At 68.9% G+C, this 45633-nt stretch carries 54 protein-coding genes and 14 pseudogenes; 45 read left to right on the plus strand and 23 right to left on the minus strand.

The features are described 5' to 3' along the window. Nucleotides 1-403 (plus strand): annotated as a pseudogene (locus ACWC94_RS39315) (hypothetical protein); the annotation flags it as partial. A gap of 147 nt (nt 404-550) precedes the next feature. Here the strand turns inward: ACWC94_RS39315 and ACWC94_RS39320 are convergent. Then, nucleotides 551-640 (minus strand): annotated as a pseudogene (locus ACWC94_RS39320) (IS5/IS1182 family transposase); the annotation flags it as partial. Between the two features lie 37 nt (nt 641-677). Here ACWC94_RS39320 and ACWC94_RS39325 point away from each other — a divergent pair. Next, nucleotides 678-779 (plus strand): annotated as a pseudogene (locus ACWC94_RS39325) (tat (twin-arginine translocation) pathway signal sequence domain-containing protein); the annotation flags it as partial. Nucleotides 780-837: 58 nt separating this feature from the next. Further along, nucleotides 838-1465 (plus strand): annotated as a pseudogene (locus tag ACWC94_RS39330) (sodium-dependent transporter); the annotation flags it as partial. A 166-nt stretch (nt 1466-1631) separates the two neighbouring features. On the opposite strand, the gene ACWC94_RS39335 reads toward ACWC94_RS39330, so the two are convergent. Continuing rightward, nucleotides 1632-1784 carry a hypothetical protein gene (locus ACWC94_RS39335; protein WP_450802201.1) on the minus strand — a complete coding sequence of 51 codons (153 nt, stop codon included), beginning with the start codon at nt 1782-1784 and terminating at the stop codon, nt 1632-1634. A gap of 203 nt (nt 1785-1987) precedes the next feature. Between ACWC94_RS39335 and ACWC94_RS39340 the strand changes: the two genes are divergently transcribed. From ACWC94_RS39340 to ACWC94_RS39350, 3 genes are read left to right on the plus strand one after another with little or no spacing between them, the layout of a single operon-like run. After that, nucleotides 1988-2641, plus strand: a complete 654-nt coding sequence (locus ACWC94_RS39340) for a response regulator transcription factor (protein ID WP_450802203.1) — start codon at nt 1988-1990, stop codon at nt 2639-2641. Next, nucleotides 2632-3900: a sensor histidine kinase gene (locus tag ACWC94_RS39345; protein WP_450802204.1), complete on the plus strand. Its 1269-nt coding sequence runs from the start codon at nt 2632-2634 to the stop codon at nt 3898-3900. Before ACWC94_RS39340 ends, ACWC94_RS39345 begins: the two co-directional genes overlap by 10 nt. Nucleotides 3901-3938: 38 nt before the next feature. Then, nucleotides 3939-5210, plus strand: coding sequence for a COG4705 family protein (locus ACWC94_RS39350; protein WP_450802206.1), 1272 nt, complete (start codon nt 3939-3941; stop codon nt 5208-5210). Between the two features lie 266 nt (nt 5211-5476). Here the strand turns inward: ACWC94_RS39350 and ACWC94_RS39355 are convergent, their stop codons facing one another. Next, complete coding sequence (locus tag ACWC94_RS39355; RefSeq protein ID WP_450802289.1) at nt 5477-5677, minus strand: hypothetical protein; 201 nt, start codon at nt 5675-5677, stop codon at nt 5477-5479. Here ACWC94_RS39355 and ACWC94_RS39360 point away from each other — a divergent pair. Together ACWC94_RS39360 and ACWC94_RS39365 are read left to right on the plus strand one after the other, a co-directional pair. Then, on the plus strand, nt 5592-5816 hold the full coding sequence (locus ACWC94_RS39360; RefSeq protein ID WP_450802207.1) for a hypothetical protein: 225 nt from the start codon (nt 5592-5594) through the stop codon (nt 5814-5816). The two genes, ACWC94_RS39355 and ACWC94_RS39360, sit on opposite strands and share 86 nt — an antisense overlap. After that, nucleotides 5762-6112 carry a hypothetical protein gene (locus ACWC94_RS39365; protein ID WP_450802208.1) on the plus strand — a complete coding sequence of 117 codons (351 nt, stop codon included), beginning with the start codon at nt 5762-5764 and terminating at the stop codon, nt 6110-6112. The genes ACWC94_RS39360 and ACWC94_RS39365 overlap by 55 nt, the downstream gene beginning before the upstream one ends. Before the next feature lie 57 nt (nt 6113-6169). Here ACWC94_RS39365 and ACWC94_RS39370 read toward each other — a convergent pair whose 3' ends face one another. The 4 genes and pseudogenes from ACWC94_RS39370 to ACWC94_RS39385 form a co-directional block, all read right to left on the minus strand. Then, the gene (locus tag ACWC94_RS39370) at nt 6170-6967 is read right to left on the minus strand and encodes an ABC transporter permease (RefSeq protein ID WP_450802209.1); all 798 of its coding nucleotides are present in this window, start codon (nt 6965-6967) and stop codon (nt 6170-6172) included. Further along, the gene (locus ACWC94_RS39375) at nt 6954-7262 is read right to left on the minus strand and encodes an ATP-binding protein DrrA1-3 family domain-containing protein (protein WP_450802283.1); all 309 of its coding nucleotides are present in this window, start codon (nt 7260-7262) and stop codon (nt 6954-6956) included. Before ACWC94_RS39375 ends, ACWC94_RS39370 begins: the two co-directional genes overlap by 14 nt. A 45-nt stretch (nt 7263-7307) precedes the next feature. Further along, nucleotides 7308-7907, minus strand: a pseudogene (locus ACWC94_RS39380) (ABC transporter ATP-binding protein); the annotation flags it as partial. After that, on the minus strand, nt 7904-8932 hold the full coding sequence (locus tag ACWC94_RS39385; RefSeq protein ID WP_450802211.1) for a hypothetical protein: 1029 nt from the start codon (nt 8930-8932) through the stop codon (nt 7904-7906). The gene ACWC94_RS39385 and the pseudogene ACWC94_RS39380, both read right to left, overlap by 4 nt. 81 nt (nt 8933-9013) lie before the next feature. Here ACWC94_RS39385 and ACWC94_RS39390 point away from each other — a divergent pair, with 81 nt between their 5' ends. The 4 genes from ACWC94_RS39390 (at nt 9014) to ACWC94_RS39405 (ending at nt 11640) form a co-directional block, all read left to right on the plus strand. Continuing rightward, the gene (locus ACWC94_RS39390) at nt 9014-9325 is read left to right on the plus strand and encodes a helix-turn-helix transcriptional regulator (protein ID WP_450802213.1); all 312 of its coding nucleotides are present in this window, start codon (nt 9014-9016) and stop codon (nt 9323-9325) included. Next, the gene (locus ACWC94_RS39395) at nt 9322-10086 is read left to right on the plus strand and encodes a hypothetical protein (RefSeq protein ID WP_450802214.1); all 765 of its coding nucleotides are present in this window, start codon (nt 9322-9324) and stop codon (nt 10084-10086) included. The genes ACWC94_RS39390 and ACWC94_RS39395 overlap by 4 nt, the downstream gene beginning before the upstream one ends. Nucleotides 10087-10183: 97 nt before the next feature. Continuing rightward, nucleotides 10184-10921: a polyprenol monophosphomannose synthase gene (locus ACWC94_RS39400; protein WP_450802216.1), complete on the plus strand. Its 738-nt coding sequence runs from the start codon at nt 10184-10186 to the stop codon at nt 10919-10921. A gap of 536 nt (nt 10922-11457) precedes the next feature. After that, nucleotides 11458-11640: a hypothetical protein gene (locus tag ACWC94_RS39405; protein WP_450802217.1), complete on the plus strand. Its 183-nt coding sequence runs from the start codon at nt 11458-11460 to the stop codon at nt 11638-11640. 246 nt (nt 11641-11886) lie between these two features. Here the strand turns inward: ACWC94_RS39405 and snpA are convergent, their stop codons facing one another. Both snpA and ACWC94_RS39415 read right to left on the minus strand, forming a co-directional pair. Then, a complete protein-coding gene (gene snpA, locus ACWC94_RS39410; RefSeq protein ID WP_450802219.1) occupies nt 11887-12696 on the minus strand; it encodes a snapalysin in 810 nt (269 codons plus the stop codon). A gap of 946 nt (nt 12697-13642) precedes the next feature. Next, nucleotides 13643-14041, minus strand: coding sequence for a VOC family protein (locus ACWC94_RS39415; protein WP_450802221.1), 399 nt, complete (start codon nt 14039-14041; stop codon nt 13643-13645). A 92-nt stretch (nt 14042-14133) separates the two neighbouring features. Between ACWC94_RS39415 and ACWC94_RS39420 the strand changes: the two genes are divergently transcribed. The 10 genes and pseudogenes from ACWC94_RS39420 to ACWC94_RS39465 all read left to right on the plus strand — a co-directional run bounded on the left by ACWC94_RS39420 (nt 14134) and on the right by ACWC94_RS39465 (nt 19803). Then, nucleotides 14134-15123 (plus strand): helix-turn-helix transcriptional regulator, encoded by a 990-nt coding sequence (locus tag ACWC94_RS39420; RefSeq protein ID WP_450802222.1) that lies wholly within the window; start codon nt 14134-14136, stop codon nt 15121-15123. Nucleotides 15124-15136: 13 nt separating this feature from the next. Further along, nucleotides 15137-15430, plus strand: a complete 294-nt coding sequence (locus tag ACWC94_RS39425) for a hypothetical protein (RefSeq protein ID WP_450802224.1) — start codon at nt 15137-15139, stop codon at nt 15428-15430. A 177-nt stretch (nt 15431-15607) separates the two neighbouring features. Next, nucleotides 15608-15883, plus strand: coding sequence for a hypothetical protein (locus ACWC94_RS39430; protein WP_450802226.1), 276 nt, complete (start codon nt 15608-15610; stop codon nt 15881-15883). Beyond that, nucleotides 15883-16233, plus strand: a complete 351-nt coding sequence (locus tag ACWC94_RS39435; RefSeq protein ID WP_450802228.1) for a Mu transposase domain-containing protein — start codon at nt 15883-15885, stop codon at nt 16231-16233. Before ACWC94_RS39430 ends, ACWC94_RS39435 begins: the two co-directional genes overlap by 1 nt. A 64-nt stretch (nt 16234-16297) precedes the next feature. Continuing rightward, nucleotides 16298-16630 carry a hypothetical protein gene (locus ACWC94_RS39440; RefSeq protein ID WP_450802290.1) on the plus strand — a complete coding sequence of 111 codons (333 nt, stop codon included), beginning with the start codon at nt 16298-16300 and terminating at the stop codon, nt 16628-16630. Beyond that, a pseudogene (locus ACWC94_RS39445) lies at nt 16624-16743 on the plus strand (IS21-like element helper ATPase IstB); the annotation flags it as partial. The gene ACWC94_RS39440 and the pseudogene ACWC94_RS39445, both read left to right, overlap by 7 nt. Before the next feature lie 311 nt (nt 16744-17054). After that, on the plus strand, nt 17055-17201 hold the full coding sequence (locus tag ACWC94_RS39450) for a hypothetical protein (protein WP_450802229.1): 147 nt from the start codon (nt 17055-17057) through the stop codon (nt 17199-17201). 248 nt (nt 17202-17449) lie between these two features. Further along, the gene (locus ACWC94_RS39455) at nt 17450-18661 is read left to right on the plus strand and encodes a hypothetical protein (protein ID WP_450802230.1); all 1212 of its coding nucleotides are present in this window, start codon (nt 17450-17452) and stop codon (nt 18659-18661) included. 59 nt (nt 18662-18720) lie between these two features. Continuing rightward, nucleotides 18721-19233, plus strand: coding sequence for a RipA family octameric membrane protein (locus tag ACWC94_RS39460; RefSeq protein WP_450802232.1), 513 nt, complete (start codon nt 18721-18723; stop codon nt 19231-19233). A gap of 78 nt (nt 19234-19311) precedes the next feature. Then, entirely contained in the window at nt 19312-19803 is a 492-nt protein-coding gene (locus ACWC94_RS39465) for a hypothetical protein (RefSeq protein ID WP_450802234.1), read from the plus strand. Between the two features lie 119 nt (nt 19804-19922). On the opposite strand, the gene ACWC94_RS39470 is transcribed toward ACWC94_RS39465, so the two are convergent. Continuing rightward, nucleotides 19923-20462, minus strand: coding sequence for a GNAT family N-acetyltransferase (locus tag ACWC94_RS39470; RefSeq protein ID WP_450802285.1), 540 nt, complete (start codon nt 20460-20462; stop codon nt 19923-19925). A gap of 489 nt (nt 20463-20951) precedes the next feature. On the opposite strand from ACWC94_RS39470, the gene ACWC94_RS39475 reads away from it, so the two are divergent. Further along, entirely contained in the window at nt 20952-21977 is a 1026-nt protein-coding gene (locus tag ACWC94_RS39475) for a hypothetical protein (RefSeq protein WP_450802236.1), read from the plus strand. A gap of 219 nt (nt 21978-22196) precedes the next feature. Beyond that, nucleotides 22197-22403, plus strand: a pseudogene (locus ACWC94_RS39480) (hypothetical protein); the annotation flags it as partial. Between the two features lie 15 nt (nt 22404-22418). On the opposite strand, the gene ACWC94_RS39485 reads toward ACWC94_RS39480, so the two are convergent. Continuing rightward, the gene (locus tag ACWC94_RS39485) at nt 22419-22733 is read right to left on the minus strand and encodes a hypothetical protein (RefSeq protein WP_450802238.1); all 315 of its coding nucleotides are present in this window, start codon (nt 22731-22733) and stop codon (nt 22419-22421) included. Between the two features lie 324 nt (nt 22734-23057). Then, nucleotides 23058-24041, minus strand: a complete 984-nt coding sequence (locus ACWC94_RS39490; protein ID WP_450802239.1) for a BtrH N-terminal domain-containing protein — start codon at nt 24039-24041, stop codon at nt 23058-23060. Between the two features lie 75 nt (nt 24042-24116). Here ACWC94_RS39490 and ACWC94_RS39495 point away from each other — a divergent pair. After that, nucleotides 24117-24200 (plus strand): annotated as a pseudogene (locus ACWC94_RS39495) (hypothetical protein); the annotation flags it as partial. 99 nt (nt 24201-24299) lie between these two features. Here ACWC94_RS39495 and ACWC94_RS39500 read toward each other — a convergent pair. Then, entirely contained in the window at nt 24300-24866 is a 567-nt protein-coding gene (locus tag ACWC94_RS39500) for a hypothetical protein (protein ID WP_450802292.1), read from the minus strand. A 387-nt stretch (nt 24867-25253) separates the two neighbouring features. Here ACWC94_RS39500 and ACWC94_RS39505 point away from each other — a divergent pair, with 387 nt between their 5' ends. Next, the gene (locus ACWC94_RS39505; RefSeq protein ID WP_450802241.1) at nt 25254-26222 is read left to right on the plus strand and encodes an ADP-ribosylglycohydrolase family protein; all 969 of its coding nucleotides are present in this window, start codon (nt 25254-25256) and stop codon (nt 26220-26222) included. Nucleotides 26223-26262: 40 nt separating this feature from the next. Here ACWC94_RS39505 and ACWC94_RS39510 read toward each other — a convergent pair. After that, nucleotides 26263-26499, minus strand: a pseudogene (locus ACWC94_RS39510) (hypothetical protein); the annotation flags it as partial. Continuing rightward, nucleotides 26435-26626, minus strand: coding sequence for a hypothetical protein (locus tag ACWC94_RS39515; protein WP_450802243.1), 192 nt, complete (start codon nt 26624-26626; stop codon nt 26435-26437). The pseudogene ACWC94_RS39510 and the gene ACWC94_RS39515, both read right to left, overlap by 65 nt. Nucleotides 26627-26805: 179 nt before the next feature. On the opposite strand from ACWC94_RS39515, the gene ACWC94_RS39520 reads away from it, so the two are divergent. From ACWC94_RS39520 to ACWC94_RS39530, 3 genes are all read left to right on the plus strand, one after another. Continuing rightward, nucleotides 26806-27720, plus strand: a complete 915-nt coding sequence (locus tag ACWC94_RS39520; protein ID WP_450802244.1) for a polymorphic toxin-type HINT domain-containing protein — start codon at nt 26806-26808, stop codon at nt 27718-27720. Between the two features lies 1 nt (nt 27721). Continuing rightward, on the plus strand, nt 27722-28051 hold the full coding sequence (locus tag ACWC94_RS39525) for a hypothetical protein (protein WP_450802246.1): 330 nt from the start codon (nt 27722-27724) through the stop codon (nt 28049-28051). Between the two features lie 202 nt (nt 28052-28253). Beyond that, nucleotides 28254-28457: a hypothetical protein gene (locus ACWC94_RS39530; RefSeq protein WP_450802247.1), complete on the plus strand. Its 204-nt coding sequence runs from the start codon at nt 28254-28256 to the stop codon at nt 28455-28457. 71 nt (nt 28458-28528) lie between these two features. Here ACWC94_RS39530 and ACWC94_RS39535 read toward each other — a convergent pair whose 3' ends face one another. After that, a complete protein-coding gene (locus tag ACWC94_RS39535; RefSeq protein ID WP_450802249.1) occupies nt 28529-28702 on the minus strand; it encodes a hypothetical protein in 174 nt (57 codons plus the stop codon). Here ACWC94_RS39535 and ACWC94_RS39540 point away from each other — a divergent pair. Next, nucleotides 28701-28826, plus strand: coding sequence for a hypothetical protein (locus ACWC94_RS39540; RefSeq protein WP_450802250.1), 126 nt, complete (start codon nt 28701-28703; stop codon nt 28824-28826). The two genes, ACWC94_RS39535 and ACWC94_RS39540, sit on opposite strands and share 2 nt — an antisense overlap. Before the next feature lie 265 nt (nt 28827-29091). Here the strand turns inward: ACWC94_RS39540 and ACWC94_RS39545 are convergent, their stop codons facing one another. After that, entirely contained in the window at nt 29092-29538 is a 447-nt protein-coding gene (locus tag ACWC94_RS39545; RefSeq protein ID WP_450802252.1) for an LppU/SCO3897 family protein, read from the minus strand. A gap of 313 nt (nt 29539-29851) precedes the next feature. Here ACWC94_RS39545 and ACWC94_RS39550 point away from each other — a divergent pair, with 313 nt between their 5' ends. The 3 genes from ACWC94_RS39550 to ACWC94_RS39560 all read left to right on the plus strand — a co-directional run bounded on the left by ACWC94_RS39550 (nt 29852) and on the right by ACWC94_RS39560 (nt 31229). Then, on the plus strand, nt 29852-30307 hold the full coding sequence (locus ACWC94_RS39550; RefSeq protein ID WP_450802254.1) for a hypothetical protein: 456 nt from the start codon (nt 29852-29854) through the stop codon (nt 30305-30307). A 91-nt stretch (nt 30308-30398) separates the two neighbouring features. Continuing rightward, complete coding sequence (locus tag ACWC94_RS39555; RefSeq protein ID WP_450802255.1) at nt 30399-30620, plus strand: hypothetical protein; 222 nt, start codon at nt 30399-30401, stop codon at nt 30618-30620. Between the two features lie 243 nt (nt 30621-30863). Then, entirely contained in the window at nt 30864-31229 is a 366-nt protein-coding gene (locus ACWC94_RS39560; RefSeq protein WP_450802257.1) for a nuclear transport factor 2 family protein, read from the plus strand. A gap of 64 nt (nt 31230-31293) precedes the next feature. On the opposite strand, the pseudogene ACWC94_RS39565 reads toward ACWC94_RS39560, so the two are convergent. Continuing rightward, a pseudogene (locus ACWC94_RS39565) lies at nt 31294-31761 on the minus strand (transposase); the annotation flags it as partial. 54 nt (nt 31762-31815) lie between these two features. Between ACWC94_RS39565 and ACWC94_RS39570 the strand changes: the two are divergent. After that, nucleotides 31816-32064, plus strand: a complete 249-nt coding sequence (locus ACWC94_RS39570; protein WP_450802259.1) for a hypothetical protein — start codon at nt 31816-31818, stop codon at nt 32062-32064. Nucleotides 32065-32085: 21 nt separating this feature from the next. Here ACWC94_RS39570 and ACWC94_RS39575 read toward each other — a convergent pair whose 3' ends face one another. Both ACWC94_RS39575 and ACWC94_RS39580 read right to left on the minus strand, forming a co-directional pair. Beyond that, complete coding sequence (locus ACWC94_RS39575) at nt 32086-32724, minus strand: tetratricopeptide repeat protein (RefSeq protein ID WP_450802261.1); 639 nt, start codon at nt 32722-32724, stop codon at nt 32086-32088. 233 nt (nt 32725-32957) lie between these two features. Further along, complete coding sequence (locus ACWC94_RS39580; RefSeq protein ID WP_450802263.1) at nt 32958-33515, minus strand: transposase family protein; 558 nt, start codon at nt 33513-33515, stop codon at nt 32958-32960. 36 nt (nt 33516-33551) lie between these two features. Here ACWC94_RS39580 and ACWC94_RS39585 point away from each other — a divergent pair. Further along, nucleotides 33552-34142: pseudogene (locus ACWC94_RS39585) on the plus strand (IS5 family transposase); the annotation flags it as partial. Here ACWC94_RS39585 and ACWC94_RS39590 read toward each other — a convergent pair. After that, a complete protein-coding gene (locus tag ACWC94_RS39590; RefSeq protein ID WP_450802265.1) occupies nt 34134-34616 on the minus strand; it encodes a DUF5959 family protein in 483 nt (160 codons plus the stop codon). The pseudogene ACWC94_RS39585 and the gene ACWC94_RS39590 sit on opposite strands and share 9 nt — an antisense overlap. A gap of 278 nt (nt 34617-34894) precedes the next feature. Between ACWC94_RS39590 and ACWC94_RS39595 the strand changes: the two genes are divergently transcribed. From ACWC94_RS39595 to ACWC94_RS39625, 7 genes and pseudogenes are all read left to right on the plus strand, one after another. After that, on the plus strand, nt 34895-35188 hold the full coding sequence (locus tag ACWC94_RS39595) for an aspartate 1-decarboxylase (RefSeq protein WP_450802267.1): 294 nt from the start codon (nt 34895-34897) through the stop codon (nt 35186-35188). A 115-nt stretch (nt 35189-35303) separates the two neighbouring features. Then, the gene (locus ACWC94_RS39600; protein ID WP_450802269.1) at nt 35304-36707 is read left to right on the plus strand and encodes a DUF6002 family protein; all 1404 of its coding nucleotides are present in this window, start codon (nt 35304-35306) and stop codon (nt 36705-36707) included. 43 nt (nt 36708-36750) lie between these two features. Continuing rightward, complete coding sequence (locus ACWC94_RS39605; protein ID WP_450802271.1) at nt 36751-37503, plus strand: TauD/TfdA family dioxygenase; 753 nt, start codon at nt 36751-36753, stop codon at nt 37501-37503. 160 nt (nt 37504-37663) lie between these two features. Next, on the plus strand, nt 37664-38563 hold the full coding sequence (locus tag ACWC94_RS39610; protein ID WP_450802273.1) for a hypothetical protein: 900 nt from the start codon (nt 37664-37666) through the stop codon (nt 38561-38563). Nucleotides 38564-38732: 169 nt separating this feature from the next. After that, nucleotides 38733-39602 (plus strand): EamA family transporter, encoded by an 870-nt coding sequence (locus ACWC94_RS39615; protein ID WP_450802275.1) that lies wholly within the window; start codon nt 38733-38735, stop codon nt 39600-39602. Nucleotides 39603-39718: 116 nt separating this feature from the next. After that, entirely contained in the window at nt 39719-39913 is a 195-nt protein-coding gene (locus tag ACWC94_RS39620; RefSeq protein ID WP_450802277.1) for a hypothetical protein, read from the plus strand. A 1042-nt stretch (nt 39914-40955) separates the two neighbouring features. Then, nucleotides 40956-41443: pseudogene (locus tag ACWC94_RS39625) on the plus strand (GNAT family N-acetyltransferase). A 184-nt stretch (nt 41444-41627) separates the two neighbouring features. On the opposite strand, the pseudogene ACWC94_RS39630 reads toward ACWC94_RS39625, so the two are convergent. Next, nucleotides 41628-42356: pseudogene (locus tag ACWC94_RS39630) on the minus strand (DNA polymerase III subunit beta family protein); the annotation flags it as partial. A 540-nt stretch (nt 42357-42896) separates the two neighbouring features. Here ACWC94_RS39630 and ACWC94_RS39635 point away from each other — a divergent pair. The 3 genes from ACWC94_RS39635 to ACWC94_RS39645 all read left to right on the plus strand — a co-directional run bounded on the left by ACWC94_RS39635 (nt 42897) and on the right by ACWC94_RS39645 (nt 45409). Further along, entirely contained in the window at nt 42897-44312 is a 1416-nt protein-coding gene (locus ACWC94_RS39635) for a DEAD/DEAH box helicase (protein WP_450802287.1), read from the plus strand. 206 nt (nt 44313-44518) lie between these two features. Then, nucleotides 44519-44761 carry a DUF5302 domain-containing protein gene (locus tag ACWC94_RS39640; RefSeq protein ID WP_450802279.1) on the plus strand — a complete coding sequence of 81 codons (243 nt, stop codon included), beginning with the start codon at nt 44519-44521 and terminating at the stop codon, nt 44759-44761. A gap of 381 nt (nt 44762-45142) precedes the next feature. Continuing rightward, nucleotides 45143-45409, plus strand: a complete 267-nt coding sequence (locus ACWC94_RS39645) for a hypothetical protein (protein WP_450802281.1) — start codon at nt 45143-45145, stop codon at nt 45407-45409. Between the two features lie 56 nt (nt 45410-45465). On the opposite strand, the pseudogene ACWC94_RS39650 reads toward ACWC94_RS39645, so the two are convergent. After that, nucleotides 45466-45633 (minus strand): annotated as a pseudogene (locus ACWC94_RS39650) (RNase J family beta-CASP ribonuclease); the annotation flags it as partial.

Below are 45633 nucleotides of genomic sequence, written 5' to 3' on the forward strand. Positions count from 1 at the left end.
CCTCACGGAACTCAGGCGTGTACGTCCGTTGCTTGGACCCCATGAACCTCAACTTCCCCTGCATTCACGGACTCCACGCTACGAGGGGAGGGACACGCTGACCGCGAACGCCTCGCCCGAGCCGGTGGTCCATGGCCGGACCATCACGGTCAAGGGCACGCTCACCCGCGCCAATTGGGAGACCCATGCGTACGCGGGCCTGAGCAACGTGTCGGTGAAGCTCCAGTTCCGCAAGTCGGGCACCAGCACGTACACGACCCTCAAGACCGTCACCAGCGGCTCCGGCGGAGCGGTGACGGCCACCACGACCGCGACGAGCGACGGGTACTACCGCTTCTCCTACGCGGGTACCACGGCCACCGGCGCCGCGACGTCGGCCAGCGACTTCGTCGACGTCCAGTAGGAATCCGGGACCTGCTTCCGGGACCAGGAACAGGGGAGCGGGGAACCCCGCCGTGGAGATCAGTCTCGGTCTCCCGGGTACGGTGTTCCTGTCGCGTACGGACAGATCACGTTGGCCTGCAATGGCGTCTGAGAATCGCGACCGATCGGCGGTGAAGGCCAGGAAGTGTTCGGCTTCGCGTTCGTAGCGACGGTGTAGTCGTCGACATCCACTTCGGTATCGGTGACGTAGTCGATGTGCGAGCGGCCAGAGTTGAGGCCGCCGACCACATGGCAAGGCGATCACCTCACTCCGGTCGACGCTGGCCGTCTCCCAGCGGCGCAAAGGGCCCGGAGCCGTCGAACTCGCCCGCCGCGCACGCGAAGCGCTGACCTGAGCTGCCCACCAACCGGCCGATGGACACCAGCGCGAGCGCCCTCCACCGCGTCGTAGGCGTCGATGCGATGATCCTGATCGTGGCGATGCCCGTGGTGGCCGGCGCCACGGTGTGGACCGGCAAGGGCGACGGCGACCAGCCGACCATGGTCGGCCCGGTCCTCACCTCTACCCTCATCAGCCCACTCACCACACCGCTGGTGATCGAGCTGCTGTCTCCGCTGCTCAGTGGCGGCTACGCCAGCTCGCTCGCCGCCAGTGTCCACACTGCGGGCGGTGGCTTCACCTTCGTCGGTGTGGTGCTGCCCTGCGCGGCGGGCATCCTGATCCGGCTCGCTGGTCCTGACGTACGTCAACGCCAGTGGCGCCCTCGGCTCCTTCGTCGCTCGGCCACGCCCGCTGCTGCTGGGCGCCGCGCTGGTCGTGGCGGCACTGGTCTGCCAGCTGTCGTTCGTGATCGGTCGCTGCGCGGCGCGGCTGCTGCGGCTGGACCCGCCCGCCGCTCCCTCGCTCACCCTCGCCTGCGGCATGAACAACAGCAGCGCCAGCGCCGTACTGATCACGGCCGTGCTCCCGGACAAACCACACCTACTGCTCCCGGTCCTCGCCTACGGCCTGCTCCAGAAGACAGCCGCCAACCGAGTCGTACGGGTCGGGCCTTCCACGGTGTTGCGTTCTATTGCCTAGAACCGCGTGGGAGGCGGTCTTGGCCATGGCATATCCCGCGCACCTGCGACATTCAACCGCGAGGGCGGAACGGGGTCGGGCCATCCAGGGGCCGCCTGGCTGTGCCTGCGCGCAGGGCCGGGTCCCAGGTCAGGGCTTCAGCGCGGCACGGATGAGAGCGCGCAGCTCATCGTCGGTGACGACCGCCATGTCCGTGGACCGCCGCCGAATGGTGGCCTTTCCGCTGCGGGAAATCCTCCAGGATCAGCCCGCTCACCCGGTCGAAGAGCGAACGGTGACCTGGCGCAATGGAGTCGATGTACTCCTGCACAGAGTCCATGCGACCCATTGTGTGCACAGAGTCCATGCGACCCGTTGTGATCCTCCCGCGAACACCGCTGCTGCGGGCTCGACCCCTCGCGCCCGACCGTCGCGGCCTTCGTAGCAGGGCAGGGCCGTGCGGCACCAGTGGACTGCTCCCGAACGTCAGGCGGCTGACCAGGGCAGATGGAGAACTGGGACGGGAGTATCTAGGGTCAGCACGTGGCTTTCATCATGGTGTGTGAAGACGACGCGGCGGTCCGCGGCGTCCTCAGGCGTGCCTTGGAGCACGACGGCCACACCGTCTCCGTCGCCGCCACGGCCGACAGCCTGCTGCGGCAGCTCGCACCGGCGCCCCATCTGGTCGTCCTGGATCTCGGGCTTCCGGACGCCGACGGCCGCGACGTCTGCCTGGCCCTCCGGGCTCGCGGCGTCGACGTGCCGGTGTTGATGCTCACCGCCTTGGACGGCCTGCATCACAAGGTGGGCGGCTTCGAGGCCGGTGCCGACGACTACATGACCAAACCCTTCGACATCCCGGAACTGCTGGTCCGCGTCCGGGCGCTGCTGCGCCGGGCCACCGTGGCGCCCGCACCGCGCGAGGTGGTCCTCGATCCGGCGAAGCACGTGGTGACCTACGATTCGGTGAGCATGAGCCTGACCCCGACCGAGTTCCGGCTGCTGGGCCGCTTGATCGCCTCGCCGGGCGACGCGGTACGCCGCCACGCCCTCATCGCTGCCGGCTGGCCGCACGGGGCGCAGGTCAGTGACAACACCCTCGACTCCTATGTGCGTCGGCTGCGGGCCAAGCTCGGTCCGCTGGGTGTGGCCGAGCGTCTGGCGACCGTCCGCGGCGTGGGCTACCGATGGCAGTGACGGGATTCCGTAAGCGGGTCGTCGCACTCACCGTGCTGATCGCCACCGCCGTGGTGGCGATACTGGTCGTGGTCTCGCACGTGCTGCTGAGCCGGGTGACGGACGCCGACGCGCACGATCTGGCACGTACGCGCGCCGAGGCGGTCGCGGCGAACGTCACCGCCAAAGGCGGCCGTGTCGTACTGACGGAGAACAGCAGCGAGGCGCTGGACGAGGTCGCCTGGGTGTATGCCGACGGCCGCCTGATCGACGGGAACGTGCCGCCGAGCATGGTCGATCGCGTCGAGGAGCTGGCGGACTCGGGGCGATCGCAGACCGCGTCGGTCGGCGACTACCTCCTGTACGCGCGGCAGGTCCCGATCGACGGCCACCACGTCATGGTGATCGTCCGGGTGGACCTCACGCCCTATGAGACATCCGAGCAGCGCAGCCTGACCTTGTCGCTGATACTGGGCGGCCTCGCGATCCTCCTCGCCGGCGGTGTCGCACACCTCGTGGTACACCGCGCGCTGCGGGTCGTGCACGAGATGGCCGCCCTCGCCGACGAATGGGGCCATCACGAACCCGGGCGCCGCTTCAACCTCGGGGTCCCACGCGACGAGTTCGGGGAACTGGGGCGGATCCTGGACCATCTCCTGGAGCGCGTCGACAACGCGCTGGCGGACGAGCGTCGGCTCACCGATGAGATCGCCCACGAGCTGCGGACACCGCTCACGGTCCTGCGGGCCGAGGCGCAGCTGGCGCAGCTGTCCGGCGAGCCGGTGCCGCCGGAGGCGGTGCTGAGCGAGGTCGACCGCCTCGATGCGGCGATCACGACGATTCTGCGCGCCGCGCGCGCACGGACGGACAAGGGGACCCGGTGCGATCTGCGCTCCGCCGCGCGGCAGGCGATCGCCGGCCGCGCGGTCGAGGTCGCGTTTGCCTCGAAGGTCGAGGTCGCCGTGGCGGCCGATGTGGCCGTGTCGCTGCTGTCGCCCCTCCTGGAGAACGGCCTGCGGCATGCGCGGTCGCGTGTGTGGATCACCGCGCGCACCCAGGGTGAGGCCATCGTGGTCGATGTCCTGGACGACGGCCCCGGATTCGATCCGGCGGAGGTCGACCGGGTCTTCGAAGCGGGTGTGACCGGCGGCGACGGGTACGGGCTGGGGCTCCCAGTGGTCCGGCGCATCGCTGCCTCGGCCGGTGCGGAGGTCCGCGCGATCGCGGACGGCCGCGGTCACGTCGAGGTGACGCTCCCGGCCGCCCGTGCAACCACGTAGTCAGGTTACGTGCAGATTCCCCGCGTAAACCTCCCTGCATGACAACGACAACGGAAGCACGCACGCGCAGCGGGCGGTTCATGCTCAACAAGGTCCCCGAGGTCACCATCTGGTTCTGGGTGATCAAGGTCCTGTGCACGACCGTCGGTGAGAGCTTCGCCGACTGGATCAACATGAAGCTGGGCGTCGGCCTGGTGAACACGGCCTGCATCTTCACCGCGGTGTTCGTGGTGGTCCTGGCCGTCCAGCTGCGGCTGAAGCGGTACGTTCCGTTCCCCTACTGGCTGACCGTCGTCGTTGTCAGCGTCACGGGCACCCTGTACACCGACATCCTGACCGACCAGCTGAACGTGCCGCTGTGGATCAGTTCCGCGGTCTTCTCGGTACTGCTCGCGGTGGTCTTCGGTGTGTGGTGGCTGCGTGAGCGCACGCTGTCGATCCACTCGGTCACGACGCTGCCGCGTGAGTCGTTCTACTGGCTCGCCGTTCTCGTCACCTTCGCGCTCGGCACCGCGACCGGCGACTGGACTCTGGAGCTGACCGGCTGGAGCCCGGGCGTCTCCGTGTTGCTGCCGCTCGGCCTCATCGCGGCGATCACGCTGTTGTGGAAGTTCGGCGCGAACCCGGTGCTGTCCTTCTGGCTCGCCTACATCCTGACCCGCCCGCTGGGCGCGAACATCGGCGACTGGCTTGCCTCCCCCAAGGTCGCCCAGCCGGGGGAACCGACCGGTCTCGCGCTGGGCACGTTCACCACCAGCCTGATCTTCCTCGGCCTGATCCTGGCGACGGTGGTCTACCTGACGGTGACGCGCTCGGACGTGACCGAGACCCACGAGGCGACCCACGCCGCACCGGCCACCAGCAACCCGGGCAAGGAGCGCGTCGCGCTGGCCGGCTTCGGACTGCTCGCCGTCGCCACCGCGGGCCTGCTGGTCTGGTCCCACGGCCAGCCGCACGTCGGCCCGGCGCCGGAGGAAGACAACACCTCCGCCGTCCAGATGGCTCCCGGCCAGGCGGTGAAGAAGTTCCCGCCCGCCAAGGTCGCCGCGCTGAAGACCCTCGCCTCCACCTCGCTCAAGGACGCACGCTCGGGGAACGCGACGGGCGCGCACGCGGCCGCCCAGTCGCTGCGTGACCTCTGGGACGCCGACCAGGCCTCGCTGCAGCCGCTGGACCAGACCGGCTGGACCTCCATCGACGCCCAGATGGACAAGATGCTCAAGACGTTCGGCATCGATCACTCGAACCCGCCGATGTCGCCCGCGCAGCAGGAGAAGGAACTGAAGGCCCTCCTGACGGACATGGGCTGACAGACCGCACAGCGCCGGCCGGCCCACCCGGCCGAGCGCTCGGCCGACGGGCTCAGTGTGCCGAGGCGGCGCGGAGAACCCCGCTTCCTCGGCACACGCCGGCGAGCCGCGGACCGCAATGCGGCCAGGGCCGCCTGCGGCAGCCCGGGCATGTCCGCAGACTCTCGTGGGGCGGTCACTGACCCGATGGCGTCGGCCGAATGACTGCAGACCCTACTGCGCGAACAGACGAGGGCCGGTCAACTCTTCGTCCCGGCCCCATCGGCCTAGCCGCAGCGCTCGAGGCGGTAGCCATGCCCTCGGAGCGTGGTGATGTGAGGCAACCGGCAGGGGCGGCCGGACTCCTCGGCGGCCTGGGTGAGACGCCGGCGCAGGCCGGCCATGGTGACGTCCAGGGTCTTGGACGTCCGGCACGCGGACATCCACGACCTGCCGATGCCCGACCACACCGCCGACCGCGCCCGCACCGACCGGGTCCTGCAGCACGTCGCCGATCCCTGGGCGCGCTCGGTGAGATCCGCCGGGTCCTGCGGCCGGGTGGGCGGCTCGTCATGGGCGAGCCCGACTGGGAAACCCTGGCCGTCGACCATCCGGACAGCGACCTGACGTGCGCCTACACCCGCCATGTGGCCGAACGAGTCGTCCGCAACGCGGGGATCGGCAGGCAACTGGCGCGCCTGGCGACCGAGAGCGGCTTCAGGGTGCCCACGGTCATCCCTGTCACCCCTGTCTTCCGGGACGTCCAGGTCGCGGACAAGATCCTCGGCCTGGAACGCACCACCCGGCGCGCAGTCGAGGCCGGCTATTTCAGCGACCGGGCGGCGGAAGCCTGGCTGAGCCATCTCACGCGGGGCCCCTTTCTCGCGGCGGTGACGTTCTACATCGTCGTGGCCGAGACGTAGTCGCCCGTGGCATGGCCGTGCTCGTCGCGGAGCTCGGGCGTCGGGGCGCAGCGGGTGTCATGCCGCGGGGTCCCGTCGGACGAGCACGAGGACGGCGGCGCAGGTGGCCAGGGTGACCGTGGCCACCTGCGCCACGATGCCGGTGCCGAGGTGGGCGGTCCCTGAAGGGTCGAAGAGGTGGGTCCAGTCCTGCCAGTAGTGCATGGGCAGGACGATTTGCACGGCGTGCAGGGCGTGCGAGCCGTTGAGGATGCCGGCTGCGATCACGAAGGCGACGACGGCGCCGAGGGCCTCGATTCCGCGGGGCAGGAGAAGTCCCAGGATGAACGCGATCGTTGCGATGCTCAGCATGCACAGCAGGCAGTAGCCGGTCGCCGACAGGACACGGGTGGCCGTCTCGCCGCCGGTGAGATTCGGAGCGCCGATGATGTGGAACGGGCGCCAGTCGTAGATCGCGACGCCGGCGAGCAGGCCGGCCGTCAGCACGCACAGGGTGGCGATCGCGGTCACAACGGCCAGAGCTCCGAGCTTGGCCGCCAGTAGGCGTGCTCGGCTCACGGGCGCGACGTACAGGTAGCGCAGGGTTCCCCACTCCCGGTCGGACGAGGCGATCGCGGCGGCCGGCAAGGCCACCATGATCGGCAGGAGCAGCGGTTCGATGAACGCCATGCTCGCCATGGCGTGGTTGAGCGCGGAGTAGGGGGAAGCGCCGAACAGGCCGGTCTGACGGCCGTTGCGATGCCCCGCCTCGGATGCGTACGAAAAGCCGGACAGCACCGGGACGGCGGCCAGGCAGGCAAGGACCACGAGCGTGCGGATCCGCAGGAGTTGGGTGGTCAGTTCAACGCGCAGCATGCTCGCCGGCTCCTTCGGTCATGGTCAGGAACGCTTCTTCCAGGGACTTGCTCTCCTGCTGCACGGACGTGACGCCGATGCCCTCCGTGACCAGCGCGCGTACCAGGTCGCGGGAGCGCACACCGGGGGCGGTGACGACGATCTCGTCCCGCTGCGTCGTAACCGTCGCGACGCCGGGCAGTGCGCGCAGTACGGCGGCAGCCTGCTCGGTGTCGTCGACCTGGAGGCGGTAGGTGCCGGCGGCGCCGAGCAGTTCGTCCATCGGTCCTGCGGCGATCAGCCGGCCGTGGTTCATCACGACGACGTGGGTGGCCAGTTGCTGCACCTCGGCGAGCTGGTGGCTGGAGACGAGCACGGCGGCCCCTCGTCGGGCCAGCTCTCCCAGGTACTCGCGCAGGGCCCGGACCTCGCCGGGGTCCAGTCCGTTGGCCGGTTCGTCCAGGATCAGCACGTCGGGCTTCCGCATCAGGGCCTGGGCCAGCATCAGCCGCTGCTTCATCCCCATCGAATAGCCCTTGACCTTGCGGTCGAGCGCCTCGCCGAGCCCGGCGAGATCCAGGGCGTCGTCCAGAGCGGGGGGCGGTCATGCCCGTCGTGTCGCCGACCACAGGAGCCGCAGGTTGGCCCGGCCGGTGAGGTGCGGCACGAACGCCGGGCCGTCGATGAGCACGCCGACCCTGCGCAGCACGTCCGCGCCCAGGCGGACCGGCTCGCCCAGGAGGCGCGCGCTGCCGGTGTCCGGGGACGACAGGCCGACCAGCATCCGCATCGTGGAGGTCTTGCCCGCCCCGTTCGGGCCGAGCAGCGCGCAGATCTGGCCGGCTTGCACGGTGAGGCCGAGCCCGCTGACGGCCTGCCTGCGGCCGTACCGTTTGGACAGCTCGCGGGCGCAGATCGCAGGAGTTGCTCGGTCGTGCGGTGTGGACGGTTGCAACGTCACCCCTTTCCCCGGTGCTTGTCCGGTCGTCGAAGGTGGGTGGCGACCCCGCGGCGGCGCGAGCCGGAGGAGTCGTTCGGGAAGCAGGCGAGCAGGAGAGCGGCTGTGACCAGGGACGTGACCAGACCGGCGCCGAGCGTGAGGGCGGCCAAGGCCGGTACGGACGTCAGCGTGCCCGTCGCGAACACGGGCCACAGTGCGTCACGGAACGCCGTCGCCACGCTGATCGCGACGCATCCGGCGACGGCCGATGCCTCGGCGATGCGGCGGGGCCGGGTGCGCGGCGGCCGGGCGACGAATCCGGCGACCGCGTTGCTGATCACGCAGAAGGCGAGGTCGGAGGTCGCCACGACGACCAGAAACCAGGCGGTGAGCAGCGGATCCGTCCAGCCCTCGCCGATGGCCTGCGCACCGGTGAGGGCCGCCGCGGCCAGCGTGCTCAACGTGACGAACACCGTCATCGCGCGACGGCGCACCCAGACCGCCGCGTCCGGGCCGACCCTGCGCCGCAGTACGGGAATCCGCCGGCAGCCGAAGACGGCGTCACCGAGCCAGTCATGCCGCCATGGGCCGGCCGGGCCGTGCCCTCGGTGGCCTCTCACGAGCAACACCGCAACCGCCACGGTGAGTACGGAGTTGACGACCAGCCCGCCGATCAGTACCGATGCCCATGTCCCCGAGGACGAGGCAGGCGTCCTGGCGACGACCGCGACCCACTCGGTCACGACCGTGAGCCCGACCAGCGTGACCATCGCCCCCGCCGCACGCAGCGTCTGCCGCACCCGGTCCGCGCCGCCCGGTGCCCGCCACGCGAGCAGCCGTAACGCGATCACCAGCGCGAGCATCGGCACCGTGAACTGAGCCAGGGACACCACCACGTCGTACGGGTCGTCCTGCCAGGGGCTTGCCGCCCTGACCGTTTTGTCCTGGGTCTCCAGCACCGTCCACGCCTCGAACACCCCGGCCGCGCCGAGGCTCGCCCAGACCACCGCCGAGGAAGCCCGGCCGTTCTCCTTCACGTGTTCCATGGCCCGCCATAGTACGCGTCTCGTACTACGTGACAAGTAGTATCGCGGTTCGTAGTATGTGAATCGAAGGAAAGGAGGCTCATGCACAGCAACGACGCCCAGATGCTCGTGCTCACCGTCCTCGCGGACGGCCCGCTGCACGGATACGCCATCAACACCGCGATCGAAGAACTCACCGGCCGCAGACTCGGACCCGGCAGCCTCTACGGCGCACTGTCCCGACTGGAGGGACGCGGGCTGATCCAGCCCGCGGACCAGGCGGCCGAGGCCCAGGAACGCCACCGCACCATGCGGATCACCGACGCCGGCCGCGACCAACTGCGCGCCGAGCTCGAGCAGATGGCCCGGATCTCCGCCGCCGGCCTGCGCGCGCTCGGGATCAACCCGGCATGAACGCGGCCACGTTCCTGACCCGGCTCTATCCGCCGGCCGTGCGCGAGCGATGGGGCGAGGACATCCGTCACGAGGTGTCCGCCTCCGGTATCCGTTCCTGGCCCGACACCCTCGCGGGGGCCGCACGGCTGTGGCTCCACCCCGGCGACTGGCCCGAGACGTCCAGCGGACAGACCCGCCGCGTGCTGACCGTCGCCCTGTTCGCCCTCACCGCGGCCACCGGACTGCTGCTGCGCTCGGCCGAGCCCTCCGCCACCCTCACGGCCGACATCCACCACCCCGCGGACAGCCTGTGGCTCGTCCCGCTCCTGATCGGCATCGTCCTCGCAGCGCCGCTCCCACCGACGCACGGCGCAGCTCTCCGCGGCCTGGCCGCCGTGGCGGTCCGCACCCTGGCCGCCCCGACCGCCGCGGTCGTCGCCCTGTGCCTGACGGCATGGAGCGGCACGACCGAACACCTCACCGGCTTCACCGACGCCGCCGTGGTCACCTCCTACTGGCTCACGCTCGGGTTCGTCGCACTCCGCCTGTGCGTCCTCGTCGCCCGCATCTCCCGCACCGCCACCCTGCCGACCACGCGCCGACTGTCCGCGGCTCTTTTGTGCATCGGCACTGGACTGACGCTCGCGGCGAGCCAGAACCTCCTCGCCGCCGTCCGCACCAGTCTTCACCCGGGCTCCCTGGCCGAGAGCACGGCACTGGGCCTCCTGGCCGCCACGGCCCTCAGCGCCGGCCACGACCTACGGCAGAAGAGGGCATAGTCCCCAGCCATTGGAGTGCGGCCGGCGCTCCGCGAACGTCGGGTGCCGGTATCGCTGAACCGTTCCCGACCTCTGACCCCTGACCCAGGAGTTGCCGATGAGCGCCGTGTCCCCGAAGGTCGTTGTCGTCGTGCCGACCTACAACGAGCGGGACAACCTGCCCGTCCTGGCCGGCCTGCTCGCGGACCTGCCGGTGGCGAACCTGCACCTGCTCGTGGTCGACGACAACTCGCCCGACGGCACCGGCGCGGTCGCCGACAAACTCGCCGCCCAGTCACCGGACACCGTCGGCGTGCTGCACCGCACCGCCAAAGACGGACTCGGCCGCGCCTACCTGGCCGGAATGACCCGTGCGCTGGACGAGGGTGCCGACGTCGTGGTCCAGATGGACGCCGACCTCTCGCATCCGGCCTCGGTGGTCCCGGCGATGGTCGACACGCTGCTGACGAAGGACGCCGCGGTGGTACTCGGGTCCCGCTATGTGGCGGGCGGCTCGACCGCCGCCGACTGGCCGTGGCACCGCAAGGCCCTGTCCGCCTGGGCCAACCTCTACGTCAACGCGATCCTGCGGCTGCACGTGAAGGACGCCACCGCCGGATTTAAGGCATGGCGGGCCGAGACACTACGAGCGATCGACCTGCCGTCGATCCGCAGCAACGGCTACTCCTTCCAGGTCGAGATGAACTTCCGCACCGTCAAACAGGGGCTGACCATCCTGGAAGTGCCCATCCGCTTCGAGGAACGCGTGCAAGGGACGTCCAAGATGAGCCTGGACGTGCAGCTCGAATCCGCACTCACTCCGTGGAAGCTCCGCTTCGGCGGCACCTCGAACTGAGACCTTGAGGCGCATGAGCTGGTGAGCCGCCACAGTCACTCGGCGGCGGAACCGTGAGAGAAGCGGCAGGCCTCTTCGAAGCGATCAAGCTTGAGGAGTACGCGGAGCGCGGATCTACATCAGCGCGGACATGTGCTCATGCTCGAACGGTGGCCGTGAAGTATGCACGCGACAGGTGGCTGGTTGTAGATCCCGCGCGTCGAGTCCTACACGCAAGCGGCCACGGTCAGAACGGTGCCTCCGGCGGAGGATCGGCCAGCACCGGGATGGTGGGGGCGGCGTGCCCGGCTGCAGGTACGTAGTGGCGGTGTGGATGAGCGCAAGTGTGGAGCGTGAGCGCTGGGAGCTGCGGGCCGGAAGGGGCGTGGGGCCGCTGCAGTTCGGGATGCCACCGGCAGAGGTCGCCGAGGCACTGCTGGTCTCCGAGCCGGAGGCACGCGTGGGCGGCCCGTACGGGCAGGAAGACTTTCCGGGCGGCGTGATGGCGTTTCACGAGGCGGGCCAACGGCCAACTTGCACGCGTCGCGCTGGATGCCGTGGCCGGTCCGCAGCTCTTCCTGGCAGACTTCCCGCTGGCAGGCAGCGATCCGGCGCAGGGCCATCAGTTCCTTCTGGACTACGCCGCCGAGCACGGGAACTGGGTGCTTTTTACCCCTGACGCATCGCTCTCCTTGACCGATCTCGGAATCCTCCTGCGTGAGCAGCGGCAACACTCATAGGCGGGCTGTCCCAGTGCTGGAGTCCTCAACCAGGACCGCTGCGTTCTGGATCCAGGGCGCAGAACAGCCAGGCCGCCATCTGTCACGGCTGAATCGGCCTGGCGTGCCCTGGTGGCGAGATGGATGCCCAGTTCGGCACGGGTGGGCGTCAGGTGACTTGGACGTCACGGTGGTGGTTGGTCGTGGCAGGGTCCTTGGTGGTGTGCGGGGTGTACGGACTGCTGGGTGATCTGCTGTCGCCGTGATTCAGCCCACACGGATCAGGACGGGCGCGGGTGCCGGCGCGGTGATCGCGGGTGTGCTGGGGGCCTGGGCCTCGCCGCTGATCGGTCCCTCGCCCCCACTGGTGACACCGCCTGCGAGCGGGCCGGTGGTTTTGGGTGGTTGTGCCGTGTTCGGGGCCTGTGCGAGTCCGGTGGCCCACAACTGGTCGACACGCGAGCGCTCGGCGAGGTTCGGGTAGCGGTCGGTGCAGGACGGGCCGGCGCTGCCGCCCGACATCAGCTCACTGCACGGCCCGCCGTAGTCGTCCGGCAGGCCCAGCACGTGACCGGTCTCGTGGGTGACGACGCGGACCGAGTCGTACTGCCGGCTCTGGGTGTAGTCGAGGAAGACGTAGCCGCTTCCGTGGCCGTTGGTGGAGGCGTAAGAACCGCGCGGATCGTTGCCCTCGCGGTAGGAGAAGTCGGCAGCACCGGTTGACGCCTCCTGGAGCTTGACGTTGGACTCGGAGCTGTTCCAGATCGAGGCCGCGCTCGCTATCTGCGAACGGAAGCTCGGTGCCTGGGAGGCGTTGTAGTAGACAGTCACCGACTGCGCGTTCGGCTGGGCGGCACGCTTCTCGGCGACGGACTTGAGCACGGCCTCGAAGAACGCCTTGTTGTCCGCGGCCGCCTCAAGCGACCCGGTGTACTGGGCCACGGAGGTACGGGTGGCACCGGACGGGGTGTCGGCCGTCTGGGCGCTGGCCGGCACCGCCGCGCCCAGCGCGTTGGATGCCAGACCCAGGCCGAGAGCGAGGGCGAGGAGTCTCGCGGACGTTCGGGACGACTTCATGGGGGGCTCCTACTCACTCGCTGACGCCGAGCGCCCGGTGTGGGGCCGACTCTGTGTGAACACCGGTTCCGAACTGCGGCGACGTCCTGTGGGTCGTCATTCTTAGAACGGCTTGACAGGGAGCGCAAAGGGTCGCCGCCACTACGTCGCCTCGTAGGTCCCGGGACCGCTCCAGAGCAGCGCACGGGTCTCCGGTCCGCACATGGCGGGCAGGGCAGAAAGCTGTCGCATCGTCAGAAGCCTTACAGCCACGGGGCAACGGGCGTGCGGGCCGACCGGGGGATTCCCAAGACGCGCGGCAGGATCCACATCCGGACCAAGACGGACAAATACCCAAATATCCGCCATAGCGCTTCTACTAAGCGTGCCGGTTTGTTGGCGGGGCGCTGTGACCGACGCCATAGAACGTGAGCTTCCGCCTTTTTCGCGCCCCACCGACCCCAGGGCGCCCCCGGGAGAGTCATCCTCGGTGGCCGCGCGTCGGTCGGTGGATCGAGGTCCCGGAGCGGGTTGATTCCTCGCCTCGCCAGGACGCGGTGGACGGTCGTCGGCGGCGAGAGTGACGCCGTGCAGCCGTTGTAGGTCGTCGGCGAGCCGGGCTGACCCGTGCTTGGCCTGCCGTCGCAGCGCCTCCACCAGGTCGGTGATGCCCTCAGGAGTACGGGCGGGGCTGGTGGCGAGGCGGGAGGAGTGGTCGAGCAGCCCGTTCTCGCCGTGCGCGCGCCAGCGGCGCACCACTCGGCCAGGCAGCGCCGGGAGATTCCGGCTTCCGCAGCGACGTGTGCGATCTCACCGCCGGCGTCGATCCGCAGGCACAGGCGCAGACGTCCTTCGGGTCAGTGGCGCGTTCTGATGTCCCCTGCTGGTGGCGCTCTTGGATTCGGTGGCCGCGTTCCTCGGGAGCCCTGGGATCCCAGGGTTCCCGCGTGAGCGGCTGTGTGTGGCGTCAGCGTGCGAACTTTTCAATGGCCGCCGGGGTGACGGGGGTGAAGAAGTTCACGAGGTGGCCGTCGGGGTCGCGGAACAGCAGCGACCGGTTGCCCCAGGGCATCGTGGTGGGCTCGCTGACGAAGTCGGTGACGAAGCCGGTCAGGTTCTGGTGAACGTGGTCCACGTCGTCGACGAGGAACTCGGTGATCACGCTGTGGTTGTCCGCCGGGCGGGCAGAGCCCGGGGCGAACAGCGGGACGGTGCGGGTGCCGGCGATCGCGAGGGTGGCGCCCGGGGTCTTGAGTTCGGCGAAGTCTTCGGTGGCCCACGTCGCCCGCACCCCGGTGGCTCGCTCGTAGAACTCGACGAGGCGCGCTACGTCGCTGGTGATGATGCGGATCGAGACGAAGTCCATGGGGATCTCCTTGGCTGTGTGGAGGTGTGCACGTCGCAGGCTAGGAGAAATAGTGGACAGAATCGGTCCTGTATTCGCGCTATGTTGTGCACATGCCTCGACCCACTGGCCGCGTGCTGACACTCCTGGAGCTGCTGCAGTCGGGCGGCACCCGGACGGTGGCGGAACTCGCAGATCGGCTCGGCGTCGAAGGGCGCACCGTGCGGCGGTATGTGCACCAGCTGATCGACTTGGACGTGCCCGTGGAATCGGTGCGTGGCCGCTACGGCGGGTACCGGCTCGCCCCCGGGTACCGCTTGCCTCCGCTCATGCTCAGCGACGACGAGGCGCTGGCCGTGCTGCTCGGCCTGGTCGCCGGCCGCCGGGCAGGGCTGACGACGACGCAGCACACGGCAAACGAGACTGCGTCGGCCAAGATCCGGCGGGTGCTGCCCAAGCACATCGCCCGCCGACTCGACACACTCCTGGAATCCCTCGCCTTCACGGACCAGCCCGGAGAGTTCGACACCCCGGACGCCGGGGTCCTGCTCACCATCGCCGATGCGGTGCGCCACCGCCGACCGGTCTCGATCCGTTACACCGACCGCGACGGACGGCGCAGCGAACGCACACTGCACGCGTACGGGATCGTCACCCATGCGGGCCGGTGGTACGTCACGGGCGCGGACGTCCGGATCGGCGAGGACCGAACCTTCCGGATCGATCGCATCGTAGACGCGAGGGCGCTGCCCGGCTCATTCGAAGCGCCGGCGGGTCCCGGTCCGGCACAGCGGGTGTTGTCAGGGTTCGCCACGGCTGAGTATCAGCATGAGGTGACCTTGCGGATCCACGGGACGGCTGAGCAGATCCGCGCCCATCTTCCCGCCAGCGTCGCGAGCCTGGAGGAGGACGGGCCCGCGGCAGACGAGGACCGGGCGACCGAGCGCTGGCTGCGCGTCGAGCTGCGGGCGGAGCGGCTCGACTGGTTGCCTCCGGTACTCGCCTCACTCGACCGGCCGTTCGTCATTGAGCGCCCCGATGAACTACGCGACCTCGTCAGCGAGTTCGCCGACCGCCTCGCGTCCTACGCCCGCCAAGCCTGACAGCGGGGAACCAATGTCATCAGATAGATGGCACAACATCGTCGCCCTGTACGGCACGACGATGACGCCCGAGCGGGTCAACCAGGCAATCGACAGGTGCCGAGAGACCTCCGACGTCATCAACACGATCAGGCTGTACTTCATGGTCGACGCCCCCGGCGAGTGTCCGCAGGACCGGCTCGCGATCGCCGACCGGGCCCGGGAGATCCGCGAGTGCCTCAGCCGGCCGGACGCGTCGGTCATCGTCACATCGCATCAGTTCATTGCCCGAGCCGGGGACCCCAGCCCAGCGGCTGCCCATGACTGACCCGGTCCTCAGAGAGGGCTACGTCACGCGGATCAACGCGGTGCCCGGTACACGGAACCTCAGTTTCGAAGGCCACGTCCACGCGCTGCGGACGCTGGGCGGGATCCCGCGGACCAAGGTTCGCTACGACGCCTCAAGGCAGCCGTGGCCCGCGTGTTGGGGCTGAGCCGGGCGAGGGTGGAGACCGACCGCTGGATCGCATTCAAGTCGCACTACGGCATCGACAGCTTCTACTGCCGTCCAGGGATTGAAGGCGCCCCTGAGAAGGGCGGCGTCGAGGGGCAGATCGGCTGTTTCCGTCGAAGCCACTTCGTTCCCGTCCCCGAGGTGTCCTCGCTCGCCGAGCTGAACGAGATGGTCGAGCAGTGGGACCGCCAGGACGACGCCCGCTGCACCGGGTCCTCCAGGCTCAAGACGGTCGCAGAGTACTTCGCGCCGGACAGCGGCTGCTGATGCCGCTGCTCAAGGAGCCGTTCGAGACCTGGCGGATGTTCACTCCGCGGGTCGACCGCTACGGCCAGATCCGGTCCGCACGAACCGCTACTCTGTCCCCATTCCGGCTGATCAGCAAGCGGGTCCGAGTCCTCCTGCACACCTCCCACCTGGTGGTTTACGACCAAAACGTGGAAGTGGCCCGACACGAGCGACTGATCGCCAAGGGTGCTGTCCGCCTGGAACCGGACCACTACCTGGAGGTCCTGCTCCGCAAGCCCGGTGCCTTCCCCGGCTCGACCGCTCTCGAACGGGCCCACTCGGCAGGGAAGTTACATCCCAGCCCGGCACGCCTGGTGGGCCCATGCTAGGAAGGTCCGCGGTGAGCGGGGCGGCACGCGCGCGCTGATCGAAGTGCTGCTGCTCGGCAGGAACATGCAACACGAGCACGTCGTCGCCGGCCTGGCCGCGGCCCTTCGGGCCGGGTTTATGACGGCCGACGTCCTCGCGCTGGAGGCTCGCAAGGCCGCCCAGGCTGAGACCGAGCCCACACCGGATGCCCGGGTCCCCGGCCAGCCGTCGGCGACGGTGACGTCACCGCACGAGTGGCGCCTCGCGCCCCGTCTGCCGGACAGCAGACCTCTGCCCTCGGTGGCCCCCTACGACCGGTTGCTCCGACACCGCCGGGCAAGCGGCGGTGTGACCGCCGAGGCGGAGAAGCAGCCGCAGCAGAGGGCAGGTGGAGTCGATGGCGGCGTCGGCGGTTGACCTACCGCGGCTTCCCCGCCGAGTTACTCATGGCCGAGTGCGACGACCGGGCCCGCCGCCGCTCGGAGAGGCGTATCAAGGCGGCGAACTTGCCCCGCGAGGAGTCCATGCGGACCGCCTGGGACGCCTCAGGCGCCAACATCCTGGACGCCGGCGGCCCCGGGATCGGAACAGTCGGTGCCGCACCTTCACTTCCATGTCGTTCCGCGGTGTATGGGCCACGGAATCTCGACCTTGCCGGCCGGACGGTCCGAACACCGCTTGACCGACGACCCTGCCGCGAGGCTTGCCGCGTTCCTGGCACGGCAGCAGCATCACAGAAGTTGCGCCAGAGCCTTTTCCCAGAGCCCTATTCGGAGTGCGCCGACAGGTGGTCACCGGCCGAGGTGTCGGCGCTGGAGACCGACGCTCGGGCCATGGCCCATTGATCGAGGAAGACGAGGCGGTGGGCGTCAACACCGAGGTCCCGCGGCTGATCGAGGCGATGGCCGACCGCTCGTTCACCACTGGACACGGTGCAGAACGGCATCTCGTACTGATCGTAAAGTGCGGCATACCCCGTAACGCCTGACTGGCCGCCAGTTCAGGGACGAACTGGCCGGCATTGTGACATTGAAGAAGTCTTGAGGCACCATCTGCCATGCTGGTGGACGAGCGGGCGGTGGTCGGCTGGGCTGGTCGAAGGTCGCCTGGGGACGGGGCGGCGACGGTATGTCGAAGGAGAACACGGACCACGCGAACACCGACGGCGGCGACAGCGGCCGCACGGCACAAGCATCGAAATCGTCGGAGGCATTGACCCGCACGGTACTTCCCGCGGTGCCCCGGCAATCGGCCGCCTGGGGCAGATTCCTCACCATCAGCGCGTGGCCGACCGGTGCCGTCGGCGCCGTCCTGGCAGCCGTGGCCCTGCAGCGCTGGCAGGAGACAAGACGGCCCGAATGGGCTTTCGCCGCCGACGCGGGCGAGAGGTGGTGGTACCCGGCGGCGGCCCTGGCCGGCGCCGTCGCCGTGGGAGCAGTCCTGGTCGTCATCTACCGGGCGGTCATTCTGCACAGACCTCCCACCGGGAAGGCGTTCGTTCCCGTGCGGCTGTTCCTGGCGATCGCCGCTTTCAATGCGGTCAACAGGCACTGGGGGGACGACCTTTCGGTGCCCTGGTGGGACTTCGACCTCCTGATTCCCCTGGCCTCGGCATCCGGGTACACACTGCTGTCCGGCTCCCGGCAACTCGCCGTGCTCGGGCGACAGCACCTCTCCGAGGTCATCCAGTCACCCAAGGACCTGCAAAGCGGCGCCTACTCCCTCTACTTGAGGTCCTTCGAGGACGACCTCGCGCGCACCATGCTGGAGCAGACCGAGCACAGGGCTCCCGGACCGGGCGCCGTGCTGCCGGACCTCCGTCTGTCCGGCCTCACGGAGGAAGAGCAACTCGCCGAGGCGCTCAAGCCCGTGGCACCGATGGTGGCCGTGGGCCGCCCCGGGGAGAGGCTCCCCCTTGTGGGAGCCCGGCGGATGTACCTGCCGATCGACGACTGGCAGGAGACGGTGCGCGACCTGATGGTGCGGGCCCGACTGGTGGTCATCGCGGTCGGTCCCGGTGCCGGACTGCAGTGGGAATTCTCGGAGGCGGTACGGCTGCTGCCCGCACGGCGTCTGCTGCTGCTCGTCCCGGACCGGGAATCCTACGTGCAGTTTCGCGCCGCGGCTGGCGCAGCCCTCGCCGAGGCGGCTGGAGGCTCCACAGGAGAGGCCGTTCGTGCCCCCTGGCCACCTCCGGCGCTGCCGCCCTATCCGGAAGGAGAACCGGCCGACAATCTCTCGCTGAGGGGCGCGGTCTACTTCGACGACGGCGGGAGCCCGCACTTCCTCTTCTTCGGGAGCGACAAGATCTGGGGGACCCGGCACCGCGACCGGGTGCTGGGATCGGTCAGAAGGAAACTGGGCCCGGTGCTCGACCGGCTTCCGGTATGGGAGCCCTGGAGCCGCCCGGAGGAGTCGTCACCCGGTCAACGGGATTGCGGGGTATGAGCGTTACCCGTTTGCCGGAATCGATCCGGCCGCAACGGGTGTTCGGCCATGATGAACGCATGGCCGGCATCGACGACAGGCTCTGGAACGAGGGCGTCAGCCCGTCGGACTTCTGCGACGACACCGCCAAGTACCAGGCGACGATACTGGAGCAGTACAAACTGTGCGTCGAGATGGCTGACCGGGTCAGTTCCCGGCGCAATCTCACCAACACCTTCTTCCTCACACTCAACACCGCGGTCGTCGGCGCCCTCGCCGCCGGGTCCGGCGTGGGTTGGCCGCACTCCTCCGCATGGGTCCTGGTGGCAGGCCTGCTGATCCTTCTCGCCCAGTGCCTGGCCTGGTATGTGATGGTGCGCTCGTACCGGCAGCTCAATGCGGCCAAGTACGCGGTGATCGGTGCCTTCGAGGCGAAGCTCCCAGCCTACGCGTACTCGCGGGCGGAGTGGGGCGCGCTCGGCGAGGGACGCGACTGGCGCACATACACGCCGCTGACGCACGTGGAGCAGTGGGTGCCGGTCGTCTTCGCCCTGTCGTACCTCGTTGCCTTCGGGGCCGTGGTGACGAGGTGAGCCCACCGTCCGGCGGCAAGGACGGTGCCAGGGCCCGCGGTGGATAGGATCCCCCGGTCGAGGTGAAGGGGACGGTCCATGACAACCATCGCGGTGACCGGGCACATGGATCTGGCCGCTGACGGCGTCCCTGCCATCCGCGCCGCCCTCGACGGGCTGCTCCGGCGGTACGCCCACGACGGCGCGCCCGTCGGCGTCTCGTGCATCGCCGAGGGTTCCGACTCGGTGTTCGCCCAGTCCGTACTGGCCAACGGCGGACGGCTGGTCGCGATCATCCCCTCCCGCGACTACCGCCGCACCGTGGTCGGCCCACGCCACGCGCCCCTCTTCGACCACCTCGTCGAAGCCGCCGACGAGGTCGTGGTCATGTCGCACGAGACGGCGGACCGTGCTGCCTACGACGCCGCCAACGCCGCCCTCCTGGAACACGCCGATCGACTCGTGGCCGTCTGGAACGGGGAGCCGCCCAGCGGAAAGGGCGGGGGCACGGCGGACGTGGTGGTCCGGGCACGGGCGCAGGGACTGCTCGTGGACGTGGTGTGGCCGGACGAGGCCCGTCGGACCGGCTGACCACAAGGCCCGGCACGCGGTCGAGTGTGGCATCAATCGCCGCACAATACGTGAGCCTTGGCCACCAGGTACGAACAGACTCGCGGTCCGCTACGGGACTCCCGTCCTCGTTGCCGGCATCAGCGAGTGGTGGTGAGGTACTGGTCCGACGACAACTCGAACACCCGTACTCGCCGGCCGCAGGTGGGATTGACGGTCTCACGGACCGGGTGCATCCCCAGTTTGGTCATGATCCGTTCGGAGGCGTCGTTGCCGACTTGAGCGATGCTGACGATCCGCTCCAGTCCTCGCTCTTCGAACCCGAACCGGACAGCGACCGTAGCGGCCTCGGTGGCCAAGCCCTGCCCCCAGTGGGAACGTCCCAGCCGCCAGCCGACCTCAACCGCCGGCAGTACCTCCGGCAAGAAGTGGGGCACCGAGAGGCCGGTGAACCCGGCCAGCTCGCCAGTGGACCGGATCTCGACGGCGAACAGGCCGAAGCCCTGTGAGTCCCACTCGCTCTCCCATGCCTGGATCCCGCTCCGAGTCTGCTGTTCGTCACGGACGCTGCCGTCACGGATCCACCGCATGACCTCGGGATCGGCATTGATGGCAGCCATGGGCGCAAGGTCTGCCTCGCGCCAGCGACGCAGGATCAAACGGGGAGTCTCAAGCGTGATCACCCGATCATTGTGGACCAGACATGGGCCGCGTCGGTTGTAGTTGCTGGTGCGGGCTGGTGTTGTCGTCTTCGGCGCCAGGTCGGCCAGTGCAGGATGTGCTCGACGGGTGTGCAGCGGCGGTCGGTGAGACGGGTGATCAGACGTCGTATTCCGGCGACGCTGAGGGGGATGAGCGAGAGGATCCGGTTCTGCTTGCCCGGCATCCAGCTCGCGGATCTTGTTCCCGAGCTTCGCCCTGGCCCGCGACTGGCGCTGCAGACGCGCGGTGTCGACTCTTGGGCGCTCGGCCGCTGGGGTGCCGTCGTCATGCACCGAGACCGGGAGCCCGCCCCCGATCAGGCCTCGCGTCCGATTCCTCATGCCGCGCCCCGTCCATAATCGGCGTTCCGCGGCGCGGGTGACAACGTGGTGGGTAGTCTCGTACGGGACTTCGCCGGGCGGAATCCGGTGCAGTCGTTACGTCCCGTCGGGGGAGGGGATGGCCCCATGTCCGGAACGAAGCCAGGCAGTTTGCACGGGGAAACCGGAGCGCGGGCCGTCGTCCTGCGGCTGTGGCGCAACATCGGCTGCTTCGGACTCGTCAACCTCGCGCTGCTGCTGTTCATCGCTGGGCTGGTCGCCGACGGCGGCCCCATCCTCCTCCCGTTACTGTTATTGACGCTCTTCACGGTCGGCGTGCTCAGGATGGTGTGGCTGCTGCGCTTCACACTGCGCATCCGCATCAAGGAGATCGGCGAAGTCGTACCGGACCTGGTCGCCTCCGGCGCGCGGTACTGCCTGATCCTGCGCCCCTTCGGGTCCGCCGGGCACATCATCGTGCGCAGCGGCAGGGGACGGCGGTCCCTGGCCCTGGGCGGGATGAAGGTCACCTCCACCATGGAGCAGGTGATCTCGAAAGCCTGGTCCGACGCGTTCGCCTCCGAGGCGTACGCGGTGGTCGACCCCGCCCTCGCCCTGGCCCCCGGCGGCCTCGTCTACATGCGGGCCGCGCACACGGCTTGGAAGGAACCGGTCGGCCGGCTCATCGAGGCCGCACACTCCATCGTCCTGATCCTGCCGCCGCACCAGGAGATCCGCACGTCCACGTGGTGGGAGGTGCGCAAGATCATGGAACTGCAGCGCCTGGAGCGTCTCACGGTGGTCTTGCCCCCGTATGACGTGAAGGGAAGCGGGCACGCGCAGGCGAGAAGAGAGCTGTGCAAGCTCCTTGCGGTGGTGGAGGACCCGCTGTGCCTCGTCCACCTCGCCGAGGGCACCGATCCCGTCATCAACAGCGAACGTGTCAACTACTACGAGCGCAAACTACTGCCGGCCAAGACGCTGGGCGTGCATTTCTTCAAGAACCAGGGCGGCGTCTTCCAGCACCGCGACGGCGGGCCCGTCCTGTTCAGCTTCAGCACGGGGGTCGACCGCAGGTCCCTGATCCTGCGCAGGAAGAGCAAGGTCAGCGAATCCACCTATCGGCCGCTGTTGCTCGCGGCCTACCGGTCGGATGCGGAAGAACTGCCCTGAAAGGGCGTCAGACCCCGAGATGTCGTACGACCGCGCACTGCATTCGACTGGACGGCTCGACCCGCGTGGCGGAGACCCGGCTGCGGGGCTCCGTCCGTCGACCTGTGGCCCCGATGCCGGTGGCACGTAGCCGAATTCACCGTGCACCACGCTGAAGTATCACTCGCCGAGTGCGCCACCGGCACCCCTGGCCGGGCCGCTGCATCGCTGGTCCTCGCGCAGCCCGGTCGTGAGGAGCGACGACGCATCCGCCGTCGGTGAAAGCTCCGGCTGAAGGCCGCCCTCTCGGATGTTCCAGAGGCGGCCAGATCAGCAAAATCCATCTCGTCGCCGACCGCGGGTGCCGACCGCTGGCGTTCATCCTGACCGCGGGGCAGGCGGCTGAGCGGGTACCCGGGGCCTGTCGGCCGCCCCCGCACCCGGCCGTTCCCATCCCGAGGACTACTTCTCGCGCAGGTTCTCGACCTCGGCGGCCAGCACAGCCATCTTGCGCACGTGCGTGTAGTACCTGCTCGCGTACTCGTCGTCTATCACCGGGAGAACCTTGTCGAACACCGCCACCAGCTGCGTGAGGGCTGCGCGGTGCTGTTCGGCGAGAGGTCCCTTGAGAACGCTCGTCGCGTAGCCGTAGGCGTCCGCGTCGAGCATCACCATGTCCTCATCCTCGATGTCCAGACCGCGGAAGCCGGGCGGGAACGGCATGGTCATGTGCTCGGCCGTCATCCGTGAGAGCGCATCCAACTTCTCTTTGAACATGTCGGCGATCATGCCAGGCACACGCAGGCATCCAGGTACGGTCCGCGTCACTGGATCGGACGTCACGGCACATCCGAACGCGCGCAGACCCAACCCGGTGAACCTATGCGGTCACAGCACTAGCAGACAGCGGTTGCCCGGCGGCCAGTCACCGCAGACCGGCGGCGCGGGAGTCGCGCCGATGACTTTCCGGCAGTTGTGCGGTCTACCCGTGCCGCGGGAGCAAGGGCGGCTGGTTCGACCAACGCGCCTACCTTTTCCACGGCCCCGTCACCCGTCGCCTTGATCAGACTCCGGCTCCGCCCATGTCCCGCCAGACAGGGCCTAAAGGAGGCTGAGTGCCTGCATCGCATCGCGTTCGATGCGCGAGAGGTCGTGGAGGATGGAGCCGGCCTGTGTGAGGTTGTTCGCGTCGCCGGATTCGCCTGCTGCCGCGACGAGTGCGGCCACCTGTGTCCAGAGGGTGGCGGCCTCGGTATACAGGCTGTGGCTGGTGCGCAGGTGGCTGCTGCGGATCAGTTGGGCGCACTCGGCGAGGAAGTCCCGGTAGAGATTGCGGAACAGAGCGCCGCCGGTGCCGGCCCTCTCCATGAGGACGGCGGCCCGTGGCAGGTCCTCCTGCGGATTGTCGCTGCGCTGCAGCCACGTCGGCACTTGCTTGGCGGTCTTCTGGATGCCCCGGTGGCCCAGGTTCGCGATGGGCGGGTTCAGGAAGGCGTCGGCGCAGGTCTTGATCGCGGGGATGATCCGGTCCTGCGGTGCCTTCAGGCTACTGGGCACTGTGATGGTGAAGGAGCGGTGCTTGGCGGTCATGGGGCCGCGCTCGGCCCTGGCCCTGGCCAGGCTGGCGAGACTGGTGGTGACAGCTCCGCCCTGCGGGTCGGTGTCCACCAGGTAGGCGTCCTGTTCGTCGTAGCCGTACATGGCCACCACGTGGCCGCCGAAGTGCACCTTGGTGCTGAAGTAGTCCAGGTGGTAGCTGTCGAGTTGTAGCCCGACCGGCCGGCCGACGTCGATGGGTGCTGCTACGTTCTGCCAAGCCTTGCGCGGGGAGGTGGTCTCCTCGACCAGCAGCTCAAGCCCGAGTGCGGCGGCCAGGTTCCTGGTGACCTCGAACGGCTTGACCCGACCTCCCAGGAAGGGGAAGCCCATGCCTTTGCTGTCCCAGTAGATGAAGGACAGCCCGGAGCCGAGCCCGAACAACATGGGCTCGGACAAGTCGAGTCCCTCGTGCCGTAGCAGCACGCCCAGCGCCGTCGTCTCGCAGTGCTGCATACCGCGGGCCTCGATGTCTGTCACCATGGTCATGCCGCTCATTCTCCTCCCTCACCTCACGTCGATCCTCCCGGCAGTGCCGGTGTACTGGTGCTGGGCGCCGACGGTGTGCGTGCCCTTCTGATCGATCTTCTCTGTCTGGACGAGTTCGGTTACCTCGACCTGGACGAGAAGAGCGCGAAGCCGCTGTTCCAGATCTTCACCGAGCGAGAGGAACGCAAGGCCACGGCCGTCGCCTCCAACGCCCCTTCGGGGAGTGGAACAAGACTTTCACCGACCACAGCCGGCCGGTCACTCACCGCGCTCGAAGGTCTCCGTCGCGACCCGGAACGGCCCCGAAGCGGAAGACGCAGGGTTGATCAGCCCGACGAAGCCGGCGAGCGCGTTCGCCGAAGGCTTCCCTGCGAGCGTGCTGCCGGGATCCGCCTCCCAGTCGATCAAATGGACGACCACCGCATGCTCACCCTCCGCCACCGCGATCTGGACGGTGTCGGGCCAGGGCTGACCGCAAACACCTTCGATCCCGCTGAGGCACGCCACACCCTGGGAACGGAAGAAGTACGGCTTCGAGGAGACGAGGACATAGGCCGACTCGCGATCGGTCAGTCGGGCTTCCCCCTCCGCAGAGCCCACTCGGACCACAACACCGAAGGTCCCGTCTGAACGGATGTTGACGGGAACGAAGGCGCCAGCGCGGATATGCCGCAGCTGGTCTTCGTCCTCCAAGAGCTGCGGCTCCCAGGTCTCGTAGTCGACGACGTCGGAGAACGCAGCCGGACTCCACAACGCGAGCATGCCCGCGTCAGTGGCCACCGTGACGGGGACCGCGGCAGCGGACTGATCATCCTGCCAGGTCATCGAGCCAGAGCCGACGCCACCCCTGTCTTGGCCCCACAACGGAGCCGGGTCCACCCCCGCCGGATGCCTGTCAGGGACACCCGGCCGAGGGGACCCGGCACCCCAGCTCCACCACCGGCCTGCCCGGCATCCCGCTGCCCGCCCTCACTCCGCCGCCTGCGCCCACACCGGCAGCGGAACCGCAGGCGGCTAAACCAGTACAGGGGGGCGAACGCGCGCGCCACTCCCCAACGCTGAGGTCGTGTCCGGAGCCCTGCTCGGTGCACCGGCGAGTGTTCGGCGGCTTGGACGTCCCAGACCAGGCCGCGCAGCACCCTGTCGAGACCAGAAGCCTGTCCGCTCCGAAAACGGAGCGCAGAAGCGCCGTCGCGCTGCGAAACTGTCCCGATGATCACCGTGCCTCCTGCTGCGCTGGATTCGTTGTACGGGCTCGCGTTCGGCGATGCCTTCGGTGACCGTTGGTTCGGCATCCTGCGCCGGGACGGTCCGGCAGGCCTGGAGGCGCGGACGCTGCCCCCGGAACCGCTGTGGCGGTGGAGTGACGACACCGCCCAAGCGCTCGTTCTCGTCCGGGAACTTGCCGAGGGCGGCGGCACCGTCGACCAGGACCGCCTCGCCCTGCGCTTCGCGGCGGCCTACGCCGACGACACCCACCGTGGGTATGGAGCCTCCATGCATGACGTGCTCCGCCGGATCGGCGCGGGCGAGCCCTGGCGGGAGGTGGTCGCCGGACAGTACGGCGGCCAAGGCTCCTGGGGAAACGGCGCAGCCATGCGCGTCGCCCCGCTCGGCGCCTGGCACTCCGCCGACCTCGATACGGTCGCTGAGCAGGCCGCCCGCCAGGGCGCGGTCTCGCACCATCACGCGGAGGCGGTCGCCGCAGCCATGGCGGTCGCCCTTGCAGCGGCGCTGGCCACCCGCAGCCGGGGCGGCCGCGCCCCGGCCAGGTCGGACTTCCTTCAGGCAGTCGCCGAACGACTCCCCGACAGCGACGTCCGGTCGGGAGTGCGGGTCGCGGCCCGGATGCCGGAGCACACCTCGGTTCGTCACGCCGCGGAGGTGCTGGGCTCCGGCTACCGGATGTCAGGGCCGGACACCGTCCCGTACGCCCTGTGGTGCGCGGCGGGGCACCTCGACGACCTGCACGAGGGCTTGTGGTTCACGGTCGCCGGGCGCGGCGATATCGACACCACCTGCGCTATTGCGGGCGGGGTGATCGCCGCGCGCACGGGCGTCGCTGCGCTCCCCCCTGCCTGGCACGCAGCCTGTGAACCGCTGCCCCGGTGTGACGGAGTAGGAACTCCTGGCGGGAGGAGTTCAGGCGTCTCCAGCAGATGGATGCGCATCCGAGGGTGAGGAAGGCTTCGTGGATGTCGTCGCGGATCTCCCAGCGGATCCGTAGGCGGCGGAACCAGTGCAGGTGGGTGAACGCGCGCTCCACGCCCCAACGCTGCGTGCCGTGTCCGGGGCCCTGCTCGGTGTCTCGGCGGGCAGGCGGTGGCCGAGGCGAGTGAAGGTGCTTCCGCCGCGGTTGGTCGTGCGCCAGTCGTCGTGTGGGTGCGTTCAGCTCAGGCGATGACCCTGGCCGCTGCCAGCAACTCGGATCGCCCGCACGGGCGGAAGCGCCGTGCAGACATCGTCAGCGACCCACCACGATCACCACGGCCCCGTCCTGCCGCTTCTGAGCCGTCAGGAACGGTCAGCTGGCGCATGGCGAAGTCGTCGAGGAGGAGCAGGTCGGGGCGGATGAGTTCGCGCATGCGCTTGTCCGTTGCGGTTGCGGTTGCGCTCGGCGGGCGCTGGGAGTGCCAGCGTCGCGGATCAGGGCGGCGCTGGACGCGTTGATCGTGGTGGCGCGCAGGTCGAGGTTGGCGAGGAGGCCGGCGGGGCGAGGGGGGTTCCCAGACGGAGTCGCTGGTGTAGGTCCAGGCCGCGCCGGATGGCCCTGACCCTGGACCTGATGCCGGGCATCGGTGACGGCAAGGGCATCGTGGAGGCCCTGACCGGCAAGGGCCTCGTCACCGGCGAGAAGCTCAGCGGGCAAGAAGGCGCGGCAGGTTCGCTCGCCGTCCTTCGCTGGCTCAAGACCGGCGGCAAGGTCCTGACCGCCGGCGCCGTCCGCCAGGCACGCAAGGGCGCCGAGGCCGGCGCCGACTGCACGGGCAACAGCTTCCTGCCCGGTACGCCCGTGCTGCTCGCCGACGGCTCGGCCGTCCCGATCGAGCAGGTACGGGAGGGCGGCAATGCCCTGGCCACGGACCTGGGTACCGGCCGCACCGAGGCCCAGCCCGTCACTGACCTGATCGTCGGCGAGGGCGAGAGGAACCTTGTCACGGTCACCGTGGACGTTGACGGCGACCAGGGGGACCGTACGGCCTCGATCACCGCGACCGACCCGCACCCCTTCTGGACCGGGGACCTCGAGCAGTGGACCAACGCCTCCGATCTGCGGCCCGGCATGAAGCTGCGCACCGACGCGGGCGCACTCGTGCGGGTCGTGGCGGTGGACTCGTGGACCGCTCCGCAGCAGAAGGTCCACAACATCGTCGTCGCCGGTGCCCACACCTTCCACGTCCTGGTCGGCGGCACCCCGGTTCTGGCGCATCAGGCCGGCAAGAATCAGGCGGTGCAACGGGACCCGGGCACCCTGTTCGAGCAACTGTCGCGTGGAAACATGAACCCGGGACTCGGCAGCAAGGCCCTGACGGGAACCGACGTCACGTACGCGCGCGGCCGCAACGGCGGCCGCCTGTTCTTCCGGAACGTCGGCGGTGGCATCCAGATCGTCGCCAAGGCGGACAAGAGTAATGAGTCCACAGTGATCGCGAGGTTGAAGCAGCTCTATGGCAAGTGACATGTCCGACCCGCTGCACGTCGTCGAGGACGACCGGTTCACTGCTGTCTTCATGCTCGGCACAGAAGACCGGGTCGAGGACGTCGAGAACGTCGACGCCGAGCTCCGTCTCCCCGACGGCACCCGCTGGAGTGCCACTTTCATGACGCCCCGCGAGATCACGAAGGTGCTGGACCGCTGGCGGGAGACCGGGGAGTACGGGGCAGGTGCTTTCTTCCAGTGCCCGGACCTCGTCGTCATCCCCACCGGTGGCGTTCAGGCCATGGTGGACGCGTTCCGCGCGATCCTCGACGACGGGGGACCTGAAGGGACGCTGCCCGAACTGAGCTGAGGGGCCCTGGCGTAACGGGAGCAGGGGTTGCTGATGCGGAGCCCGGTCGACGTCGGTCGACTGGACCTCGCTCAGCGCGGCCGCCAGCTCCACCACCTCCGGCGGCAGTCATCTGCATGGCCGCGGCCTACGCCGACTTCGACCAAGGGGTCGGCCCGCGAGGCGCAGTGGCCGAACGCCAGAAGATCATCAGCAGACCCTCATGGCGGAGCAAAAAGGCCAGGAAAACGCTTTCATTGCCTGGCTGCGGGACTCGTACGTTCCCTCGCCACACCTGATCCGTTTCACGTCCGAAGCGGCGTTCGCCCGCGGCAACGAGACTGACTGGCGTGTCCCCGCCGTCGGCGGGGTTGAGCAGATCGAGGAGGAACTGCGACAGCATCTGCTGGTCGTGGTCGGCGGATGAGCCACACGGGCAGCAACTGCCCTACTGCCGGGACGTGACCTGATTCGTCAGGCCCGCTCACATGCGTACGGCTACGACGGGCCGGGCCGCTGCATCCCTGGCGCCTCGGCGACGACCTCGGAGAAGCTCTCGTAGGGCAGGCCGGCCTTCTCCACGATCCTGCGAACGTGCTCCGCCCCGGTGCGGGCTGGGACATCGAGGATGCCGGCCTCCAGGCGTGTGAGGCGGCGCAGGAACTGCCCCATGGCGACGCGGGCGTCGGGCCGCCGGATCTGCTTGCAGACGAAGGCGTACTTCGACGCCCAGTTCCTTCAGCTCATCCCGCTCCAGTTGCGTACCTGCCCTGCCGGTGGCGGCTCGCCCGCGTAGTCGTTGCCGTGCAGGCCCCACGGGCGCAGGCGGGGATGCCCGGGCGTGGGAGGGGGCTTCGGTAGGCCCGGAGGAGGGACGTGTCCGCTGTCCCGTGGTTGTCGGGGCCCACGACGACGGGTCCGGGTGACAGATCGTAGGCGCGGGCGAGTCATCTGCGCCCTTCTCCACCTCGCCGGTGTGGTCGGCCCCGGGCACGAGCTGCACCTGCCCGCACGGCCGACGCCCGCTCCTGGGGACGGCGGCCGTGAACGGGATCAGCAGCTCAGAGCTTGGTGAAGCACATCGTGTGGCCCAGGCCCCGGCGGGTGACCTTGATGCCGTAGTCGTACTCGGACCCGCATTGCTGGCCCGCGACCACCAGGTCGCCCATCTTGTACTCAGCCTCGGGAGAGTCACAGTCGACGACCGTCGGTACCGGACTGCCCTGAGGGTCCTCGACCTTGACGCAGTCGCCGATGCTGGGATTGTGCGATGCCGCCTCGGCCTCCTTCTTCGCCTTGCCACCGTTGGGGTCGGTGTTGTAGTCCCAGACCCAGTAGCCGAGGGCGCCGAACACGGCTATGACGATGACGGCGGACTTCAGCATCCGCCCCAGACCGCCCGGCTGCGGTCGCTGCGCCGGAGGCTGCGGTTGCTGCGGGTACCCGTAGGGCTGCTGTGGCTGCCCGTACGGCGGCTGATTCTGGTACTGCGGCGGAGGCGTCGACATGCCTGCGGATCCCCGTCGTTGAGTGTCGGATCGTGATCAATGCGAGCGTGAGACTACCCCTCGGGATCGCACGGCCGCCAACGGGGGTCACGCGGCATGCAGCCGGTCGGCGACGAAGACACACTGGTCATCACGCCGGACTCAGCGACGGCTCCGTCTACTTCCCGGCTTCATACCAGGCCGCCCGACGCGCGTCCAAGCTTGAGCTTTAACGTCGCGAGCTGAGTCATGGCTTGCCCTCGGACGTGCTGGACGCCACACCCTATTGTTTCGAGCATGGGTTTCGATACGCGCCAAGGCATGGGCGCTGGGTGTGCAGGAGTACGCGCTCGATCACGGCGGGGTCCCCCTGGAAGCGCATGGGCACGTGTGGGGACGGCCGTTCTTCATCGTCGGCGACGGCCCCGACCGAATGGCTGAAGATGTGCAGCGTTACCTCGCGGCATCCGTCGACGGCGTGGATGCCCTCGCAGCTGAGATGGTCAAGCGGCTCGACCCGGCACTCGCCAGGCGGATCAAGCCCGATGAAGACGGACGTCTGCCCGGTAACGACGTGCTCGCGGCAGGGCTGGCCATGCCGCTGCGCATGCTGCGCGGGGCGGCAATTGCGCTGCGGGGCGGTGAGCGTTACGTGCGGCGCCCTGACGGCAAGGAGTTCGACGCGGCCCAGTTGCTGACGCGTGAGGTCCCGTACTGCGTTGTGGAGTTCGCTGCTGCTTTGCTGCCGGGGTGGATGTCGAGGCTACACATGGCCGACCCGCCTGTGTGAGGAGGCCGGGCTCCGCGCAGAGGGATTCACCGCGCCCACGTCGCTGACCCGTCTCCTGCGCGATGAGTTCACCACCTTGGAGTGGCCTGTCTTGCCCGCCACGATCGTGGGCAACTACAAGGTCGGCGGGCTAGTGCCCGCCTCCTCCGTGGCCGATGCCCGCGCCCACCTGGCCTTCCATCGGGCCGAGTTGACGTGCGATGCGGTTGACGCTCAGAAGATCGACGAGGCGATGGGCGTAGCTGAACAGCTCGGCCTCGGCTTCTGTGAGGCTACCGAGCTGTACAGCGGTATCGAGGGCAACCTCAACTGACCAAGCCACACGTCGCGATCCACGACGTTAAAACTCAAGCCGAGTGTCTGTCTGGCATCCCGGCTCGCTGATAGCTGAGGAAGGAAGGTTGCGCATGCTTCTCCAGCGCGTCGGGAGTGGGGGCAGCGTGGACGTCAGGTGGGTGCGGCTTCGTTCAAGTCGGTGACAGGACTCCCGGGGCCGCCGTGCCGTGGTGTGAACAATGTGCTGTCCCCTGGGGTGCGGCGTCCGTAGGGTTCCTGCATGGTGGATGATGAGCGGGAACAGGACGTGCAAGCAGCCATTGCCGGTGAGATGCGGCTTCTCGATCCTGAGGTGCGAGCATCTCCGGCCCGGGTCCTGGAACTCCTGGACCCGCAGTTCACCGAGATCGGGGCTTCTGGACGCTGGTGGGACGTGGAGTCGATCCTCACCGCGATGAGCGGGAGCGTCTCCAAGGAGTCTCCGGTCAAGGTCAGCGATGTGACCGGAACCGTCGTGGCACCAGGAGTCGTTCACGTAACGTACTTCGCCGACAACCAAGGCCGCCGAGCATTGCGGAGCTCCTTGTGGCGGCTGACCGAGACAGGCTGGCGGATGTACTTCCACCAGGGCACCTTGGCCAGTTGAGCTTGTGAGCTGCCGTGGACAAGCCGGGCAGAGAACTGGCAAGGCCGTTGCAAGGCGGTGGTCACGGCCTCTTCGACCACTTGACCTGAGGCCCCTTCCGGGTGAGCCTGCGGGTCATCAGGGTAATGAAGCGCCCAGGTCAGGTGCGCTTCCGAGTGCTGAGCAAGACGCTCGTAGCCGCGGACGCTGCGTCGCGACTTCATGAGCCAGCCCAGCGTTCGTTCGACCTTCCAGCGTCGGGGCAGGACAGCGAAGCCATGTGCCCCGCGCGGTCGGGAGACCGTCTTGAGGGTCATGTTGAGGAAGTCGCCGGACCAGTTGGTGAGCTGGCCGACGTAGGCGGAGTCGGCCCAGACCTGGGTGATCTGGGGCTGCACGACGCGCAGGCGCCAGAGGAGTTCGCGGGCGGCGTCCCGGTCGGTGGCGCCTGCGGGTGTCACCGTGATCATCACCGGGAGTCCGAGGTGTCGACGACGATGTGTCTCTTGCGCCCGTTGATTTTCTTTCCCGCGTCGAAGCCGCGGGTGTCTTGTGCGTGCCGATAAGGCGTACGACTTCCGCAATATCCGGGCCTACCTGCGGAGACGTGAATCAAGGCGACCATCCCAGTCCCGGCGGACCGCGTCCCGGAACCGTCAGAAGCTCGGCTCCGGAGGCGGGCTCCGGAGGCGGTGGGCCGCCGAAGTTCGACAAGACCGACTACCGCGAGCGCCATGCCGTCGAGTGCGGGACCAATCGTCTCAAGCGCCATCGGGCCGTGGCCATGAGGTACGACAAGCTCGCCGTCCGCTACGAGGCGACCATGCTGGTCGCAGTCCTCAACGAGTGGCTGTGACCAGCAGTTCCCCGTCTGAAGCTAGGAGCGGATGAGTGTGCGGGCTTGGTCGATCCACTCCAACACGCCACAGCTTTCAGCGACCGCCTGGGCCTCGTCGAGGTGGTGGAACGCCGCCGATGGGTCGCCGGTTTCGGCCGCGAGGTAGGCCAGCGCCACCAGGCCGGCCGCTTCCCCGGGCCTGAAACCGATCTCCCGACGCAGTGTCACCGATTCGGTCAACCGCTCGCGGGCCTGATCGAAGTGGCCCGCGTCCCTGTCGGCAAAGCCCAGGTGGCGAATCGCATACGACATCGTCATCCGGTCGTCGACGGATTTCGCCAGCGCGTACGACCGTTCGAAGTACGGCCTGCCGGTGGTGCCGTCGCCCTTGACCACCTGATGCCAGCAACCAACCCAGAACAACGCGTCCGCCTCACCCGACGCGTCCCCCAGACGCTCGTACAACTCGGCCGCGCGCTCGAACAGCACCAGTTCCTCGCTGTTCTCCTCGCGCTCGCTCAGGAAGCGGACGTGCAGTACCTTGCCCCGCGCCATGCAAAGCGGCGCCTCGACCGCGTCCAGCACGTCATCGGACCGGTCCAGCGCGGACGTGTCCCCGCCGAACATCGCCGCTTCGAACAGCTCTCCCGCACGTTCGATCCAGCCCTGTCCTTGCATACTCCCACCCCTCCCGTTGGACGATGGCAGCGCCGAGGCTATCTTCGCGCCCCAGCGGCAGACGGGGATTTTCGAACGGCCGCTCTCCCCAGCGCGCCCACCCTGACCGTCGGCGTCTCCCAGAGAGGCCTCTTGGGTAGTCGAGCCCAGCCGTGCGTGGCTTTCGCCACAGGCCCTAACGACCTCGTGCACGGTTGGCCGTGGCACGTCGAGGAGTGTGGTGTTCTCGGTGTTCAGGCTCGAAGGACGTGGCCGAGGGTGGCGGTCTGCTGGTCTGAGAGCAGACCGGCGACGGCTTGGATGATGTCACTCATGTGTTCGCGTCGGCCATGGTGGCGGGTGAGGGCCCGCCAGTTTTTGAGGTGTGCGATGTCGTGCTCGACGCGGATGCGTCGTGAGGAGTGCGCCTTGCGCTGTAGTTCGTGCCGTTCCTCGTACCAGGCGGGAGCGTTCTTCTTGAACTTGCGATGGGGAGGTGTCACCACGCGTCCGCCGGTCTGTGCTCCCATGCCCTGGTGGCCGGCATCCGCGAGGATCTCCATGAACGGGCCGCTGGCCAGGAGCTGGGCCAGTCCTAGCTGTCGGGCCTGGGTGATGTCGGCGCAGCTGCCCGGCCGGATTGGGCTGCAGGACAGCAGGCGCCCCTCGGCATCCGTGAGGACCATGGACTTCACCGCGTTCTGCTTGGTCTTTCCGGAGACGAATTGGTCCCGGTCCTTGCGGCCTGCCGCTGGGCGTCGCACACGGATCTCCGTACCGTCGATGATCCCGGTCTGACCGCTGACGCCCAAGTACTCGATGACCTCGGCGAGCCTGCGCAGCGGGCCGAGTGGACGGAGGCTGGAGTCTGGCCCTGCCTCCCACGAAGTCCCCCTCGCCAAGCTTCGCAGCGGGAATACCCTGGACTTCTCCCGGGGGCGGTCGACGGCTCCCATATCCGCGCGTCAAAAGGGGCTGCAAGACGGGACGAAGCCCCGTTGACCGGGGCAGGACGGGCAGCAAACTTCACCTGATCACCGGCGCCACCGGTATCCCGCTCGCCGTCACCCTGACCGGCGGCAACCGCAACGACGTCACCCAGCTCATCCCGCTAGTGGAAGCGGTCCCACCAGTGCGGGGCAAGCGTGGACGTCCCCGGCGCCGGCCTGACATCGTCCTGGGAGACCGTGGATACGACCACGACAAGTACCGTCGCCTCGTCTGGGCTCTCGGGGTGAAGCCGGTGATTTCCCGCCGGGGCATCGAGCACCGCTCCGGCCTCGGTACCCAACGCTGGGGTCGTGGAGCGCGCGTCCGCCCATCTGCACTGGTTCCGCCGCCTGCGGATCCGCTGGGAGATACGTGACGACATCCACGAAGCCTTCCTCACCCTCGGATGTGCGTTGATCTGCTGGCGACGACTTGTCTCCCTACGCTGAAAGCATCGGAACCCAGTGATTCATCACCAGGTGCAGACGTTGCCTGTGGTCAGCGATCCAGTCGTCCGGCGGGACGAGCGGCACCCGCACGGTGACCATGGAGCCCGACTCGTCCTCTACGACCACCTCCGGACAGCCACGCTCGCCGGTGAGCTGGATGGAGATGGACGGCCCTCTATCCCACTCCATCCACAGGACGTCCTCGTCGGCGTCGAGCCTGTTCAACGCGGTGGCCCAACTTTCAAGCTTCGAGGTTGACAGCACCAGATCGATACGGCCGGACACGAACGGCGTCCTGACAACAATCTCGGCGTCGAGCCCGGCGCTCCAGCCGGGATCGCGGCCCAAAACGTTGACGGTGACGCTGTTCCCCTCGTCATCGGCGAGAGAGATGAGCTCCCTCGGAGCGATGTCGCCCATAGCTGCCCCTTCATCGGCAAGTATCGAGAGATCATCACCCTGCAAGGAGTGCATCCGCCACCCCATTTCCTTAGGGGTTCTCATAGGACCTACTTCTGCAAAGAGCCAGCAAAACCCCGACCCCCTCACCGGTGGGCGTGACGGATCGGGTATGGATGCGCATGGCAGTGATCACGGTTCCGAAGGCCCCGTTTCGAAGGTCAAGTCCCGCCGCAAGCTGCGGATTTCGTTGATCCATCAGGGCTTGCCCCTCTGTTCGGTGCCTGACAGCCTTTCGTCCGTCGCGACACCGAGCTCACCCCACTGACCGGACGCAATCGCGAAGGGCCACCGTGCGTTTCGAGACACTCAAAGCCAACGGCGCCCGTCTGTCGACCTATGTCATCGAAGGACCCCGCGGCTCGGGAGTCATCGGTGTCAACGGGCCGTCCGCCCGGCAGGCGCAGGTCGGCGACCTCGTGCTGATCGTGTCGTACGCCTCCGTCACCCCCGAGGAAGCGGAGGAGTTCGAGCCCAAGGTCGTCTTCGTCGACGGCAAGAACCGGATCACCGGATTCGGTGGGGACCCGGCCGAGGTCCCGCCGGGCAGTGGCCTGGTCCGCGGAGACCAGGTCGCCGGAGCCTGACCCCTGGGGCTCCGGGCCGTCGTACGCCCGGAGCCCCACCCCCTCTCCTCCGAGCCTCGCCCCCCTCTGCCGCTCCCTCTGGTCTCCCGGCCGCACCCCACGAGAACGGAACGAAGTGACTTCCACGCTCTCCGCGTCCACCGTGCTGAAGCACCCCCTCACCCACTACGACACCGAACTCCGGCAGGCGCTGACCGCCCTCGAACAGGACCGCGCCGACGACCCGGCCGGAAACCCGGTGTTCTCCCCGGCCTTCCGGCTCCCCGATCCCAGCCCCGCGCTGGAGCGGTTCTTCTCGGTCTCGGACATCGCCGTCAGCGACCTGCCCTCGTACCGCGGTCACCACCTCCGCCTGCTCGACCTGATGCGGAACCCGGCGACCCGCACCACCAAGACCCTGGCCTCGCTGGTGATCGTCGCCCGTGCGGTGCGCCACATCACCGACACCGGCGAGCGCGTCCTGATCGTGACGCCGTCGTCCGCCAACAAGGCCACCGCGCTGCGTGACGCCGTGCACCGCGCGATCGACTCGGGGCTGGTCACCGCGGACCAACTGCGCATCGCCTGTGTCGTACCGGCCCAGTCCACGGCCAAGCTGTGGGCGTCACCGCTGAGCGAGGACCCCGCGCTGCGCCGCCGCAACCCGCTCGTGGTGCATGCCGCCGAGGAGCCCACGGCGGTCAAGGAGCTGGCGGCCGAGTTCGCCGCCGCCCACGCCGACCACCTCTGGCGCCGGCACGGCATCCGGGTCTGGTACACGCTGGGCCTCGACAACTACCGGGCCGCGGACCTCCTCCGCGCCTTCGCCGAGCGCGACCTGCTCCCCGACGACGACGGCGGCCGCACCCGCACCCGCACCCATGTGCACTCCGTCTCCAGCGCGTTCGGGCTGCTCGGCCACGACCTGGGCCACCGTACGCTCACCTCCCAAGGCCACCGCCTGCCGCAGGCCCGCTACTTCCTCGTCCAGCACCTCGGTACCCCGGACATGGTCCTCAGCCTCCGCCACGGAAGTCACGACCGGGCGAACCTGCCACCGTACCGCTACGACGCCACCGCCGGCCTGTACCGGCAGGAAGCCGACCCGCACTTCCCGGCGACGACCTTCCACCCCGAGGAACAGCTCGACCCCACCTTCTACACCCGGCGCCCTGTCACCTCCGCCCGGATGGACCCGCTGATCACCGCACACGGCGGGGGCGGTGTCGTCGTATCCCTGCACGAGTGCCTGAGCCGCTACGCCGAGGTGCGCGCCCTGCTCGCCGCCACCGGCCCCGAACTGCCTGCGGACCCCCGCAGGTTGCGCGAGTGGTCGCTGGTCATGGCCGTCACCGGCACCCTCAACGCCGCCGACCGCGGGCTGCTCCCGGACAGTGACGACGTACTGATCCACGGCTCGGGCAGCTACGGCGACCAGGACTACCGGCCGGTCCCCGAGGCGCACCGCACCACCGCCGCCGACGTGCAGGAACTCGCCGTCCGTATCGAGGACGCGGTCCGCCCCACGTCCACGCGCTGAATCCCGGGCGCCCGCACCCGTACGCACACGAACAGGAGGAGCCATGCCCCGGCACACCGAAAGCCTGCTGTCCCTGACCGACTTCAACGGCGCACCGCTCGCCGACGACTTGATGTGGAAGAGTTTCCACGACCTGATGGCCTGCCATGGCTACGTCTTCATGAGCCGCGTACCCGACACCTTCGACCCGGTGGCCTTCGCCAAGCGCCTCGGCGACTTCGTGCCCCAGTACACCGGCGTACTGGTCGGCGACGTCAGGCCGGAGCCAGGCATGGACGACTTCTACCACGCCGGCAACACCAAGCCGCTCTATCCGCACTCCGAGGGCTACGACTTCGAAAGCCTGCCGCCGCGCTACCTCGCGCTGTGGTGTGAAACCCCCAACACCGGGGCCGGCGGTGAGACCACGCTCGCCGACGCACACGCCTGGACCGCGACGCTCACCGAGGACGACCGTGCCTTCCTGCGCGAGCGGATCTGGCGCTGGGAGACCACGGACGCGATGCGGCACCTCGGCCTCGACCTGCACCCCGAGCACCCGGTGCTCGAGGAGCACCCCGGTGGAACCATCGTCCGCTACTCCTTCAACAACCTCGTACGCGGCGACGACGAACGCATCGGCCCGCTGCTCGACAGCGCGAAGGCGTACTTCGAGAGGGAACACATCGCGATCCAGTACGAGCGGCGCGACATGCTCGTCTTCGACAACTGGCGGATGCTGCACGCCCGCAACGCCTTCACGGACACCGGCCGCCACCTGCGCCGGATCCAGATCGCACACCGGATCACGGCATGACGGCCGGGGCGGCGGGCATCGCCGTGGTGGGTGGCGGCTCCCTGGCCCGCGCCCTGTGCTACTCACTGGCCGTCGCCGCCGTGCCGCACAGGAGATCTGCAGTATCGCCAACGCGCGCGCCGCGGCCTCGGGTTCCCCGACCCGTTTCACGGCCGAGCCCGTGGACGCGGCCGACGAGCCGGCGCTCACCGGAATCCTGCGGCGCCTGCGTCCCCGGATCGTCCTCAACTGCGCTTCGACACAGTCCCCTTGGGAGGCTGACCAGGCTCCGTCGGCGTGGACCGAGCTGCTCTCGGCGGGCGGGTTCGGCATCGGGTTGCCGTTGCATGCCGTACTGGCGCGGAGTGTGGCGCGGGCGATCCGGCGCAGCGGGGTCCCCGCGCTGTTCGTCAACGCCTCCTACCCGGACGCGGTCAACCCCCTGCTGGCCGCCGAGGGCCTGCCGGTGTTCTGCGGCGTGGGCAACGTCGCCACACTGGCGGCGTCCCTGCGCGCGGCACTGCGGCCGGGTCCGGGTGTACGGCTCAGGGTGCTCGCGCACCACGCTCATCTCCACGCGCCCGACGATCCCGCGGACGAGGTGCGGGTCTGGCTGGACGACCGGCCCGTGCCGCACGTGGGCGACCTGCTCGCGGCCCACCGTGCCTGTGGCCGCGAGGAGTTGAACGCGGTGACGGGACACACCGCCGCAGTGCTCGCCGCCTGCCTGGCTACGGGTCAGGAGGTGTACGCCGACCTGCCCGGACCGCTCGGTCTCTCGGGTGGCTATCCCGTCCGCATCGGCGACGCTCGCATCGCCCTCGACCTGCCACCCGGCCTGTCCCGGGCGGAAGCGGTGGCGTGGCAGGCGAGAATGGCGGACCACGACGGCGTGACGGTCCTCCCGTGCGGTGAGGTGCGTTTCGGCACGAGGGCTCACCGGGCCCTCGCCGCCCACCTGCCGGACGTCTCGCGCACCCAACACGCCGGGCGTATCGGGTCACTGACGCGCCGCCTGCTCCTCCTCCGCGAGACGTTGCGGGCGCAGCGTCCCGGCACAGTGGCGGCGTACCCTCGCTGACCGCCACGCATCCCGCGGTACCCCTGGGGACGAACGAGTGCGCACCCCACCACGACAGGCGGCACGGGCATCGACGTACCGTGCCGCCGGAAGGAGTCCAGTAGCCATCAGTCAGTTCCCCACGCCTCGTGCCCGGGCTGCCGCGGCGATCAGCCGAGGACTCCGGACCGTGCCCGCCCCGGGCCTCGTGATGGGCGGTGTGCTCGGCCTCCAGGGCGGGGCAGCGCTCACCACCCGCCTTTACCCTGCCGTGGGCCCGGCCGGGGTGGTGACCCTGCGGCTGTGCCTCGCCGCGCTCGTGCTCACCGCCGTGTGGCGACCACGGATCCGAGCCGACCGGGCCACCCTCGGCACCGCCGCCGCCGCGGGCACCCTCCTCGCACTGCACCACCTCGCCTACTACGAAGCGGTCGACCGGCTTCCCCTCGGCGCCGCCACCACCCTGGAGTTCCTCGGCCCGTTCGCCATCGCCCTGTGCGGCTCCCGGCGCGCCCCCGACCTGCTGTGGGCGTGCCTCGCGGCCACCGGTGTCGTCCTGCTCAGCCACTCCGGTACGGCCCTGAACCCGGCCGGGGCCGTCTGCGCCGCTGTCGCCGGGTGCTGCTGGGGTGGATACATCCTGGCCGGCAAACGACTGGCCGAGCGCATCCCCGACGGCCGGGGCCTCGCCCTGGCCGTCACCTGGGCAGCACTGCTGAGCCTGCCGTACGGCATCGCCCAGGCAGGCTCCCACCTCCTCGCACCGGGCACGCTCGCCGTCGCCGCCGCCGTGGCCGTCCTCTCCAGCGTCCTGCCCTACACCTTCCACCTGGAAGCCCTGCGCCGGGTCCCACCCCGCGTCTTCGGCGTGCTCACCAGCCTGGAACCGGCGGTCGGCGCGCTGCTCGGACTGATCCTTCTGGGCCAGCACCTCGCCGCGCCCCAGTGGGCGGGCGTCGCGGCGGTGGCTCTGGCCTCAGCGGGCAGTATCCGCACGGGGAAAGCCCCGGCCACGGAGCCGGACCGAGTCCCTCGGGAAGACGTCACACCGGCCCCCTGACAGTCTGCATAACGGCCGCCCGGGCCGCGCTCTCGATCTACAACACCCAGCCGTGGCGCTTTCGGCTCGACCCGGAGTACGTCGCGCTGGAGGTACGCGCCGTACCAGAGCGCGGCTTGCGCCACGCCGATCCTGTCGGCCGGGCTCTGCATCTGTCGGTGGGTGCGGCCGTCTTCAACCTCCGGGTCGCCATGGCCCACTTCGGCTGGGGAGCCGTCGTACGCCTGCTGCCGGATCCTGAAGACCCGAGCGCGCTGACCAGCCTTCGGCTGTCCGGGACGGGCCAGCGGCACACTGGGACACCGCCCTGACCTCTATTCGATGTTCTTCGTAGCGTCAAGGTGCATGCCTGCGAGATTGCCGGTCTGACGGTCGTTTTCCCAGGTCAAGTGCTGCTCTCGCGTGGGTGCGGTGATCCGCGGGTGTGGTCAGCTGTGGGGCGGTTTTGGTCAGACGCTTGCTGACTCCATGCTGACTTTCGCGATGAGCCGTCAGTTCCCGAGCGGTGGCTTCTCGTGCCGTGCGCAGGGCGTGCTGACCCAGAAGGAGCCCAAGTCGCGAGCGCCGGGGCGTCCACGCGTGTCCGGGGCGCGCCAGTCATGATCAGAGACTTTTGGCGGAAGGGCACTCTGGGCTCGCCAGCAGGTTCTTGGTCTGCTGGTGTACACGCCTGACCTCGCTCCTGACCTGCGACAAAGAGCGGGAACATCGAGTGCCAGGCTGAGTCGGTCCGCACCTGGTCCGGATCTTGATGAGTGGTACGTGGTGCTAGCGAGTGTGCCGCGGTACCACATGGCACAGGTTGTAGAGACCGTCCGTGGGCGTCCAGGCCAGTCCAAGATGAGCGCGTAATGCCAGGTCAGGGCATTCTGGTCCGGGGGAGTCGACGCAGTCGGTGATAGGCGTGTGAGAGCGGCTGCGACGGAGCCCCGCGGGCGCGGCCTGGCGGGGTTTCCGCACATGCGGGTTACAACGCCAACGCCTTTGCACTCGGTTGTCCTCTTGGGAGCCACCCGAAGCAAGGACACAGCGACGGCACGCGTTACGGCCGATGCGCTGCTGGCGCAAAGTCCGACGTCTCCTGATGCGGTTCACGAGGCCAGCCTGAAGTCGTCCTGCACAGGTTGGCTCTCGCTGCGGCAGGCCCAGGGGAAGCCGCGGTTGACCACCTCGTTCTCCAGCTCCTCCGCAGCGGTTCGGGTGTCCCAGTTGCTGTCGGCGGCGGTATATGCGGCGGCAGTGACTTGGTCGATCGGGGCCTGGGCAGACGGTTCCCGGGAGCGGTGCAGGAATCCTGCCCGAGCAGCCGACCCCGCCGCACGGCGGCACGCTCCGGTGCGAAATGCTCTCCCGATGAGTTCATGCACTTCCCCGATCAGCCAGCCGGTCATGATACGGAGGGCAGTCGCGCGGGATGCCAAACGGCTCACGCGGCTCGTGCGTGGCTCAGGCGCCTACGAGGGTGAGTACGCAGCCGCAGTCGCGGGCTACCGCGTCGGTCCGGATTACATCGAGGCCCACCGCGCCTTTGTGGCCGTCGGCGCCGACAAGCATGGAGACCGGGTCCTCGGATTCTACTCGCTCGTCCTTGCTCCACTGGAGCTCGACCTGCTGTTCGTTGCTGACGAAGCGCAAGGACGGGGTATTGGACGGCTGCTCGTCGCGCACATGCAGTCCGAGGCCCGTGCCGCCGGGCTCGACCGTGTCAAGGTCGTGTCGCATCTTCCCGCCGAGGACTTCTACCACCGTGTTGGCGCGGTGCGGACCGGGACCGCGTTGCGAACCCGCCCGCCGTGCCGTGGGACCGTGCCGAATTCGAGTTTCGCATTCCTTCGGGATGACGCGGTGTGCCGGTTGGCGAGGCACCGGCTTCGCTGCGTGGTGGCCGCCTTGCAGGAGCCGCTGGACGCCGCGCTCTGCGTGTGTGTGGTCTCCTCTGCCCTGGCGCCGTGATCGCCTGCGCCAGCGGTCTGCCGCGATGCGCTCGCCGGGGCGTTCTTCCAGGGCTCGCAGGAGCAGTTCCTAGACCGTCACACGGGTGGTGACCTCGCCCAGTGACGCGAGCATCAGCCGATAGTCGGGGAACTCCTCGGGCAGCAAACGGCAATGCCGGTCCTCCCGGTCGGCCACGCGGAGCCAGATCCCGTGCGGCAGTCGCACCAGCCTGCTGCGGCGGATATCGGCGACCGCGGCCCGCATCTCATCGCCGTTGACCGTGCCGGCCCATGTCTGCCTCGGAGGTTCGGTCGGCACCAGGGTTCGGGTGGAGAGCCGCTATCGGTCAGTCGCGGTCAGGGTGACCGCCTCATGCCTCGCCTCGATACGCAGGCCAGCAAGCACCGGCATGCCGGGCTCGCGTGCGGTCGCGATCAGGACCTGCTCGACCGCATCCGCCAGCACGGGACCCTTCAGCGCCGTGATCGGAAGCCCCGGCACGTTCCCGAGCGCGGACTTGATGACAGCAGCCTTCTGCTGTGGGGCCGCCGCGTCTCCCACGACCTTCGACACATGCTCATCGAGCAGCCGGGGTACCTCGGCAGCCCCGGAACCCAGTACCGCCTCGACACCAGCGCGGGGCAGGCAATCTCACGGAACCGGCGCAGCACGGTCGCCCGCGCCACCTGGTCAGCGCTGTAGTAGCGATAGCCCGAGATCGGGTCGACTTCGGCAGGGGGGCAGCAGCCCGGAGTCGGCGTAGAACCGCAACGCGCTGGAGGTCACACCACTGCGCTGGGCAAAGACCCCGATCGGCATCAGCTCAGAATTCGGCACCTCGCCATCGTTGAGCTTCAACTAACTCAAAGGTCGACACCGACGAGCGGCGCTACGAACCTCATGGCCAGCAACATCCAGGAGTGCTGAATGCTGCGCACCATGCATAAGTCCAAGATCTAGCGTTTGGGAGCTTCCGCAGGTCGAAGCGTTGATCGCCGCGTCCGGGTCAGCAAATGGTCAGCATCGGGCCGGACGGCGTCCGGCTTGCTGACCTGCACCCACAGCAGGGGTCTGCTGCTCCGCCCGGCGCCCCGCTCGTAAGGCTCGATGCGTGGCTCGACAGCTCGCCCGTGGGGTGGGGCCGTTCTTCAAGGGGAACGGTTGTTCCAGGCCGACCCGCTGCCAGCACCCGTACACAGGGGCGATCGGTATCAGCGGCGCGAGGTTATGCCATGTGTTAGTCTCACGCGTTTGCGTGGTCGTCGCGGTGGGCGATTCTGTCTGTTCCGTCCGGCTTGTGCGTGGGCTGTCCAAACCTGCCGGGCCTTCCTCGGTAAGTTCCCTTGCGGAAGGCTGTTTATGAAGCATCCCAATGACTCCGGTATCGCTCACGGCAGTCCCGCCCAGCCTGGGGCAACGACCCCGACGCTGCTCCCGGCCGTCACCTTTGCCGGTCTGGAACTGCCGACGGAGGTGCTGCGGACACTGAGCGAACTCGGGGTGCGCGAACCCTTTCCGATCCAGGCCGCCACACTGCCCGATGCCCTGGAGGGGTGCGACATCCTGGGACGCGGGCGCACCGGATCAGGCAAGACGCTCGCTTTCGGCCTGCCGCTGCTCGCACGGACGGCCGGGCGGCGCGCAGAACCGAAGCAGCCCCTTGCTCTGATCCTGGTGCCTACCCGGGAGCTGGCCCAACAGGTCACTCAGGCGCTGGCGCCGTATGCCCAGGCACTGCGGCTGCGGATCGCCACGGTCGTCGGCGGAACGTCGATCGGCCGGCAGGTCGCCGCGCTTCGCCAGGGAGCCGAGGTGGTCGTCGCCACCCCCGGACGCCTGCACGACCTGATCGAGCGCAACGCCTGCCGCCTGGGACGGGTGAGAATCACCGTGCTGGACGAGGCCGACCAGATGTGCGACTTGGGATTCCTGCCGCAGGTTGCCGACGTGCTCGACCAGGTGCACCCCGACGGTCAGCGGATGCTTTTCTCGGCCACTCTCGATCGCGACGTCGATCAACTGGTCCGCCGCTACCTCCACGACCCCATCGTCCACTCGGTCGACCCGGCTGCGGGCACAGTCACGACGATGGAGCACCACGTTCTGGTCGTCCACGGCCCTGACCGCTACGCCGTCATCACGGAAATCGCCGCCCGCGACGGCCGCGTACTGCTGTTCCTCGACACCAAGCACGCCGTCGACCAGCTCACCCGGCATCTGCGGGCCAGCGGGGTGCACGCCGGGGCCCTGCACAGCGGCAAGTCCCAGCCACAGCGCACACGGACCCTGGCGCAGTTCAAGAACAGCCAGATCACCGTTCTGGTGGCGACCAATGTCGCGGCCCGTGGCCTGCACGTCGACGACCTCGATCTCGTGGTCAACGTCGACCCGCCCACCGATGCCAAGGACTATGTGCACCGGGCGGGCCGCACCGCCCGCGCCGGTGAGTCCGGCAGCGTGGTCACGCTCGTGCTGGCGGGCCAGCGCCGTGAGACGAGCCGCATGATGGCCGGGGCCGGCATCGAGCCGACCGTCACCAAGGTGCGCTCGGGCGAGGCGGAGCTGAGCCGGATCACTGGCGCCAAGACTCCCTCCGGGATCCCGCTCGACGGCGGGCCCACCGTCCCCCGACCCAAAAACACCAACGCTCCCTTCCGCGGCCTCGGCACCAGCAAGGGCACCTCCCGCGGCGCCGGCGGCAAGTCCCGAAAGACGGGCGAGGCCCGCAAGCTCGCCGAGGCCCGCAGGGCCGCCCTCGTGCGTCGCAACGGCTGAGAGCCGTTGCCCTGGCAGCCTGGCCAAGGGATCGACAACCCTCGGCCCGGCCCGAAGCCGTCCTGTGTGCCTCACCTACGAAGTCAACGCCTTTGGCCGCGGGAGGGATGCCCGCCGAAACGGAGCCGGATGATGTTGCCGGCGCCTCGCACTGCGCCCGGCATGACAAGCTGTGCTTGCCCACCCCCCGAACCCAGGAGGTCACCATGACCGCAGAGCCCGTATCTACGGAAGGTTCGGAGCCGACTGCCCCCGAGACGTCCCCTCTGGAGCCGGACAGCGACGGCAACTATGACCTCAAGCGCAAGTTCCGCGAAGCCCTGGCGCGCAAGCGCGGTGCGCAGGCGGATGCCGCTGATGTTGCCGCCAAGCCCGATGCATCGAAGGTGCGTTCGGCGCACGGCCCGGCTGCGAGCCAGCGGTCGTTCAGGCGCAAGAGCGGCGGCTGAGTCGATGAGTCCCGCGATCTAACCGCTTCACCGGCACTCGCGCTATCCCCTCGCGCGTCCCGTGCAGTGGCCCGCGACGTGCGCATGCCCGTGCGCGCGTTGCGGGCGGGGCGTAGCCGGGGACTCGCCTGGGGGAATGGCCCAGATGCGGTTGGCTCGGGTCGGTGGCGCCGCCGAACTGGAATTCCGGGATGAGGGCACTGCCTTGTCCGAGGGTACGCGGCTGGTGTTGCGCGCCTTGCGTGCCCCTGTACCGCTGTGAAAATCGACTGCGGTTGTCCGGGGTGACGGTAGACATCCGCGTGGCAAGGACATTCGTTCCCCGTCCTGCTGCGGCTGAACGACGCACAGACGGTCGCGTTCCGGGCAGCGGTCGCCTTCGTGCCCAGCCACGACGTGCAGGTGCCGGCCTGCCCCGAGTGGATGCTGTCCGATCTTGTGCAGCATCTGAGCGGGGTGCACCGCCGCCATGTCACCGGTTCCTCCCGCGGCTTCGGCCGCGAGTTTGCGCGGGTGGCCCTGGAGCGCGGCGACAGGGCCGCCGCCCGCAACACCGACTCCCTCGCGGACCTGCCGGCCGCCCACGGCGAGGCGATCCGCCTCGTTGAGCCCGGCGGCTTCGCCACCGTCCGGTCCGGGCGTGCCTGACCTCGATGCTCGCGGAGTCGCCGCCGGAACCGCGGACCGTGCTGCCGGGCTGTTGCTCAGGCGTCGATGATGACGGGGATGATGAGGGGCTTGCGGCGGTGGGTGCGGAACGCCCAGTTCGCCACGGCGCGGGCGAGGAGTTGTTCGAGTTGGCGCGCGTCCCCGACGCCTTCCTCGGCTGCGGTGGCCAGGGTCTTCTCGATGACGGGGATGACCGGCTCGAA

The sequence above is a fragment of the Streptomyces sp. NPDC001135 genome, assembly GCF_053598395.1.

Bases quoted from the DNA above. Each gene is read 5' to 3' on its own strand.
- ACWC94_RS39335 (WP_450802201.1), bottom strand. From the start codon at position 1,784: ATGGACTCTGTGCAGGAGTACATCGACTCCATTGCGCCAGGTCACCGT.
- ACWC94_RS39345 (WP_450802204.1), top strand. From the start codon at position 2,632: ATGGCAGTGACGGGATTCCGTAAGCGGGTCGTCGCACTCACCGTGCTG.
- ACWC94_RS39350 (WP_450802206.1), top strand. From the start codon at position 3,939: ATGACAACGACAACGGAAGCACGCACGCGCAGCGGGCGGTTCATGCTC.
- ACWC94_RS39360 (WP_450802207.1), top strand. From the start codon at position 5,592: ATGGTGACGTCCAGGGTCTTGGACGTCCGGCACGCGGACATCCACGAC.
- ACWC94_RS39365 (WP_450802208.1), top strand. From the start codon at position 5,762: ATGGGCGAGCCCGACTGGGAAACCCTGGCCGTCGACCATCCGGACAGC.
- ACWC94_RS39370 (WP_450802209.1), bottom strand. From the start codon at position 6,967: ATGCTGCGCGTTGAACTGACCACCCAACTCCTGCGGATCCGCACGCTC.
- ACWC94_RS39375 (WP_450802283.1), bottom strand. From the start codon at position 7,262: ATGAACCACGGCCGGCTGATCGCCGCAGGACCGATGGACGAACTGCTC.
- ACWC94_RS39385 (WP_450802211.1), bottom strand. From the start codon at position 8,932: ATGGAACACGTGAAGGAGAACGGCCGGGCTTCCTCGGCGGTGGTCTGG.
- ACWC94_RS39390 (WP_450802213.1), top strand. From the start codon at position 9,014: ATGCACAGCAACGACGCCCAGATGCTCGTGCTCACCGTCCTCGCGGAC.
- ACWC94_RS39395 (WP_450802214.1), top strand. From the start codon at position 9,322: ATGAACGCGGCCACGTTCCTGACCCGGCTCTATCCGCCGGCCGTGCGC.
- ACWC94_RS39400 (WP_450802216.1), top strand. From the start codon at position 10,184: ATGAGCGCCGTGTCCCCGAAGGTCGTTGTCGTCGTGCCGACCTACAAC.
- snpA (WP_450802219.1), bottom strand. From the start codon at position 12,696: ATGAAGTCGTCCCGAACGTCCGCGAGACTCCTCGCCCTCGCTCTCGGC.
- ACWC94_RS39415 (WP_450802221.1), bottom strand. From the start codon at position 14,041: ATGGACTTCGTCTCGATCCGCATCATCACCAGCGACGTAGCGCGCCTC.
- ACWC94_RS39420 (WP_450802222.1), top strand. From the start codon at position 14,134: ATGCCTCGACCCACTGGCCGCGTGCTGACACTCCTGGAGCTGCTGCAG.
- ACWC94_RS39425 (WP_450802224.1), top strand. From the start codon at position 15,137: ATGTCATCAGATAGATGGCACAACATCGTCGCCCTGTACGGCACGACG.
- ACWC94_RS39435 (WP_450802228.1), top strand. From the start codon at position 15,883: ATGCCGCTGCTCAAGGAGCCGTTCGAGACCTGGCGGATGTTCACTCCG.
- ACWC94_RS39440 (WP_450802290.1), top strand. From the start codon at position 16,298: ATGCAACACGAGCACGTCGTCGCCGGCCTGGCCGCGGCCCTTCGGGCC.
- ACWC94_RS39460 (WP_450802232.1), top strand. From the start codon at position 18,721: ATGGCCGGCATCGACGACAGGCTCTGGAACGAGGGCGTCAGCCCGTCG.
- ACWC94_RS39465 (WP_450802234.1), top strand. From the start codon at position 19,312: ATGACAACCATCGCGGTGACCGGGCACATGGATCTGGCCGCTGACGGC.
- ACWC94_RS39475 (WP_450802236.1), top strand. From the start codon at position 20,952: ATGTCCGGAACGAAGCCAGGCAGTTTGCACGGGGAAACCGGAGCGCGG.
- ACWC94_RS39485 (WP_450802238.1), bottom strand. From the start codon at position 22,733: ATGTTCAAAGAGAAGTTGGATGCGCTCTCACGGATGACGGCCGAGCAC.
- ACWC94_RS39490 (WP_450802239.1), bottom strand. From the start codon at position 24,041: ATGACCATGGTGACAGACATCGAGGCCCGCGGTATGCAGCACTGCGAG.
- ACWC94_RS39500 (WP_450802292.1), bottom strand. From the start codon at position 24,866: ATGACCTGGCAGGATGATCAGTCCGCTGCCGCGGTCCCCGTCACGGTG.
- ACWC94_RS39505 (WP_450802241.1), top strand. From the start codon at position 25,254: ATGATCACCGTGCCTCCTGCTGCGCTGGATTCGTTGTACGGGCTCGCG.
- ACWC94_RS39515 (WP_450802243.1), bottom strand. From the start codon at position 26,626: ATGCGCGAACTCATCCGCCCCGACCTGCTCCTCCTCGACGACTTCGCC.
- ACWC94_RS39520 (WP_450802244.1), top strand. From the start codon at position 26,806: ATGGCCCTGACCCTGGACCTGATGCCGGGCATCGGTGACGGCAAGGGC.
- ACWC94_RS39525 (WP_450802246.1), top strand. From the start codon at position 27,722: ATGTCCGACCCGCTGCACGTCGTCGAGGACGACCGGTTCACTGCTGTC.
- ACWC94_RS39530 (WP_450802247.1), top strand. From the start codon at position 28,254: ATGGCGGAGCAAAAAGGCCAGGAAAACGCTTTCATTGCCTGGCTGCGG.
- ACWC94_RS39540 (WP_450802250.1), top strand. From the start codon at position 28,701: ATGGCGACGCGGGCGTCGGGCCGCCGGATCTGCTTGCAGACGAAGGCG.
- ACWC94_RS39535 (WP_450802249.1), bottom strand. From the start codon at position 28,702: ATGGGGCAGTTCCTGCGCCGCCTCACACGCCTGGAGGCCGGCATCCTC.
- ACWC94_RS39545 (WP_450802252.1), bottom strand. From the start codon at position 29,538: ATGTCGACGCCTCCGCCGCAGTACCAGAATCAGCCGCCGTACGGGCAG.
- ACWC94_RS39560 (WP_450802257.1), top strand. From the start codon at position 30,864: ATGGTGGATGATGAGCGGGAACAGGACGTGCAAGCAGCCATTGCCGGT.
- ACWC94_RS39575 (WP_450802261.1), bottom strand. From the start codon at position 32,724: ATGCAAGGACAGGGCTGGATCGAACGTGCGGGAGAGCTGTTCGAAGCG.
- ACWC94_RS39590 (WP_450802265.1), bottom strand. From the start codon at position 34,616: ATGCACTCCTTGCAGGGTGATGATCTCTCGATACTTGCCGATGAAGGG.
- ACWC94_RS39605 (WP_450802271.1), top strand. From the start codon at position 36,751: ATGCCCCGGCACACCGAAAGCCTGCTGTCCCTGACCGACTTCAACGGC.
- ACWC94_RS39635 (WP_450802287.1), top strand. From the start codon at position 42,897: ATGAAGCATCCCAATGACTCCGGTATCGCTCACGGCAGTCCCGCCCAG.
- ACWC94_RS39640 (WP_450802279.1), top strand. From the start codon at position 44,519: ATGACCGCAGAGCCCGTATCTACGGAAGGTTCGGAGCCGACTGCCCCC.